Genomic DNA, 57671 nt, shown 5'->3' on the forward strand with positions numbered 1-57671 from the left:
CCCGGGCCTTGCCAACGAGGACCGGCTCGCCCCTCTGATTGACGCAGCGTGTGTCGAAGATCAGCGTATTACCATCGCTTTCCTTCTTCATCAGGGTGACGGTCGCGGTGATGCGGTCGCCGGTCGCGATTTCCTTCCAGAATTCCAGATCCTGACCGAGATAGACGGTGCCGGGGCCGGGCAGGCGGGTGTCGAGCACGGCGGAAATCATGCCGGCCGGGATCAGCGATTGGCCGAGCGGCACGGGATTGCTGTCGCCGGACAGCGCCGCAAAGAGTTCGATGTCATCCGGGCCGATCACGCGGGTGATGCTGGCGGCATCGCCGAGCTTCAACTCGTCGAACAGGCGGTTGGTGAGGACTGGTCTTTCCATGTCGCTTTCGTCTTCCATTGTCGAACCGTCCTCCCCCGATCCGTGTCACTCTGCAGCCGGTCTGCGTCAAAGGCATGACCGGGCTTGGAGGGCAATCTCTGCGGTGGTGGGTCCGTTGTCCTTGACTTGGGTCAAGGCTGGGTTTGACGAAAGTGGGGGGTGGGGGAGCCTCTCCCCTTGTGGGAGAGGATGGAAAATCGAAGGCTTAGGCGAGCGCAAGCCGCCTAAACTTCAGATTTTCCCGGTGAGGGGATCGGTGATGGTGGCACGACGAACGGACCCCCTCACTTGCGATTTCAGATGTTTAGGCGGCTTGCGCTCGCCTAATTCATCGAAATCGCTTTCTCCCCCACCAAGGGGGAGAAAGGATCACCCCCACCTGTCTCGCCAGGCCGGCAACGCATCCGCATAGGGCAGCGCCACAGCCTCGAATACCCCGCGCGCAATCGCCCGGGCCGTCACCAGCGCTGCCAGATGGCAGAGTTCCATGAGGTCGGCCTGACCGCTGCGTTCGCGTCTTCCCGTCGAGGCAGCAAATATCGTGTCGCCATCGAACGGCAGGTGGGCCGGAAGCACGGCGCGGGCAAGGCCATCATGGGCTGATATCGACAGGCGGTGCAGTTCGGGTTTCGACAAGGTGCAATCGGTGACCACGGCGCCGATTGTTGTTGCGGTCAGCCGCAGGCCCTTGATGCGCATGGCCCGATCTTCGGCGCTGACATGGGTGGGTTGGCCGAGGCCGCCAAATTCCTCGCCTTCCTCGAAGGCAGCCGCCCAGAAATGCGGGCCGTCGCCGATGACTACCGAGCCCATGGCATTGACGGCGACGAGGGCTGCGATGGTGTGGCCCGACGAGGAGATGGCGCTTGCGGAGCCGAGGCCGCCCTTGAGGTTTGCCGTCGTCGCACCCGTTCCGGCACCGACCGTGCCGAGGGGAAAAGCGCCCTTGGCAACGTTTTGATAGGCCTCGTAACCGAGATCACGATAGGGGGTATGCATGCCCCAGTCCTTGTCCCCTCCGTTCAAGAGATCCATCAGGATCGCCTGCGGCACGATCGGTACGCGCACCGAGCCCACGGCAAAGCCACGACCGGCTGCCCTCAGGCCCGATTGCACGCCGCCGGCTGCATCCAGCCCGAAGGCCGAGCCGCCCGAGAGCACGAAGGCATCGACCTGTTGCACCGTCATCGAGGGATCGAGCAGCGTCACGTCCCGTCCACCCGGCGCGCCACCGAGCACAGTGCCGGATGCCGTCGCCGGTTCGTCAAAGACGATCACCGTCACGCCGGAGCCGAGGCTCAGGTCCGTGGCATGGCCGACCGAGAGGCCGTCAATATCGGTCAGGAGGTTCAGGGTGCCGTGGGGCATGGGAGTGTCTCCGGTGGGTGGGCGGAGAGTGGCGGGGGTGGGGGATGAGATCAAGACGGTTTTGGTGCGTATGCTGGTCGGCTCAAAGCTTGTGCCGTGCCGCACCCCCCTCTGTCCTGCCGGACATCTCCCCCTCAAGGGGGGAGATTGGCGCGCGGCGATCTCCCGTTTTACCACTTGCCCTCCTTGATTTGAGGAGCGCAATCTCGAAGGGCTAGTCGCGGATTGCTTCCCTTAAGGTTGGCAAAGGTCGGCCCCGCGTCGATCTCCCCCCTTGAGGGGGAGATGTCCGGCAGGACAGAGGGGGTACCAAGCGGCAAGGCCCTTGAGATGGAACAACCCCCAACCGCCCACATTTGTCCTTTCAGACCCGGTTGACGCGCCTGCCTTCAGACGCAATGTGAACCCCACGCCACCGATCAGGATACCGCCCATGCAGCGCTTCAAACACCATGTCGCCCGTATTGCCTCGGCCACGGAACGGCGCGTCTGGCTGACGGCCTTGGTGGCAGCGCTTGTCGCCTATTTCCTATTCGAGCTGACGGGCGAGGTGCTGGAGGGGGAGACGCGGGCCTTCGATGAGGGCGTGCTCCTGATGTTGCGCGACCCCGCCGATCCCTCCTTGCCGATCGGGCCTGCCTGGCTCACCAAGATGATGGTCGATATCACGGCGCTGGGCGGCGTGACCGTGCTGACGCTGTTGGTGACATCCGTCGTCGTTTATCTCGCGTTGCGCCGTAAATTCCGCACCGCCGCCTTCGTCACCGTCTCGATCCTCGGCGGATGGGCTTTGAGCAGCGCCATGAAACTCGGCATCGCAAGGCCGCGACCGGAGGTGGTGCAGCACCTCGTTGAAGTCACCGACATGAGCTTTCCGAGCGGCCATGCCATGCTGTCGGCGATCACCTATCTGACACTCGGCGCCATGCTGTCACGCATCGAGGAAAAGCCGTCGCTGCGCACTTTCTTCCCGCTGGTCGCCGTCGTGCTGACGCTTCTGATCGGGCTCAGCCGCATCTATCTCGGCGTGCATTATCCGACCGATGTGCTCGGCGGCTGGGCCGCGGGCACGGTCTGGGCCTGTGGGAGCTGGTTTGTGGCGCGGTGGGTGTTGGGCAGGCCAAGTGGGCGCTGATGCGCCCACTTGATTTCAGCCATCAATGCTTCAACGCCTTCGGATCCAGCGCATCGCGGATGGCATCGCCGATATAGTTCACGCTCAACACCGTCAGCGAGATCGCCAGGCCCGGCCAGATGACGCGGGAGGGGTTGATCTGCAGGAAATTGGCGCCGTCGAAGAGCAGGCGGCCCCAGGTGGGGAAGTCGGGCGGGAAGCCCAGGCCCAGGAAGGACAGCGCGGATTCGGTGATGATGGCGGTGGCGATGCCGAGTGTTGCCGAGACCATGATCGAGGACATGACGTTCGGCAGGATGTGCTTGCTGATGATGCGGTGTTCGCGCATGCCGCTCGACTTCGCCGCCAGGATGAATTCCTGGCTCTTGATCGCCAGCACGTCGCCTCTGACAATGCGGGCCGTGTGCATCCAGCTGGTGATGCCGATGACGAAGACGATCAGGATGAAGATGCCGGTTTCCGGTCCGAAGGCCTGACGCAGCGTGTCGCGGAAGAGCATGATGATGACAAGCAGCAGCGGCAGGAGCGGTAGCGCGAGGAAGAGGTCCGTCATGCGCATCAGCGGGCCGTCGAGCTTGCGGGAATAGCCCGCGAGCACGCCGACGAGCGTTCCGACAACGAGGGCCAGAAGCATGGCGGCCATGCCGACGGCGAGCGAGATCTGCCCGCCGGCGAGCACCTGGGCCAGCATGTCCTTGCCGAGATTGTCGGTGCCGAAGGGATGCTCCCAGGACATGCCCTGGTTCTTGGCGCGAATGTCGATCTTGTTCGGGTCGATCGTGTGGATGAAGGGCCCGATGAAGACGGCCAGCACGATGAAGGTGAAGACGATGAGGCCGGCGACGCCGCCCTTGTGGGCGCGGAACTGACGCCAGAGCATCGGCCAGAAGCTGCCGCTCTGCGGTCTCGTCTGCGGGGTGGGCGCGGGCGCGCCCGTGGTTGCGACTGCGGCATCACTCATAGCGGATCCTCGGATCGAGTATGCCGTAGAGAACGTCGGCAATCAGGTTGAAGAGCACGATCAGGAAGGCGAAGATGAAGGTCAGGGTCTGGACGAGCGGGATGTCAGCGCCCTGGATCGCGGTGATCAGCAGTTGCCCCAGACCATTCACGCGGAAAACCTGTTCGGTGATGATGGCGCCGGAGAAGATCGTGGGCACGCCAAGCGCGATCACGGTGACGACCGGGATCAGGCTGTTGCGCAGCACATGCACGAGCAGCACGACCTTTTCCTTCACACCCTTGGCACGCGCCGTGCGGACATAATCCATGTTGAGGTTGTCGAGCATGGAGGCACGCACGAAGCGGCTGATCTGCGAGACGTTGAAGAGGGTCAACACCAGCACTGGCAGGAACATCTGCTTCACCTGAAGCACGAAGCTGTCCCAGCTGTTGACCACCAGCGTGGTGTCGTAGATCGACGGGAACCACTGCAGGTAGGACGAGAAGATGACGATCAGCAGGACGCCGGTGAAGAAGGTCGGGACGGAATAGCCGACCATCGAGATGAAGGTGCCGATCTGGTCGAACCAGGAATACTGGCGATAGGCGGAGATGACGCCGATCGGGATCGCGATCAACACGCCGAAGAGATAGGAGAGGCCGACGACCCAGAGCGTCTGCGGCAGGCGCTGGACGATCAGGTCAACCACGGGGCTGCGGGTGGCCCAGGAGAGAACGCGCATGCGCTCGCCGGAGCCGACGGTGATGCCGGTGATCTGTTCGAAGATGTTCAGCGGTTCATTGATAAAGAACTGCTGCAGCCATTTGAAATAGCGGATGATGAAGGGCTGATCGAGGCCCATGGCCAGGCGGATCTGCTCGCGCACTTCCGGTGGGATGGTCAGCGGCAGGTCGCTCAAGGGATCGCTCGGAGCGAGATCGAGCAAGGCAAAAATAATGAAACTGATGGCCAGTAGCGTCGGGACTGCGAACAGCAGTCGCCGAACGGTGAAGGTGAACATCGGCTGGTCTCCAGGCTGTCGGCAGAAAAAATGCAAACGCCGGGCCTGCCGAAAGAGGCAGGCCCGGCGTGTTTGGCATTACTTAGCGCGCGACCAGTCGGCGACGTTCCAGAGTTCCGAATCCCAGGCGTTCATCTTCACGCCGAGCAGTGTGTTGTTGACAGCCGAGGGCTGACCACGATGGATGAGCGGGATCTGGGCGACATCGTTGGAGAGCATGTCGTTCAGCTGGATGGAGATTGCAGCACGCTCTTCGAGATTGGACGTGGTGCCGAGCTTCTTGACCAGTTCGTCATAGGCCGGGTTGCAGTAGCGGACGATGTTTTCACCCTGCCAGCCAGTGGCCGGGCCCGGGATCTTGTCGCACATCCAGCTTGCCATGTACTTCTCCGGGTCGGTGCCGTCGAAGTTGTTGGTGTACATCTGCACGTCGGCATAGAACTTCTGGAAGGTGTCCGGGGAAGCCGGGTCACCGCCGAAGAAGACGGAAGCCGAGACATTGCGCAGTTCGGCGGCCACGCCGATCTGGCTCCACCAATCCTTGACGAGCGCCTGGGTGCCCTGACGAACCGAGTTGGTCGAGGTCTGGTAGAGGAAGGAGAGCTTGACGCCGTCCTTTTCGCGGATGCCGTCGGATCCCATCTTCCAGCCGGCATCTTCGAGCAGCTTGTTGGCGCCCTCGATGTCCTGCTTCAGGCACCAGTCGACATTTTTGGAGACGTAGATATCTGGCGCGGGCAGAATGTTGCAGGTCGGGCGACCATTGGCGCCGTAGCCGGCTTCAACCAGGATGTCGCGGTCGATGGAGATCGACAAAGCGCGGCGGACGGCCGGATCGGACAGTGCCGGATGCGGACCGGCTTCCTTGGTCGAACGCTTGTCGCCGAGCGACGGATCGACGGCGAAGGGGTTGATGTCGATACGCTCGACCTGGGTACCGAAGGCAACTTCGATCTTGCCTTTGCCTGCTGCCAGCATCTGAGCCAGGATTTCCGGCTCGACCTGCATGTTCCAGGCGTAGTCGAATTCGCCGGTTTCCAGAACCGAGCGCGCAGCGGAAGCGGCGTCACCACCACCCTTCAGGGTAACGGAGGCGAAGGCCGGCTTGGCCGGGTCGCGGTAGTTCGGGTTGGCGGTGAAGGTCACGACGTCGTTCGGCTTGAACTCGTTGACGACGAAGGGGCCTGTGCCGATCGGGCCGAAGTTTGCGGCGGTGCATTCCGGTGCCTTGGCGCCAAGGCAATCCTTGAACTGGGCAGCCTGGATCAGCGGCGACTGGGCGCCGACAAAGGCGCTGTACGGATAGGGCTTCGCATCGGCGAAGGAGACCTTGATGGTGGAGGCATCAACAGCCTCGACATTGGTCACGCCTTCGAAGTAGGCGCCCTGGGCGCAACCGCCGTCCGGCGCGGTGCAGTATTTCCATGTGAAGATGGCGTCTTCGGCAGTGACAGCCGTGCCGTCGGACCACTTGAGGTCGGGCTTCAGCTTCCAGGTGATGCTCTTGAGATCTGCTGCAACGCCGCCATTTTCAACGGTCGGAATTTCGGCAGCGAGCATCGGCACCAGTGCGCCGGTTTCGTCGTAGCGCGCCAGCGGCTCGATGACCATCGAGGCTGCATAAACTTCCTTGGTGCCCCCGGACAGATACGGGTTCATCGTCGAAACGGCCTGCCAGAAGATGATCTTCAGGTCGCCATCGGTGCCGCGTTCGGCCATGGCCGGCGCTGCCGTCAGCGCGAAAGCGGCTGCAGACGCGGCCAGCATCAGTTTACGAGTGTTCATGTGTCTATTCCCCATTTATTCTTGTTTGCAGGCGCGATGGTGACCCGATCTGCCGGCCAGCGATGTGGCCAGCCCATTCGTCAAATGTCAACCACCTATCTTTTTGGTATCGCAGGAAAAATTTTCAATCTGGTTTGAATTGTGAGTCGCCATGGGCGTGCCCGGACAGCGCTGCTAACTGTCGGGTTGGCTAAAATTTAGGCCATGTAAGCACAAGCCTATTTTCCATGCAAGACGGAATTTTGCGGCTTGCCAAAGCTGTCCATCGCTGCACAGTATGCGCGAAATCCTGCGGGGAACAACGACAAAAAGAGGGTCATTCCATGCCAGTGCTCAACCGCGCCAGCGAACTTCAGCCAGAAGTCGCTGAATGGCGCCGTCATCTCCACCAGAATCCGGAACTGCTGTTTGATGTGCATGGCACCGCAGCCTTCGTGACCGAGAAGCTGAAGGAGTTCGGCTGCGACGTGGTGAAGACGGGGATCGGCCGGACGGGTGTGGTCGGAATCATCAAGGGCAATCGCGGTGACGGACCGGTCGTCGGCTTCCGCGCCGACATGGATGCGCTGCCCATTCATGAAATGTCCGGCAAGCCCTGGGCCTCCAAGATGCCTGGCAAGATGCATGCCTGCGGCCATGACGGTCACACCGCCATGCTGCTGGGAGCTGCCAAGTATCTTGCCGAAACCCGCAATTTCCGTGGCTCTATCGCGGTGATCTTCCAGCCGGCGGAGGAAGGCGGCGGTGGCGCACGCGAGATGGTCGCCGACGGCATGATGGAGAATTTCGGCATCAAGCAGGTCTATGGCATGCACAATCACCCCGGCATGGCGGTCGGCACCTTTGCCACGCGCCGGGGCTCGATCATGGCCGCCGCCGACCAGTTCGACATCGAGATCGAAGGCCGCAGCGGCCATGCGGCGCAACCGCACAAGAGCGTCGATCCGGTGCTGGCGGCCTCCCAGGTCGTGGTCGCCCTGCAGTCGATCGCATCGCGCGAGGCCGATCCGTTGAGCTCGGTCGTCATTACGGTCACCAAGATCCATGGCGGTGACGCCTATAATGTCATTCCGGACATGGTGAAGCTCTCCGGTACCGTGCGCACGCTTCTGCCGGAAATGCGGCAGATGGCCGAGACCCGTATCGGCGAGATCGCGAGCGGCGTTGCCATGGCCATGGGGGCAAAGGCGACGCTGCGCTATCATCGCGGCTATCCCGTCACCTTCAATCATGCGTCTGAAACCGATTTCGCCATCGACATCATGCGCAAGGTTGCCGGCGATCACGCCGTCAGCGATGCCTTCCCGCCGACCATGGGCGCGGAGGATTTCTCCTATATGCTCGAATCGCGCCCCGGCTCGTTTGTCTTCATCGGCAATGGCGATACCGCGAACCTGCACAATTCGGCCTATGACTTCAATGACGAGGTTATTCCCTATGGCATCAGCTATTGGGTGACGCTCGCCGAAACGGCGCTGGCCGCCTGAACGAACAACCACATCTCGAACAGACAAAAAAAGGGGAACGGGATATGGCTGCGGTGGAACTGGGCACAGAAACGGGCGCGACGCCGGTATTGTCGGTGCGCGGGCTGACGACATCTTTCCGGGTGGGAACCGAATGGCGTTCCGTGGTGCGCAACATGGATCTCGATGTCGCGCCGGGCGAGACGGTTGCGATCGTCGGCGAATCGGGCTCGGGAAAGAGTGTCACCTCGCTTTCGATCATGCGGCTTTTGCCGCAGCTGACGAGCCGGATCGAAGGCAGCGTCAAGCTCGAGGGACGCGAATTGCTGACGCTGGATGCCGAGCAGATGCGGCAGGTGCGCGGTAACCAGATCTCGATGATCTTCCAGGAGCCGATGACCTCGCTCAATCCGATCTTTCCGATCGGCAAGCAGATCGCCGAAGCCATCACCTGCCACCGCGACATCTCGGCTGCGGAGGCGAAGACGGAGGTGTTGCGACTGCTCGACCGGGTGCGCATTCCGAATGCGAAGAACCGGTTCGACGAATATCCACACCAATTCTCCGGCGGCATGCGCCAGCGCGTGATGATCGCCATGGCACTGGCCTCGAAGCCAAAGCTCCTGATCGCCGACGAGCCGACGACGGCGCTCGATGTGACGATCCAGGGCCAGATTCTCGATCTGATCAAGACGCTGCAGGACGAGGAGGGCATGGCCGTGCTCTTCATCACCCACGACATGGGCGTTGTCGCAGAAGTATCCGATCGGACCATCGTGATGTTCCGTGGCGAGGCGGTCGAGACCGGGACCACCGACGACATCTTCAATCGCGGCCAGCATCCCTACACACGCGCGCTGCTGTCCGCCGTGCCAAAGCTCGGATCCATGGGCGGGCGCGAACGGCCGATGCGCTTTCCGGTGATCGACATAAAGACGGGGGCGACGCTGGTGCCGGAGGCCGAGGCCGGCATTCCGGAGAAGGCCAGCCAGCCGCTGCTCGAAGTGAAGAATCTCACGACGCGATTTGACATCCGCTCCGGCCTGTTCGGGCGCAAAAGCGGTGCCGTGCATGCTGTGGAAAACGTCTCCTTCACCCTGAAGCCTGGCGAGACGCTGTCGCTGGTCGGCGAATCCGGTTGCGGCAAATCGACGACCGGGCGTTCGATCACCCGCCTCGTGCAGCCGACCTCAGGGCAGATCAATGTCGATGGCTATGATGTGGGGCGATTGGACGAGGAATCACTGCGCCGCATGCGCCGGAGCATCCAGATGGTGTTCCAGGATCCCTTCGCCAGCCTTGATCCGCGCATGAGCATCGGCCAGGCGGTGATGGAGCCCTTCATCGAGCACAAGCTCGGCTCGAAGGCTGAGGCACGCGAAAAGGCTGCCGACCTGCTCGAACGCGTCGGCCTGTCCGCCGATATGATGCCGCGCTACCCGCATGAATTCTCCGGTGGTCAGCGCCAGCGCATCGCGATTGCCCGCTCGCTCATCCTTGATCCCAAGATCATCGTGGCGGACGAGGCGGTGTCGGCACTCGACGTCTCGATCAAGGCTCAGGTCTGCAATCTGCTGCTCGATCTGCAGCAGAGCTTCAATCTCGCCTATCTGTTCATCAGCCATGACATGGCGGTCGTTGAACGGGTCAGCCACAGGGTGGCGGTCATGTATCTCGGCGAGATCGTCGAGATCGGGCCGCGTCAGGCCGTTTTCGACAATCCGCAGCATCCCTACACCAAAAAGCTGATGGCGGCGGTGCCGGTACCGGATCCGGCGCGGCGGAAGTTGAAGCGCAATCTGTCGACTGACGAGATCAAGAGCCCGATCCGCCCTGTGGGCTTCCAACCGCCGGTGCGCCATTATCGCGAAGTGGGCGAGGGGCACCTCGTTCAGGTCTGAGGCCGTGCCATTGCAAGGCTTACGCCCCAGGCGGAGGTTTCATTCCGGTGGGGCTTCGCCAAAGCCGACAAATGAGACATGCGTCGTCCACTCGTATTTCGTCGCATCGATGATCTGCGGTCGCGGATGGGCGAAGCCGTGGATCAAAAGCGGATAGCACCGCGTGATGGTGTCACCCGCTGCGAGGGCCTGGTCATGGCGAAGCGTGCCGCGATAGAGGATCTTGCTGCGCCCCGGCTCTCGCCCGTAGAGCTCGAAGGCCAGACGGTTGACCGATGTGCCCGAATTGTTGGTGAGGGTCGCGGCGACAGGAAGGGCCGGGTCCACGCAGGTCGCGGCATCGGTGCCGACCGTTACCATGACCGCTGCTGCAGCATTGGTCTGGCTGCGCGACTGATAATCGCTGAACAGCCAGACGGCGGTTGCAATGACAGCCGTCCCGGCCGCAAGCGCGATCGCCCAGGGCCGGCGGCGAAGGAAAAGCTCTATCAGCAGCAGGGTGATCGCTGCGGTGATGATAAACGGCATCACGGCCGTTCGGTCTCAAAAACTGGTTTCATGCCAGGAACATAAGGTCGGCTGCAAGAAAGGCAACGGTCGGGGCGATTGCCATGGTCTTGCCGCTTGCTTCGGTTAGGCATGCAGCACTAACCTCAGCTTTCTGCCACAAGGCTATAGGTGCCCCATGCTGATCTCCCTTTACCAAATGCAGCCGCTTTCGGGCGATGTTCCGGGCAATCTCGGCAAGATCGCTCAGGCGGCCATGGCCTCTGCGGAAATGGGGGCGGAGCTTCCTGGTGACGCCCGAACTTGGCACCAGCGGTTATGCGCTCGGCGCGCAATTCGAGGAGGTCGCAGAAGGACGTGACGGGTCGATCATCGCGGCGCTGACGGAGATTTCCGCCGATTGCGGCCTTGCGATCTGCGCCGGTTTCCCCGAGCGCGACGGCAAGCAGGTGTTCAATTCCTCGGTGCTGATCCGGCCGGATGGCAGCACGGAATTCTACCGCAAGAGCCACCTTTACGGAGACGGTGAACGGGCGGCTTTCGTGCCGGGCTCGGAGCCGCCGCATGTCTTTGATCTCAATGGCATCAAGACCGGCATGCTGATCTGCTATGATGTGGAATTCCCGGAAAATGTCCGCACTCTGGCGCTGGCCGGCGCCGAGCTTATCCTGGTGCCGACCGCCCTGCCGCAGGGCATCATCAGCCGGCGCATTGCCGATACCGTGGTTCCGACACGCGCCTTTGAAAACGGCGTATTTCTCGCCTATGCCGATCTCTGCGGTCAGGAAAACGGGCTCTCCTATGGCGGACGTTCGGTCATCCTTGGTCCCGATGGTGACGAACTGGCCCGTGCCGGCATGCGGGAGACCCTGCTGGTCGCGGAGGTCGAGCCGAAGGCCTATGACGATGCGCGGGCGCAGAACCCCTATCTGATCGACCGTCGACCGGGTCTCTATCGTTTGGACTGACGGCCCGCATTGCAGTGGCTGCCCCGGCCTCCTACATCACGGCGACAGATGAAGGAGACCCCGATGATTCTTGATGCTGCTGCGTTGTCCCTGCGCAACCTCTTCGCCCCGGAGACGCGGACTGTCTTCTGGAAGACGCTGGGTCTGACGATCATCGTGCTGATCGGCCTGTGGTTCGGTCTGCGCGAAACCTTCATCACATTCGTCATGCCGATGCTCCAGGGGCTGATACCGGACCTGCCGGATTGGGCGGGGTGGTTGACCTTCATCTTCGGCATTCTGGCGAGCATCGGTCTGGCGCTCGCCCTGGCTTTGCTGCTGTCCCCCGTCACGGCGATCATCGCAGGCTTGTTTCTCGATGATGTCGCCGAAGTCGTGGAGAAGCGGGACTATCCGAACGATCCTCCCGGCAAGGCGATGCCGATGGGGGAGGCGATCGTCGCTTCGATCAAGTTCTTCGGCATCGTCATTGTTGGTAACCTGATTGCGCTGATGCTGCTCTTTATCCCCGGCATCAACATCATCGCCTTCTTCCTGGTGAACGGTTACCTGCTCGGTCGCGAGTTCTTCGAGTTCGCCGCCATGCGTTTCCGCAGTGCCGAGGAGGCAAAGCTCCTACGCTCGCGCCATTCCGGCACGGTGTTCATGGCCGGCCTCGTGATTGCGCTTTTCCTCGCGGTGCCGATTGTCAACCTTCTCACCCCGCTCTTTGCCGCGGGCCTGATGGTGCATCTGCACAAGGCGCTGACGGCGAAGGATCCGGCGACCTCATTGCGGCAAGGCTGACGCCTCGTATTGCGCGGCAAATTCGGCGCTCGGCGGGATCGGTTTGATGATGTCGATCAGAACGCCGTTCGGATCGGCGGTTATGAAATGTCGCTGGCCGAAGTCTTCGTCCCTAATGTCGAGCAGCATCGGCAAGCCGGCCTGTTTCAGTCTGTCATAGACAGCGTCCACGTCTTCGACCTCGAAGTTCAGGAGCAGGCCGGAGGCCTTTCCGCAGTATCCCGGCGGGACTGTTTCATGGCGGCCATCGAGGATCGCGAGCGTCACCTTTTCGTCTTCGGTCGACTGCAGATGGACATACCAGTCGGCGGTGAAGAGCGGCTCGAAGTGAAAATGGCGTCGATAGAAGGCCGTCGTCGCTTCGACATTATCCGTCATGATGACGGGGTAGTAGCTCGTGGTCCTCATCCCTTTCCCTCCTTGATGATTTAACATACAATCTGCATGTATCTATGAAATTAACATACATTCTGTTTGTATGTAAAGGAGTGGCGGTGGCGCGTAATACCAGAGAAGGAACCGAGGCGACGCGTCTGGCGCTGATCTCGGCGGCCAGACGGCTCTTCGTCGAAAAGGGCTATGCGGAGACGGCAACGCCGGACATCGTGGCCGCAGCGGGTGTGACACGCGGTGCGCTCTATCATCATTTCGAGGACAAGAAGGCCCTGTTCAGAGCGGTGATCGAACTGGAAGCGATGGCGGTCGCATCCGAGATCGATCGCGGCGCTGCATCGGCTGCGACCCCGCGAGACGGACTGATCTCGGGGGCATCGGCCTATTTCGCGGCAATGGCGGTGGAGGGCCGCGCGCGGCTGATGCTGCTGGAAGCGCCGGCGGTGCTGGGGGTCGAACGGACGGCCGAGATCGACCGGGACAATGCCGAGGATCGGCTGCTTGAGGGTGTTTCAGACTGTCTCGGAGCGGCGGCATCTGCGGATGAGGTCCGCGCGCTGACCAACCTGCTGTCTTCCGCCTTCGACCGAGCGGTTCTCGAAATCGAGCGCGGCGGCGATCCCAGTCTCTACGAGGCTGCGATTGCTCGGCTGATTGACGGGCTCATTCCTCGTTCGCGTTGAAGATCTGCGGTGGCAGTTCGACGAGCGGGGCGGGGACATCGCAGGTCTTTTCCGGCGACTTGCAGATGTCTGCGATGACGCAGCGTTCGCATTCCGGTTTCCGGGCCTTGCAACAGTAGCGCCCATGCAGGATCAGCCAGTGATGGGCATGGAAGAGATATTGCTCGGGAATGATCCGCATCAGGATATCCTCGATCTCATCCGGCGTCTTGCCCGGTGCGAGCTTGATGCGGTTGCCGATCCTCAGGATATGCGTGTCGACGGCCATGGTCGGAATGCCGAAGGCCATGGACATCACGACATTCGCGGTCTTGCGGCCGACGCCGGGAAGCGTCACCAGTTCCTCGCGGGTGCGGGGGACTTCGCTGCCGAAGTCGTCGACGAGCTTCTGGGAAAGCGCGATGACGTTCTTCGCCTTGTTGCGAAAAAGCCCGATCGTCTTGATATAATCGCGGACCTTTTCCTCGCCGAGCGCCAGCATCTTTTCCGGCGTGTCCGCCACCTTGAAGAGGGCGCGCGTCGCTTTATTTACCCCCGCGTCGGTTGCCTGGGCCGAGAGCGCCACGGCGACCACGAGCGTGAACGGATTGACGTGCTCCAGTTCCCCCTTGGGCTCCGGCCTCTGAATCGAGAAACGGCGGAATATCTCTTCCAGTTCGGCCCGAGAGTAAGCCGTGCGACGGCGTGTCGCCGGCTTGCGACGGGTCGCCGGATTTGACTTTTTCAAGGTTTGGGTGCTGGATTTCGGCTTCGCTTTAGTCATGGAAAACCTATAATCGGGCGCGGTGATGGAAGGCAATCTCGAGCAGGCGGCGGATCAGCCGATTTTCGCAGCGGAACTGACGCCTTACCGGTCGCTGGGCCGCAAAGGCTATCGCATCCTGTTTGCGATCACCGGGACCGTCTGCCTTGTGCATGCGATCTTCTTCATGGCGACCGGCGCCTGGCCGATCGGCCTGTTCTTCGGCCTGGACTTTCTCCTGCTCTACGGTGCTTTCTGGCTGAATTATCGTGCAGCACGTGCACGGGAAGAGGTGACGGTGTCGCGGACCGAACTGTCAATCCGCAAGTTCACACCCACAGGACGGATGACCGAACACACGTTCAAGACGCTCTGGGCCCGCTTCTTTGTCGAGCGCCACGAAGAACTCGGCATCACCTCCATGGCAGTGGCCGGCGAAGGGCGGCGGACCGATGTCGGCTCCTTCCTCAATCCCGATGATCGCGAGAGTTTCGCAAAGGCGATGACCGGTGCCCTGGCCACCGCCAAGCAGCGCATTTGATTGGGATCGAGGCCTGGCAAGAAACGGGTGGTATCCGACGCCTCGTCGTGGTGAAGTCTCGGCCAGATGAGGATTTGCTATGACGCTTGCCCAACAGATCGACCTTTCCCGAACCACCGACATCACGCCTGAGGGCTCTGACTACGAGACCGTCCGGCAGGTGATCGAGATGTTGACGCTCGACTATCAGCGCCAGCCGTCGCTGGAGGTGATTGCCGAGCGATTGCGGCAATCGCCGACACAGTTGCAAAAGACCTTTACGCGCTGGGCCGGGCTCTCACCCAAAGCCTTCCTTCAGGCGGTCACGCTCGATCACGCCAAGCGACTGCTGGGTCGTGAGGAAATGCCGCTGCTCGAGACATCCCTTGAGCTTGGTCTCTCCGGTCCCGGACGCCTGCATGATCTCTTCGTCACACACGAGGCGATGAGCCCCGGCGAGTGGAAGGCACGCGGCGCAGGGCTCACGATCCGCTATGGCTATCATCCGTCGCCCTTCGGCCTGGCGCTCGTCATGACCACAGACCGCGGACTTGCGGGGCTCGCCTTTGCCGATCCGGGCGGTGAAGTCGCCTGTTTCGACGACATGGCGCGGCGCTGGCCGAATGCCCATTACGTCGAGGACGTGGAGGCCACGGCGTCTTACGCGGCGCGCGTCTTCCATCCCGAGCGCTGGTCGGCGGAGGAACCCTTGCGGGTCGTGCTGATCGGCTCGGACTTCCAGATCCGGGTCTGGGAAAGCCTCCTGGAAATTCCGCTCGGGCGTGCCGTCACCTATTCCGACATCGCCCGAAAGATCGGCCAGCCGACAGCCAGCCGCGCGGTGGGGGCAGCCGTCGGACGCAATCCAATTTCCTTCGTCGTGCCTTGTCATCGGGCGCTCGGCAAGAGCGGCGCGCTGACCGGGTATCACTGGGGCCTGACCCGCAAGCGTGCGATGCTGGGTTGGGAAGCGGGCAAGGGGTGAGCGCGCGAGGTGCTTTCCGAAATCCCGCTTTTGTGAGAGGATGAACCATGCGCAACACGGTTCATCTCCCTGAAGACATCAGCCGCCGGATCGACAGTCTGGTCGAGCGGAGCAATCTCTCCCGCGATCAGATCGTGGAGGATGCGCTTGCTCAAGGGCGCTCGCTTGCATGGCAAGAGCAGTGGCTCGCGGGCGTGCTGGAAGGACTGGCAGAGGCTGAACGCGGTGAGTTCGCCAGTGAAGCAGAGATCGAGGCCGTGTTGAACAAATACGGCACGCCCTGAAGCCATGCGTGTCGTCTGGACGCGGCGCTATCTGAGAGAGCTCGCTGCCATCGGCGATTATCTGCTCGAACGTAACCCTGCGGCTGCATCGCGTATCGTGCGGGCGATCCATGGCCGAACACTTCGCCTTCTGACGCACAACGCATTCCTGGGACGGCGTGGTGAAATCGAAGGAACGCGCGAGCTCGTGCTCGCTGATCTCGGATACATTGTCGCCTACAGGGTGCAGGACGACCATGTCGAGGTTCTCTTTGTACAACATGGTGCCCGTGCCTGGCCAGAGCAGCTCTAGCCTGCCAACCCCAACAACTCTCGTGCCGCCGCCTCATCCGTGATCAGCGTGTTGCAGCCGATCCTGCGGATTGTCGCGCGAATGGCCTTGGCGCGATGCGCCCCACCCGAAGACAGCACGATGTGTTTCGCTTTCCTCAGCGTGTCCAGGTCGACCGACATCACCCGTTCGTTGATCGGGTGGGCGACCGAGTTGCCTTCCGCATCGAGGAAGTTGAACATGGTGTCGCAGACGCAGCCGGCATCGACCAGTTCCATCAGCGTCTGGTGGCTGATGAAGCCTTCCGAGAGCGAGGTGGAATGCGGGCCGATATCGCCGCAGGAGACGATCGCGAGGTCGAGGTTTTCGGCAAGATCATAGATCGTCTTCAACCCGCATTCTTCAATGAGTGCCCGCTTGGTCGCGACGGAATCGACGAGGAGGGGCGCAAGGAACATGTAGCATTCGGCGCCGAGCTGGCTTGCCAGCCGCCAGGTGTAGTCGATCGGGTTGGTCTGGCGGACCGCAACGATACCGCCGAGCAGGGAGACCACCTTGCAGTTCTCGCGGTTCGGTGGGCGGAAGCCTGCGAGTGACGCCGTCATGGTCCGGCCCCAGCCGACGCCGATGGTCATGTCATTGGTGATCACTTCGGTCAGGAACTGGCCGAGTGCGAGGCCGACGGCCTTGGCGATCGAGGCGGCATCCTGGCTGTCTGGCGAGGGCACGACAACGGCTTCGTCAAGGCCATAGGCCTTTTCGAGCCTGACTGCGAGATCGACGCAATCGGCGACGCCGTCGCTGATCCAGATCTGCACCTCGGCGCGCTTGCGAGCCTCTTCCAGCATGCGGATGACGGTCGAGCGGCTGATGCCTAGCCGATCCGCCACGTCCTTCTGCGTCAGGCCCTCGTTGTAATAGAGCCATGCGGCGCGGATGCGCAGTGCCGCAGCATCCGAAAGGGACGTGTGATGTTCGCGTCTGAGCTTCGCCAAGGGGTGTCCCGTCTGTTGGAAATCGCAGCTACTATCCCGAAATGTGAAACTTATGTCAAATCCGTTCAGCAAATGTCTTGACTTTGTCTGCTGCAGGTGGCGATAGTCAAACCCCAGAAGGCTGGCGGATCGCGCCGGCCGGTTTATGCCATGCTGAGCCGAAGGAAAATGCGATGACCTCGAAACTCGAACAGCTTCGTTCCATGACGACCGTGGTCGCCGATACCGGTGACATCGAGGCCGTCGCCCGCCTGAAGCCGGTCGATTGCACCACCAATCCCTCCATCGTCCTGAAGGCGCTCGGCACCGATGCCTTCGCAGATGCCTTCAAGGAAGCGATCGCCTGGGGCAAGTCCAAGGGCGGCAAGGACGAGGCCGTTGTCGGCGCGATCGCCGACCGTCTGGCCGTGTCCGTCGGTGCAGCCCTTGCCGCACTGGTCCCGGGCCGCGTTTCGACCGAAGTCGATGCCGATCTTTCCTTCGACACCAAGGCCTCGATCGAAAAGGCGCATCAGATCATTGCCGATTACAAGGCGCGCGGCATCGAGAAGGATCGCATCCTGATCAAGCTTGCTTCCACCTGGGAAGGCATTCGTGCCGCCGAAGTGCTGCAGACGGAAGGCATCGACTGCAATCTGACGCTGCTCTTCTCCAAGGCCCAGGCGATTGCCTGCGCCGAGGCCAAGGTGTTTCTCATTTCGCCCTTTGTCGGTCGTATCCTCGACTGGTACAAGAAGTCGACCGGTCAGGACTATACCGCCGAGACCGATCCGGGCGTGCTATCGGTTCGCTCCATCTACAATTACTACAAGGCGAACGGCATCGGCACGATCGTCATGGGTGCTTCCTTCCGCAATGCCGGCGAGATCGAGGCGCTGGCCGGTTGTGACCGGCTGACGATCAGCCCGCAGCTGCTCGACGAGTTGAATGCGACCGAGGGAACGCTCACCCGCGTTCTGTCGCCCGAGACCGTCAAGGCCGAGCCGCATGTCTCGCTCGACGAGAAGGCCTTCCGCTGGGCGATGAACGAGGACGCCATGGCGACCGAAAAGCTTGCGGAGGGCATTCGCGGCTTTGCCAAGGATCTCGGCACGCTGCGCGGCCAGATCGCCAAGGCGCTCGCCGCCTGAGAAGGAAAAGCGATTCGCTTTCTCCGAAATAAATGGGGTCGTGGCGAGAGCTGCGGCCACCCACCCTGATAAGATCAGTGCCGCCCCTGATCTCTTGGATTGCTTTGTTGCGCGGCAATTCCGCGATAATACGGTATCCGGCCACAAGAGACGTGGCCATTATCGTTGACGAGTCGTTTATTTCTAAGTCATATATTGTTGACTAATATCACTGGGTCTAGCGATGCATTCGTGTAGACCAAGGCGCCTCGCATTGGTGCGGGTGTCGGTTTTTCATGGCGTGGGGAAGCAGAGACCAGCTCTGCTGCATGATGCGCGACCCGACGTCAGGCTCAGACAAGCCATGTTTTCTTAAAGTTGTGTCCGTGGGTTTGCTGCCGGCGTTCGCTCGTCTTTCAGCGATTCTTGGCTTTGGCATGCTTCCTATCGTTCGTTCAACGGCTTTCGTCGTGTGCGTGCAGTGGGGACAGCGGCTGCAATGTATTTGGAACGAATTATCTTCAGGGCGGGCGTGCATGGCAACGATCATACCTTCGATGAGCATCAGCCAAATCAGGACGCTGACCGCGTCAGCGATTGCAGCTCTCACCACCGAAGATGTTAGTGCGCTCAGCTCGGCCCAGATCCGCGTCTTGTCGTCCGGGCAAATCTCCGCCTTTGAGACGGGTGATCTGGATACCCTTTCCGCCAGCCAGTTGGCTGCGATCTCGGCGACGGGGCTTCGCGGTCTGACGGTCGATCAGCTCGCGGTGATCGACAGTGCGAAACTCTCAGGGCTTCAAACCAGTCAGCTCATTGCCTTGTCGTCCGGCCAGATTGCAGCGCTGTCGGCCGATCAGTTCAACGCTCTGACAACGTCTCAGCTGGCTAAGCTGACCAATCGGAACTTGGCTGGTCTCGGCACGGACGATATCGCGACCCTGACGGCCGCCGAGCTTTCGGTGATCTCCTCTCGGGCCCTCGCCAGTTTGTCTGCCGCCAATTTCGCCGTTCTCACAAGCGGTCAAATCTCGGGCCTTACAACAGGTCAGATCGCTTCTTTGCCGACTGGCATCATTGCGAGCCTGACCACGAGCCAAATCGATGGTCTTTCACCGCTCCAGGTGTCGGCTTTGTCTGCCCGCCAGACAGCGGTGTTGACCCCCGCTATCCTCGCGTCCTTCTCGACCAGCCAGATCTCCGCACTCAGGAGTGTGGCAGTCGCGGGTCTTTCGTCTGACCATATTGCAGCGTTGTCGACAGAGCAGATCGATGTCCTGACCACCGGTCAGCTGGCGGCGCTGAATACTGTGGCGATCAGGGGCCTTGGCTCCGATGACATAGACGTGCTGTCGGCAGACGGTGTGGCGGCCATCGCGACGCGATCCCTGTCGGCACTTCCCGTTGATGTTTTCAGTTCGCTGAGCTCGGCTCAATTGACCGTTCTCAGCTCGCGCAAGATCGCGGCTTTGACCACGGCACAGCTCGCGTCGCTCACATCCGATCAGGTTGATGGGCTTTCGGCAGAGCAGCTTTCCGGCCTGTCCATCATGCAGGTCAACTCGCTGAGTTCCGGCACACTTCTGTCTTTCAGCACCCAGCAGATCGGCGGCTTGTCGACGCGTGTCATTGCTGCCTTCAACTCTGATCAAGTTGCGGCGCTCGATAGTGGACAGATTGCCGCCCTGACGACCGCGCAGCTTGCTGCCATTTCCTCGGCAGGGATCGTGGGTCTTGGAACCGATGATTTTGCAAACTTATCCCCGTCCGAATTCTCCGTTATCAACACGCGTGTCCTGAAGGCGCTGACAACGGCTCAAATCGGCGGTCTTCTCTCTAGTCAGATTGCGTCATTCTCAACAAGCCAGATCGGAAATCTGACGACCAGCCAGGTTGCGGCTCTCAGCAGCAGCCAGGTTACCAGTCTGACCCCGGCGCAGGTTGGCGCGTTGAACTCCATCCAGGTCGTTGCGCTCGGCAGTGCCAATATCGCTCTGTTGACGACCGCACAGGTGGCGGCATTGAGCAGTCGAGCCGTCGGCGCGCTGACCAGCGCGCAACTTGACGCGATGACGACCGACCAGATCGCCGCCTTGTCGGCCGCTCAGATCGCAGCGCTGTCATCAAGCGACATCGCTGCTCTGTCATCTGCAGACCTCAATGCGTTCAGTCCTGCCGAATTTGCGGCACTCGGTTCTGCCGCCATCCGAGGCCTTTCGACCGCTGCCATCGGAGGCCTTTCCACGGCCTTGATTGGTGCCATGAACACCCGGGCCCTGGCGGCGCTGACCTCGGAGCAGGTCGCGGCCATGACTTCGACCCAGATTGCGGCGCTGTCAGCTTCACAGATTGCGGCACTCAGCTCCAGTTCAGTCGCTGGCCTAGGGGCGGAAGACATCGCAACGTTCGATTCCGCCGATATTGGCGCACTCCAGTCGCGCTCGATCCGCGGACTGACCTCCAGCGCGTTTGCTTCGCTGACTTCAGGTCAGATCGTCGGGCTCACCTCTGCGCAGCTGACAGCTCTCTCTACAGCCGTCATTGGGTCGCTCACCAGTGATCAGCTGAACGGTCTTTTGACCAGTCAGATCGCCGTTCTCACGTCAAGTCAGATCGCAGCCCTCTCGACCGCGACGCTCGCGTCGCTTGAGACAGCCCAGATCCGGTCGATCAGCACCCGAGGCATTGCAGCGCTCAACTCTCAGCAGGTGGCTGCGTTGAGCACAGCGGCCTTTGATGCGCTGACGAGTCAGCAGCTGGCGGCGCTGACGTCCTCTGTCCTTCGCTCGCTGACAACCGGCGCGATCGGGACCCTGTCATCTGCCGAAATTGCGACCCTGTCCTCTCGCGTCATCGGCGCCCTCTCAACCGAGAACATCGCAGCTTTGACCTCCGGTCAGCTGGCCGGATTGACCAGTGGGCAGGCTGCGGCCCTGACAACGGTCCAACTCGACGTTCTCAATACCGCTCAGCTGGACGGGCTTTCCACCGCTGCAATCGCGGCCCTCACCAGTACTCAGGTTCGGTCGTTGACGCCGCAGCAATTCGGTTCTCTCTCGACAGCGCAGATGCAGGCCGTGAACACGCGAGCCATCGCCGCCCTTGGCAGCGATATGTGGTCTGCAGTTGGCAGTACGGAATTTGCAGCCCTTTCGACCTCGCAATTGGCCGCGATCGCCAGTGCCATTCTGACCGCAGACCAACTCGATACACTGACGTCGTCAGAATTTGCCGTACTCAGCACCCGGACCATCGGGTCGATTACCCCCGCATTGCTCGCCGGCCTCGAATCGACCCAACTCACAGGGCTGACATCCCTGCAGGCCGCTGCGCTGACGACAGCACAGATCGCAGGCTTGAGCAGCGATAATCTCGACGGGCTTCCGACACGAGCCATCGCTGCCATGACCAGCGTGCAGCTCAGGGCGCTTTCGACGGCCGCATTCGCCTCGCTTTCCACCGGCCAGGTGGCTGCCATCAACACCCAGGCCTTCGGCGGCCTATCCTCCACCCAGATTGGCGCCATGTCGTCGGAGCAGATTGGTGCTCTGACGTCTGGGCAGATCGCACTGCTCTCCAGTTCGGCGATTGCCGGTCTGACGACAGAAGATATCGATGCGCTGGATTCGAGCGATATCGCCGCGATCAGCTCTCGGGCGATCGTCGGCCTGTCCACCGCGAGTATTGCCGCTTTGGATACGGCGCAGCTTGCCGGACTGACATCCGTGCAGATCACTGCGCTGCGCACGTCTCAGATCGGCGCACTGACGTCCGATCAGATCGCCAGCCTGTCGAACAGCCAGTTTTCTGCGCTGACAACTGCGCAGATCCGCAGTCTTTCGACCGGTAGCATCGCCGCTTTGACGACCGATCAGGTTGTATCACTCAACTCGCGTGTCATCAGCGTGCTCTCCACCGATCAGCTGACCGCGATGACGACGGCGCAGATCGAGGCCCTGACACCGGCCCAGGTCAGCGCGCTGAACTCGCTCGCGATTGGTGCCCTCAATTCTGCAGATCTGCTGCTGTTCTCGACGGCGGATATTGCAGCGATCCAGACTTCCGCGCTGTCCGGGCTGTCAACCGATGATCTCAGTGATCTCACGACGGCCCAGATCTTCGCACTGACGTCGCGACAGATCCAATCGATGAGCAACGAGCAGGTCGCGATTGTCGTCGCTGCCTATCAGGCGATATGAGCAGTTAAAGAGTGCTTCTCAAAGGACAGTCTTCGTGGAAGGGCCCCGGTGGGGCCTTTCTCTTTGAAGGCGCGCCGAGAAGCGGAAGGCTCTGCTCCTCAAAGACTAGCAAAGCTCACGGTGTTCTTGGCCTCGGGAAGGGGTCGATATCAATCTCGATCTCGGGCTCAAGCGAGGGGTTGCGCAGATCATCCGGCGGCGCGAAGCCTGGTTCTTCGAGCAGGAAGCGTCCATCCACCCAGCCCGAAATACGCGGGAGATCGACGGTCGCAACACGGCACCAATAGCCGCCACGGCTATCCCTGCAGGAGAGCCGTTCGATCGGCGTGCCCTCATCGAGCGCGTGGATGATGCGGAAATTGGGCCCGGCACCGGAATAGACGGGCAGACGCTGACCGGGCGGCAGGCCTCTGACATGCCAGAGATAGCTATCCGTCATCAGACCGCCGCCGCCAATGTCGGGCGCAGGGATGACCTGCGGCTGCTGGGCGCTGACAGACGTTGCAAAGAGCGGCATCACGGACATCAGGGCCGCGACCACGATGCTGGTCTTCCGCCTTGTCTGTCTTTCATCCGTTCGGGTGCCGCGCATCTCGCTCTCCTGATTCCGCAACATGATACGAAGGAGAGGGGCGGGGTGCCACCGGTTTGATCCGTCAGGGTAAACGCGGGTCTACGGGCGAAGTGGGCCAGGCATTTGCCATGCCTGGCCCGGGGGTTCGAAGGTTCAGGCGCTCAATGCGCGATCATCACATGGCGGACGGCGGTATAGTCTTCCAGCGCGTAGAGGGACATGTCCTTGCCATAACCCGACTGCTTCATGCCGCCATGGGGCATTTCGTTGCAGAGCATGAAGTGGGTGTTGATCCAGGTGCAGCCGTAGCGCAGCTTGGCGGCGGTCTGCATGGCGCGGGAGATGTCCTTGGTCCAGACGGAGGAGGCAAGGCCGTAGTCGCTGTCATTTGCCCAGGCGACCGCCTGTTCGGCTTCCGTGAAGCGGGTGACGGAGACGACCGGCCCGAAGACTTCTCGGCGGACGATCTCGTCATCCTGCGTTGCGCCGGCAATGACGGTCGGGGTGTAGAAGAAGCCCTTGTCCGAGCCGAGCTTACCGCCGGTCACGACTTCCATGTGCTTGTGTTCGGCAGCCCGGGTGACGAAGCTTTCGACGCGGTCGCGCTGGCGCTTGGAGATCAGCGGGCCGATCTCGTTTTCGGCGTCGTCGGCCTGGTTGAACTTGATGGTCGAGACGGCGCTTGCAAGATCGGCGACGAAGCGGTCGTAGATCTTGTCAGCGGCGTAGATGCGGCAAGCGGCGGTGCAGTCCTGGCCGGCATTGTAGTAGCCGAAGGTGCGGATCGCCGAGACGACGGCATCGATATCGGCATCGTCATGGACGATGACCGGAGCCTTGCCGCCGAGTTCGAGATGGGTGCGCTTCACGGTCTTGGCGGCCGCCGTCAGCACCTTCTTACCCGTGGCGATATCGCCTGTTATCGAGACCATGGCGATCTTCGGGTGATTGATCAGTGCGTTGCCGACGCTGTCGCCGCGGCCGAGCACGACATTGACCACGCCTTCCGGCAGAATGTCGGCCATGACCTTGGCGAGCTTTAGGGCCGTCAGCGGCGTCTGCTCGGAGGGCTTGAAGACCACGGTGTTGCCGCCGGCAAGTGCTGGCGCGAGTTTCCAGGCCATCATCATCAGCGGGTAGTTCCAGGGCGCAATCGAGCCGATGACGCCGACAGCGTCGCGGCGGATCATCGAGGTGAAGCCCGGCAGATATTCGCCCGAAACCGGTGCCTGCAGTGTGCGGATCGCGCCGGCGAAGAAGCGGTAGCAGTCGACGATCGCCGGGATCTCGTCATTCAGCACGGCGTTGATCGGCTTGCCGCAGTTGAGGCTTTCGAGCGCGGCAAAACCGGCGGCGTCCTTTTCGATCGCGTCAGCGATCGCCAGCAGGTAGCCGGCGCGCTGGCCGGGGGTCGTCTGCGACCAGGAGACGAAGGCGCCTTCTGCGGCGTCCACGGCCTCGTCGACCTGGGCAAGCGAGGCCTCGGGGAGATCGACGATGACATCGCCGGTTTTGGGGTTCAGGATCTTTTCGTCCGTCTCTGTGCCGGCTTCGAACTTGGCGCCGATCAGCATCTGGGTGTCCATGTCGTTCTCCCTTTTATCAGACTTCAATTGCGAAACCGGCAGGCGACGCCGCACGGGTTCGGTGGTTCATCATTTGCCGCTGCCTGCGATCTGGTCGGTATCGCGGGTCAGATAATAGGCCGCCAGAATCGGCAGGAAAGTGACGATCACGACAACCATCGCGACCACATTGGTGACCGGGCGCTGGCGTGGGCGGATCAGTTCTTCGAGCATCCAGATCGGCAGCGTCGACTGCTGGCCGGCGGTGAAGGTGGTGACGATGACCTCGTCGAAGGAGAGCGCGAAGGCGAGCATGCCGCCGGCCAGAAGCGCTGTCGCAATGTTCGGCAGGATCACATAGCGGAAGGTCTGGAAACCGTCTGCGCCGAGATCCATGGAGGCCTCGATCAGCGAGCCTGAGGTGCGGCGGAAGCGAGCCACCGCATTGTTGTAGACAACGACGACGCAGAAGGTCGCGTGGCCGAGGATGATCGTCCAGAAGGTGAACGGGATGTCCGCCAGCGAAAAGGCCGAGCGCAGTGCAATGCCGGTGATGATTCCGGGCAGCGCGATGGGCAGGATCACGAGCAGCGAGATGACTTCGCGACCGAAGAACTTGGTGCGGGCAACGGCGGCGGCGGCAAGCGTGCCGAGCACCAGCGCAATCACGGTGGCGATGCTGGCGACCTTGACCGAGAGCCAGAGGGCTTCCCAGATGTCGGGGCGGTTCCAGGCGACGGCGAACCATTTGGTGGTGAAGCCCGGCGGCGGCCACTGGAAGCTCTTTTCCTCCGTGGTGAAGGCATAGACGAAGATCAAGAGGATCGGCAGATGCAGGAAGGCAAGGCCGAGGCCGGCGGCGATCTTCAGCGACAGGCCTGCGGATTGGGAGCGGTCAAAGCGCATCGAAGGCCCCCATGCGTTTGGCGATGGTCAGATAAATGCCCATGATGACGATCGGCACGACCGAGAAGGCGGCGGCAAGCGGGATATTGCCGGCAGTGCCCTGCTGGGCATAGACGGCCTGGCCGATGAAGAGGCGCGAGGTGCCGACGATCTGCGGGATGATGTAATCGCCCATGGTGAGCGAGAAGGTGAAGATCGAGCCGGCGACAATGCCGGGCAGCGCCAGCGGAAAGAGCACGTGGCGGAAGGTCTGGCCGGAATCGGCGCCAAGATCGCCTGACGCCTCGATCAGGTTGCCGGGCACGCGCTCCAGGGCTGCCTGGATCGGCAGGATCATGAAGGGCAGCCAGACATAGACGAAGACGATGAAGGTGCCGAGATAGCTGATCGACAGCGAATTGCCGCCTATCACGGGGATGGCGAGGATGCCGTCGAGCAGCCAGGTCAGATGCAGTTTCTCGAAGATCCAGGTGAGGATGCCTTCCTTGGCGAGGATCAGCTTCCAGGCATAGACCTTGACGAGATAGCTCGACCAGAGCGGCAGCATGATGCCGAGATAAAAGACCGCCTTCCAGCGCCCCCGGGCATAACGCGCGGCATAATAGGCGATGGGGAAGGCGATCACCGCAGACACCAGCGTGACGGCCGCCGACATCAGCAACGTGCGCAGGATGATGTCGAAATTGGCCGGCTGCAGCAGCTGGCCATAGGTTGCGAGCGTGAATTCGTAATTGATCAGGCCGGAGAATTCGTCGATCGAAAAGAAGCTCTGCAGGAGCAGCGCAAAGAGCGAGCCGACATAGATGATGCCAAGCCAGAGCAGGGGCGGCACCAGCATCAGAACCAGCAGCAGGTTGGGCCTCCGCCAGAACAGATCCGAGAGCCGCCTCATCAGGCCCTGACGGCCAGGGGTAATGGCGGGTGCGGAGATCGCCGTCATGCGGCCTCCTCCATATAGTGCAGGTCGGCGGGCGACCAGGCGATGCGGATGCTTTCGCCGCTCTGCGGTGCCGGTTGGCCGGCGGGCAGCGAGACGGTGAGGGCGGCCACTGCCGTTTCGACGAAGAGCTTGGTCGAGGCGCCGAGGAAGCTGGTCGAGCGCACGGTTGCCTCGACACCGCCGTCCGAGACAATGCGGATCGCTTCGGGGCGCAGGCTCGTCCAGCGGGCCTCACCGCCGAGCGCCTTCATAGCTTCGGGCGCAATCACATTCGAAGACCCAACGAAATCGGCGACGAAGCGGGTACGGGGGCGGTTGTAGATCTCGTGCGGCGTGCCGGCCTGGACGATCCTGCCGTCGTTGAAGACGGCGACGCGGTCGGCCATGGAGAGTGCTTCGCCCTGGTCATGGGTGACGAAGACGAAGGTGATGCCGAGCGAGCGCTGCAGGCTTTTCAGCTCCTCCTGCATCTGTTCGCGCAGCTTCAAGTCCAGCGCGCCAAGCGGCTCGTCGAGCAGCAGCACCTTGGGCTTGTTCACCAGCGCGCGGGCAAGGGCCACGCGCTGGCGCTGGCCGCCGGAGAGCTGGCCGGGCTTGCGGGCGCCGTAGCCTGGTAGCTTGACCATTTCCAGCGCCTTCTCGGCCTCACGGTGGCGTTCGGCCTTGGCGACGCCCTTGACCATCAGGCCATAGGCGACGTTGTCGAGAATGTTCAAATGCGGGAAGAGGGCATAGTCCTGGAAGACCGTGTTGACGTTGCGGCGATAGGGCGGCACGCCCTCGGCGGTTTCGCCGAAGATCTCGATATGGCCTGATGTCGGCTGTTCGAAGCCGGCGATCAGGCGCAGGCAGGTCGTCTTGCCGGAGCCGGAAGGGCCGAGCATGGCGAAGAATTCGCCTGGCTCGACGGTCAGGTCGACGGCATCGACGGCTTTCACGCTGCCGAAATGGCGCGAGACCTTCGAGAAGGAGACGGCTGCGGTCATGGGGACTCCGGTTTCATCTCTCCCCTTGCGGGAGAGAATGCGATTTCAGCAGCTTAGCGTCAGCTAAGTGCTAGAAATCGCAAGAGAGGGGGCGTGGGTTTCTGCCCCTCCGTTGCAAAATCTAACGCTTAGCCTCGCTCCGCTCGGCTAATTCGTTGATTTTGCTTTCTCCCCCGCAAAGGGGGGAGATATGGTGGTTACCGTCCGCCGATCACGCCGATGTAGTCGGAGACCCAGCGGTGGTAGGGGACGCATTCGCCCTGGCTTTCGCACTTGGAGACCGGGGTCTTCCAGAACTTGATCTTCTCGAAGTTGTCGAAGCCGTTGCGGGCGCAGCCTTCGTCGGTCAGGAGCGCATTGCCCTTGCAGGCGGCGGGAACGGAGGGAACCGTGCCGAACCAGGCGGAAACGTCACCCTGGACCTTGGGCGAGAGCGAATGCTCCATCCACATATAGGCGCAGTTCGGGTGCTCGCTGTCGACATGCAGCATGGTGGTGTCGGCCCAGCCAGTGACGCCTTCCTTCGGGAAGACCGATGCCACGGGCTGGTCGGCCTTCAGGAGGTTGACCTGGAAGGGCCAGGAGCCGGAGGCGACAACGCCTTCGTTCTTGAAGTCGTCGATCTGGATGAAGGCATCGTGCCAGTAGCGGCTGACCAGCGTGCGCTGGACGCGCAGGAGATCAAGGGCTGCCTTGTACTGGTCTTCGTTCAGCTCGTAGGGGTCCTTGATGCCGAGTTCCGGCTTGTGGAACATCAGGTAATTGGCGGCATCTGCCACATGGATCGGGCCGTCATAGGCCTGGATGCGGCCCTTGTTGGATTTGCCGTCGGCGAGCGTCACTTCCTCGAAGACGACATTCCAGCTGTCGGGGGCTTTGTCGCCAAAGGCCTTGGTGTTGTACATCAGAACGTTCGGACCCCAGACATAGGGCGTGCCGTAGTGAACGCCGTCCTTGGTGTGCCAGGGGGCGTTCTGCAGGCGTTCGTCGATGGTGCTCCAGGAGGGGATGAGGGCCGTGTTGATTGGCTGGACGCGCTTGCCGGCCACGAGACGCAGCGACGCGTCGCCCGAGGCGGTGACGAGGTCGAAGCCGCCTTCGTTCATCAGGGCGACCATTTCATCCGAGGTGGCGGCGGTCTTGACCGAGACCATGCAGCCGGTCTTCTTTTCGAATTCGGTGACCCAGTCGAAATTCTTGTCGGTTTCGCCGCGCTCGATATAGCCGGCCCAGGCAACGATGGACAGCGCGCCTTCGCCAGGGCCGAGCTCCTTCAGGGGCTCCTGGGCGACGGCCGCGGAGGTAAAGCTCAGGACGGTGGCAAGGACAGTGCAAGACTTCAGAAGAGATTTCATCGCGAGGTCTCCCGGTTGGAGGGTCGCTTTTGCGTGACCCTTATTGTTCCCGGAACAAAAGTTGCCGTGAATTAACCGCATTCGCAAATTCATTCGTCAGAATGTCGGTATCGGTTTTTCCGATAGATGGGGCGTCTCTGATGGTCGTTACGTAATGCCCCTCATCCGGCTGCCGCCACCTTCTCCCCGTGAACGGGGAGAAGGCCGATTGGGCCGCCGTATCCGCCTTCTCCCCGCTTGCGGGGAGAAGGTCCCGGCAGGGGGATGAGGGGCACCTTTCTTGAGGCTGCGTCTACCTCACCCGCCCACTCCGGCTCGCCTCGGCGATGCCGACGAAATCGCGCGCCGCCTGTGGCAGGCTCGAACCCTTGCGCCAGACCATGCCGACCTGCACCACCGGAAGCGCGCCCGAGACGTCGCGGCTTTCGATACGGTCGCCTTCCAGCGACCAGGGCCGATAGACGAGATCGGGAAGCAGGGCCACGCCCGCGCCTGTGGCGACGAGGCTGCGGACCGCTTCCACAGAACGCGTGCGGAAAGCGACATGCGGCCGGGCGCCGAGCGCCGAGAGCAGCTTGCCGGTGTTCTCCTCGATTTCGTCGACCGTCAGCATGATCAGCGGCTCGCGGGCGATATCCTGCACGGAAATGATATCCGCCGAAACCAGCGGGTGGCCAATGGGCAGCCAGAGGCGGTAGGGCGAGGTTTCCAGGATCTCGGCCTGCAGCGCCAGTCGGTCGCGCAGGTTGGAGATGACCATCACCGCGACATCGAGTTCGCCACCGATCAGCAGGTGTTCGAGATAGGAGCCGTTGTCCTCGATGGCCGAGACCTCAACGCCCGGGCAAGCGCGGCGATAGCGGGCGAGAAGATCGGACAGGACGTAGCCGGCGACGAGGGAGGTCACGCCGATATTGAGCGTGCCGCCGGTGCTGTTCTGGGTCTCGGTGAAGACGTTGCGGGCATCCGAGACATCGGCGAGGATCTTGGTTGCGTGGCGGAGGAACTGGTGGCCGTTATAGGTGATGGTCAGGCCGCGCGGATGGCGCTCGAAGAGCTCCACACCGAGATCGCCCTCGAGTTCCTTGATCGCCTCGGTCACCGAAGACTGGGAGATCGACAGGTTCTGTGCCGCACGCGTGACCGATCCCTGTTCGGCGACGGCGACGAAATACTGCAATTGGCGGAAGGTGAAGGCCATGGCCTTTTGAAGCACGGCGCCTGATCCGAGGCAAGGCAGGTGATATGCCTGTCCGCTTGCATGTCTGCCGTGCATTTGTGGGCTAGGAAAACCGGGCGACGCGTGTACGATCATGCCGCTCGCTTCGTGTTTCGTCAGCGGGTCCTTCCTGTTCAGGCCATTGTTGCACATCATGAAATCGACGCCGCTTGGCTACAGCTTCACGTTTCTGGCTTTTTCCGTCTTTGCCATTCAGGACGGTCTTTCAAAGCATCTCGGCCAGGATTATTCGCCGGTCCAGGTGGCTATGGTGCGCTTCTGGGCCTTTCTCGTTTTTGCCCTGTTCATGGCATACCACAGTCCCGGGGGGATCAGGGCTGCCGTCAACAGCAAACGTCCTTGGCTTCAGTGCCTGCGTGGGCTGCTCCTTTTCGTGCAGATACTGATTTCGGTGACGGCCTTCGTCCATGTGGGGCTGGCGCAAAGCCAAGCGATTTTTGCCGCAACGCCGATTTTTGTCGCGCTGTTGTCGATGCCGGTGCTGGGCGAACGTGTGGGCTGGCGGCGTTGGACAGCCATCCTGGTGGGGCTGATCGGTGTTGTGGTGATGCTTGCCCCGACCGGCAACGGTGTCAGCCCCTACATGATCCTGCCGCTGATCTGCGCCGTCATGGGCGCTGTCTATGGAATTGCCACTCGGCTGGTCAGCCGCGATGATACCCCGGCGACGAGCTTCTTCTATCTTGGCTTTGTCGGTTTCGTCTGTGCCACAATCCTTGGTCCATTCTACTGGATCCCGTTTACCGCCGTCGACTGGGCCTGGATGGCGGGGCTTTGCTGCACCGGTATCATAGGGCATTTCGCTCTGATAAAGGCCTACGGCAATCTCGACGCAGTGCTTGTCCAGCCGATCTCCTATTGGCAGTTGGTGCTCGGCGCCATCCTTGCGGTGGCGGTGTTTGGCGAGGTGCTCAAGTGGAACACGGTGGTCGGCTCGATCATCGTCGTTGGAGCCGGCCTCTTTACCGTCTGGCGGGAATGGGTGGTGTCGCGTCGTGCACGACACGCCGAGGAACAAGCCAGGGGCTAGGCCTTCGCCTCGCTGCTGCGATTGCGGATCTGACCGATCAGGAAGGTCGCGATGAAGATGCCGCTCATGATCAAGACGATCGTCGGGGCGGGGGCGCTGTCGATGAAGAAGCTCAGATAGATGCCTGCCAGCGAGGAGATGACCGCGACGGACACCGCCGTCACCAGCATCGTGCCGTAACGCTTGGTCAACAGGAAGGCGATGGCGCCGGGGGCGACCAGCATCGCGACCGAGAGGATGATGCCGACGGCTTTCAGGGCGCCGACGACGACAAGCGAAAGTACGGCGAGCTGGCCGTAATGCAGGAGCCGGACCGACAGGCCGATGGCCCGCGCATGCTGCGGGTCGAAGGCGTGGACGAGCAGGTCCTTGCGCAGCACGATCAGGAAGAGCGTGGCGAAAAGGGCGATGAGGCCTGTTTCGATGAGGTCCGAGGGCAGCAGGCCCAGCATGTCGCCGAAGAGTATGTGGTCGAGATGCACGGAGCTCTGGACCTTGACATAGAGGACCAGGCCGAGACCAAACATGCCGGAAAAGACGATGCCGAGCACCGTGTCTTCCTTGATGCGGCTGTTCTCCTTGATGAAGCCGGTCAGAAGCGCGCAGACGAGACCGGCGACAAAGGCGCCGATGGCGAGCGGAATGCCGGCGATATAGGCGATCACCACGCCCGGCAGCACGGCGTGCGAGACGGCGTCGCCCATCAGCGACCAGCCTTTGAGCACCAGCAGGCAGGAGAGAAGCGCCATCGGGATCGCGATCATCAACGTCACGACGAATGCCGACTGCATGAAGGGCAGCTGGAAGGGCATGAGCGCGAGTTCGAGGGTTTCACTCATGCCGGGCGCTCCTCAGGGAGACGAGCGGCGTCTGTCATGACCTCTGGGGACGCTGGTTCCAGGGCTTCTCGGGCGCGGCTGCGCGCGGCGAGCACGCCGTGCTTGGGCGCGAAGAGGAAGGCCAGTAGGAAGATCACCGTTTGCAGCACGACGATGATGCCGCCGGTGGCGCCGTCGAGGAAGTAGCTGGCATAGGCGCCGACAAAGCTCGTGCCCGCACCAATGCCGAGTGCGAGCAGGATCAGGCGCTGGAAGCGGTCAGTCAGGAGATAGGCGGTGGCCCCGGGGGTCACGACCATGGCGATGACCAGGAAGGCCCCGACCGTCTGCATGGCGGCAACGGTTGAGGCGGCGAGCAGGGTGAAGAACATCACCTTCAGCGCATCGGGCCTGAGGCCAATCGAGCGAGCGTGGTTTTCGTCGAAGAAGGTCACCATCAGGTCCTTCCATTTCAGCGTCAGCACGAGAAGGCTGATGCCGCCGATCAGGATGAGCTGTAGCGTGTCGGCGGGCGAGATGGCCAGAACATTGCCGAGCACGATGGTCTTGATGTCGATGGAGACGGGCGAGATCGACACCATGAACAGGCCGAGGCCGAAGAAAGAGGTGAAGATCAGTCCGATGATCGCGTCTTCCTTCAGCTTGGTGCGCTGGTTGAGGAAGAGGATGGCGAGCGCCGCAAGTCCGCCGGACAGGAACGCGCCAAAGGCAAAGGGAAGGCCCAGCATATAAGCGCCGGCCACGCCGGGCACGATGGCATGGGAGAGCGCGTCGCCGATCAGCGACCAGCCCTTCAGCATCAGATAGGCGGAGAGGAAGCCGCAGACGGCGCCGACCAGCGCAGACACCAGAATGGCGTTGCGCATGTAATCATAGGTGAAGGGCTCAACCAGAGTCGCGAGCATCTGATGCTCCCGGTTTCGGCTGGCCATAGATGACGAAGGGGCGTTCGTCATCGGTGATGACGGTGACTTCGCGGCCGTCATCATCGTCGTGCAGATCGCGACCGGCGAGCACGAAATGGCGCAGCGCACCGCCAAAGGCGGTCTTGAGGTTGTCTTCGGTAAAGGTGTCCTCGGTCTTGCCGGAGGCAATCACGGTGCCCTTGACGAAGATGGTGCGGTCGCAGAAATCCGGCACGCTGCCGAGATTGTGGGTCGAAACCAGCATGACGCGGCCTTCGGCGCGCAGGTCCTTCATCAAGCCGATGATCTGTTCCTCTGTGGTCACATCGACGCCGGTGAAGGGTTCGTCGAGCAGGATGACCTGACCTTCCTGGGCCAGCGCGCGGGCGAGGAAGACGCGCTTGCGCTGGCCGCCGGAGAGCTCGCCGATCTGGCGCTTGCGGTAATCGCCCATGCCGACGCGGGCGAGCGCTTCGTCAACGAGCTGGTGATCGCGCTTAGAGGGGATGCGCAGGAAATTCATGTGGCCGTAGCGGCCCATCATCACGACGTCCTCGACGAGAACGGGGAAGTTCCAGTCGACCTCTTCCGCCTGGGGTACGTAGGCGACGAGGTTTTTCTTGAGGGCTTCCCGCACGCTCATGCCGAGCACGCGGATCTCGCCCGATGCGACGGGCACGAAGCCCATGATGGCCTTGAAAAGCGTCGACTTGCCGGCGCCGTTGACGCCGACAAGTGCGGTGATGGTTCCGGGTGGGATTGCAAAGCTCGCATGGCGCAGGGCCGTGTGGCCGTTGCGATAGGTGACCGTCACATCCTCTGCGGCGATCCCCTCGCGATTGCGTCTTGCAGCCGATCCCATGATCATCCGGCAAATCCCTTCACGATGGTCGAGACCGTCACCTTCAGGAGATCCAGATAGGTCGGGACCGGACCGTCAGGCTCGCTCAGCGAATCCACATAGAGGATACCGCCATAGCGTGCCCCGGTTTCGGCAGCGACCTGTTTGGCCGGCTTGTCGGAGACGGTGCTCTCGGAGAATACGACGGGGATCTTGTTTTCGATCACCTGGTCAACGACCGCCTTCACCTGTTGGGGTGTGCCCTGGCTGTCGGCATTGATCGGCCAGAGATAGAGTTCCTTCATGCCAAGGTCGCGGGCGAGGTAGGAGAAGGCACCTTCACTGGTCACCAGGAAGCGCTCGTTTTCCGGCACCTTGGCAATTTCCGCCTGCATCGGCCCGATTTCCGCGCGGATCTTCTCCGAATAGGTGCGGGCATTGGCCTCGTAGATCGCGGCATTCGCTGGGTCGATGTCAGTCAGCGCCTTGCGGATGTTCTCGACATAGATGAGTGCGTTCTCGGGAGACATCCAGGCGTGCGGGTTCGGCTTGCCGTCATAGGCGCCACCGGCAATGCTGATCGGCTCGACGCCATCGCTGACGGTTACGGTCGGCACATCGCCGAGATTGGCGAGGAATTTCTCGAACCAGGCTTCGAGGTTCAGCCCGTTGCGCAGCACGAGGTCGGCATCACGGGCTTTCAAAATGTCACGCGGGGTCGGCTGGTAGCCGTGGATCTCGGCACCCGGCTTGGTGATGCTTTCGACATCAGCGGCGTCACCGGCAACATTCTGGGCGATATCGGCAATCACGGTGAAGGTCGTGACGACCTTCGGCTTGTCGTCGGCAAAGGCTGTCCCCGGCAGCAGAAGCGCCAGAGCGAAAAGACGGCAGGCAAGCTTTGAAACCATTGTCCATTCCTGTTCTTGCAAGTCATTCGCATTAAAATCTATCGCGCTTCGTGCCGTTGTCAATGCTCTTGCAAATCATTTGCAAAAAGACCGGCTCGGAAGTGTGCCGGAACTGGAATTGCCGGGTTAAAGGTTCCGCAAGGAGAGCGGCGTATGCTCACCCCCAGTATTGCGTAAACAGTCGGGACAGTGTCATGGCGGAGTTCCAAGCGTGAAGGTGCCCAAGATCCACCTTTCACGAAAGCTCATGCTGATTGCAGGCGGAGTGCTTGTCAGCCTCGGCGGCACGGGTGCTGCCGCCGTCTATATTGGCGCCGACAAACTGCTCGGTCCTTCCTATGCCGATCTCAATGGCCTTGAATGCACGGAAGTGAAGACGGTGACGATCCAGAAGAAGGATCGCCTCTGGGTTCGTAAGTTTATCACCACCGATGAGCCTGGCGACGGGATGGCGCGCGTCAAGACAGCGTTGCGGGTGGCCAAGAGCCTGCAGGAGGCCGAAAAGGCGGATCTGGTGCAGGTCGTCGTGCTCGATATCAACGGACCGAAGGATCGTTCTGGCATGCGTGGCCGAGCCGTGGGCGCCGATGTCATCTATGTGCCGGAGCCGGGCCATGTTCCCGAGGAGGTCGGAGCCCGCATGCTGACGGCGCGCTATGTCGATGGCGCTGCCGCAGCAAATGGCGAGTTCTTCGGTGAACGCGTCGACATGCTCGAAGCCGATATTCAGGCGCTTGTCGCCAAGCTCAACGATCAGACGGATTGCGTAAAGCCCGAAGGCCTGGTGCCCGAGGTCGAGGGCCATGACGATAGGTCTGCCGGCGGTCACGGCAAGGCTCCTGCTGGTGGTGGCAAGGACGCGCATGGCGAAAAGCCGGCTGACGGTCACGGCGAGGCCAAGGAGGGGCACGACGATGCGCCCGCCGACGAGCATGGTGAGGAGACGCCGGTTGCCGAACATGGCGCCGAGGAAAGCAAGGGCTGGATGGCCTCACTGATGGGCATGGTCGGTCTCGGTGGCGAAGAGGCCCCGGCTGAAGATCATGCGGCTCCCGCTGATGGCGCTGCTGCCGTTGCAGAAGGGCATAAGGCGCCGGCGGACGACCATGCGGAACCGGCAGTTGCCGCGCATGGCGATGCCGGGTCGAGCGATGCCCATGGTGATGCTCCGGCGCATGGCACGGAACAGGTTGCCCATACGGAAGAAAAGCCGGCCACTGTTGAAGAGACCGCTCATGGCGGGGCAAGCGCCGGGCATGAGGAAACAATCGATCAGGCGGCGGCCCACGAGGTCGCGACCGAAGAGGAGCCGGCGGCAGATGGTGGCTGGTTCGCCTCGCTGAAAAGCATGGTGGGACTTGGCGGTGCTGACGAAGAGGCGCCTGCCGAGGATGCGACGGCGAAGGCCGAGGAGGCCCCGGCCGGCGGTGATGCCGCAAGCACCGACCATGGCGCGGCCTGGCTCGAGAAGATGCGTTCACAGCCGATCACGCCGGCTGCAGGCGGGGCCGCAGCGCCCGCCGCCAAGCCGGAGGAACATGGCGCCGTGACCGATGGTCACGCCCCCGCAGCCGAGCAGCATGCGGCCAAGTCCGCCGCTGATCCCGCCCATGCCGAGCATGCGGCACCGGCCGAAGACGAGGCGATCTTGCCGCCCAAGGTCAACGCCAAAGGCGACGAGCACGCCAAGGCAGGGCACTAGAGCCGTTCATTTCTAAATGGAATCAGTTCTGTTGGCTGAAACGGAGTCGGATGATCGCCCGGCTGGCGCGCGTCGTATCCACAGCATACGGCCAAGCCAGCCGGGCGATCAGGCGGCCCGTTCCAGCCAACCCGAAGGGCCGGGCATCTTTCCGCCAGGATCAGCTGCGATCGTCTCGCCCATACCTCAGGGTATGCGCAGCGTCGATCGTCGCTGCCCTGACGAAAACCTGCTCCGGCAGAACTGCTTCCATTTAAAAATGAACGGCTCTGAGCACAGCGTGGCGGCGCAACTGCGCCGCCCCCGGTTTCTCGCAGGTCGCCATGACCGGCGAATCCTGTAGTCTTGTCTTGGGGAGGCCCCAACAGCAGACCGGGAACCGATGGAACGCATAACACTATTTCAGCATGCATCCGATTATGCCAATCGTGGCGGCCTTGCCTCCGATCTAGCGCGGCTTGTCGCGCGTCCGTCGGTGAGCCAGTCCGAGGGTCAACCGGGCGATCTGATCGCCTATCTGGATGCCGACATGCGGCCGATGCTGGAAGCGATCGGGTTCACCTGCCAAGTCTTCGACAATCCGCTGCCGGGCGGCGCGCCGTTTCTGGTCGGTAGCAGGATCGAAGACGCGGCCCTGCCGACCATCCTGATCTACGGGCATGGTGATGTCTGCAATGGCGAGGCATCCCGCTGGCGCGAGGGATTGCATCCCTTCCAGCTGATCCAGGAAGGCGACCGGCTTTACGGTCGGGGCACCGCCGACAACAAGATCCAGCACCTCATCAACATCAAGGCCCTGGAGACGGTGATCAAGGGGCGGGGACGTCTCGGGTTCAACGTCAAGATCGTGCTGGAAATGGCGGAGGAGACCGGGTCTTACGGCTTGCGGGACTTCTTCGAGCGCGAACGCGACCTGTTGTCGGCGGATGTGCTGATCGCCTCGGACGGGCCGAGGCTGCAGGTCGAGACGCCGACCATGTTCATGGGCTCGCGCGGCGGCTTAAGCTTCGATCTCGTGGTGGACTTGCGGCCGGGGGATCATCATTCCGGCAATTTCGGCGGGTTGCTTGCCGATCCGGTGATCCTGCTCACCCATGCCATCGCCGCCATCGTCGATCGGCGCGGCCAGCTCCTTGTGCCGGAATGGCGTCCGACGAGCCTCACGCCCGACATTCGTGCAGCGCTCAAGGATTTGCCGCCGCGGCGGCATGATGAGGGCTGGGGCGAGGCGGATCTCACGCCGTCGGAACGGGTCTTCGGCTGGAATTCGCTTGCCGTTCTGGCGATTTCGGCGGGAAACATCGCAGCCCCGCAGAATGCCATTTCCGGTTCGGCGCGGGCGACCTGCCAGCTGCGGTTTGTCGTCGGCACCGATATGGACGAGATCCTGCCGGCGCTCAGGCGGCATCTCGATGCGGCAGGGTTTCCGATGGTGGAGATCCGGGCCAAGGGGCCGGCCTTCAAGGCGACGCGCTTTCCGCCGGATCATCCTTGGGTGCGGTTTGTCGAGCAGTCCATTACCGCAACAACCGGCAAGGCGCCGCATCTCCTGCCCAATCTCGCGGGATCGCTGCCGAACGATGTCTTCACCGACGTGCTGGGCCTGCCGACGATCTGGATCCCGCATGCGCATGCAGACTGCGGCCAGCATGGACCGAACGAGCATGCGCTCTTGTCGATTGCCGAAGAGGGCATGCGGATCATGACGGGGCTTTTTCTCGATATCGGAGAACAGGGTGCGCCGGCCTCCCTTTGAGGCGAATGTCCTGCACCCAGAAACGCAAAAATCCCGGACCTCCTGCGAGATCCGGGATTTGAAACTTGTATCTGCTGCCCTGCTCAGTCAGCCTTGTTGCGGCGGGCCGGGAAGAGGATGACGTCGCGGATCGACGGGGCGTTGGTCAAAAGCATGATCAGGCGGTCGACGCCGATGCCGAGACCGCCGGCGGGGGGCATGCCCTGGTCGATGGCATCAAGGAACTCGTCGTCAAGCTGCTTGTCCTTTTCGCCGCGCGAATGGGCCTGGTCGAGCTGCTCGACCATGCGCTTGCGCTGCTCTTCCGGGTCATTCAGTTCGGAGAAGGCGTTGCCGACTTCCCAGGCGTTGCAATAGGTCTCGAAACGCTCGACGAGGCGCGGTTCGCCTGGCACTTCCTTGGCAAAGGGCGAGATGTCCTTCGGGAAATGCGTGACGTGGCTCGGCTGGATCAGCGTGCCCTCGACCTTTTCCTCGAAAATGAAGGCGAGGCATTCGCCCCAGGTCCAGTCCTTCTCGACGGCAAAGCCGGCGGCCTTGGCGGCGGTGCGGGCTTCCTCGTCGGTCTTCATCGCCAGGAAGTCGATGCCGGTCGCTTCCTTGACGGCGTCCGGCATCGGCACGCGCTTGAACGGACCCTTGAAGGACAGCGTCTTGTCGCCATAGACGACGTCCGTCGAGCCGTGGATGGCAACCGCGAGGCTTTCGAACAGGCGCTCGACGAGGCCCATGACGTCCTCATAGTCGGCATAGGCCCAGTAGCATTCCATCATGGTGAATTCGGGATTGTGGCGGGTCGATACACCTTCGTTGCGGAAGTTGCGGTTGACCTCGAACACCTTGTCGGCAAGGCCCGACACCAGGGTGCGCTTGAGGAACAGTTCCGGCGCGATGCGCAGATACATGTCCATCTTCAGCGTGTTGTGGAAGGTCTTGAACGGATCGGCGGTGGCGCCGCCATAGACCGTCTGCAGCATCGGCGTCTCGACCTCGAGGAAGCCTTCGCCTTCCATGAAGCGGCGCAGACCCGAGATGATCTTGGAGCGCTGCAGGAAGCGGAGCTTGGAATCCTCGTTGGTCAGGATGTCGAGATGGCGCTTGCGGTAGCGCAGTTCGATGTCGGCCAGACCGTGATACTTCTCTGGCATGGGGAGAAGCGTCTTGGTCAGCATGGTGATTTCATGAGCGTTGATGGTCAGCTCGCCGCGCTTGGTGCGACGGACCTGGCCCTTGACGCCGATGATGTCGCCAAGGTCGATCATCGGCAAAAGCGCGCGGGCTTCTTCCGGGGTCGTGTCCTTGTGGGAGAAGATCTGGATCTTGCCCGAGGCGTCATGGATGTCCATGAACATGCCGGAATTGCGCGAGGAATAGACGCGGCCGGCGACCGTGACGATGTCCTCCGATTCCTGATCCGGCTCGAGACCAGCGTATTTCTCGGCGAATTCCGCATTGGTCAGCGTGCGGTGGAAATGCGCCGGATAGACGTCGCCGACGGTCTTGCGCAGCTGGTCGAGCTTCTGGCGGCGGACTTCCGTCGGGTCGGAGGAGAGGGCGGTTTCGGTCTTCTGTTCGGTCATCGTGTGAACGCCTTTTGCGGCTGTCTTCGTTTCGGTCACCCCCCTCTGCCCTGCCGGGCATCTCCCCCTCAAGGGGGGAGATCGGATGGGGGTACGCTCTTTGCTTCCCTCCCGCATCGCTGCCGCTAAACTGTGAGCTTGAGGCACAAGGCCTGCCACTCGATAATCTCCCCCCTTGAGGGGGAGATGCCCGGCAGGGCAGAGGGGGGTATTCAGTGCGCCGCCAATTGAGGCGACACGGCATCTTAGTTGGTGGCACCCGCCATCGCGGTCAGCACCTGGATCGCAACCTTCAAACGCTGGCGCACGACCGAGCGGCCGAGCAGCGCCATACTGTCAAACAGCGGCAGCGAGCGCTGGCTGCCGGAGACGGCGACGAAGAGCGGCGGGGTGACGACGCGGAGCTTCTTGCCCATGCGGTCCGAAATCGCCCGCAGCTCTTCCTCGATGGTCGCGACGTTCCATTCGAGGATCTTTTCGAGGTCCGCCTGAACGGTGGTGACGATTTCGAGTGTTTCGGCCGGGCTGGTCTTCAGGCCGCCGAAGGAGGCGGGCGTCAGGCCGACGTCGTTGGCGAGCAGGAAGCCGGCGAGCGGCGGGACTTCGCCGAGCTTGGTGACGCGGCTCTGGGCGAGCTTAAGGCCTTCGACCAGGCGATCGTTCTCCATCGACCAGTCGAGCACGCGGGCGACGAAATCATCAGGTGTCAGCTTCTCGCGCAGCCAGCGGCCGTTCAGCCAGTCGAGCTTCTGGATGTCGAAGATGGCACCGGCCTTGGACAGGTTGTCCGGATCGAACTTCGCGATCAGCTCTTCCATCGACAGCAGTTCCTCGCCTTCGGCGATCTGAATGAAGAACAGGCCGAGGAAGTTCATCAGGGCTTCCGGCAGGTAGCCGAGAGCGGAGTAATAGGAGATCGAGGTCGGGTTCTTGCGCTTCGACAGCTTCGACTTGTCGTGATTGCGCATCAGCGACAGGTGCATGAAGACCGGCGGCTCGAGGCCGAGATGGCGGTAGATCAGGATGTGCTTCGGCACCGAGGCCAGCCACTCTTCGCCGCGTGCGACGTGGGTGATCTTCATCATGTGGTCGTCGACGACGTTTGCCATGTGATAGGTCGGCATGCCATCGGCCTTCAGGAGCACCTGCATGTCGACGCTTTCCCAGGGGATCGAGACGTCGCCGTAGACGCCGTCGTGGAAATCGCAAGAGCCTTCGGTCGGCACCTTCAGGCGCACGACATGCGGCTCACCGGCGGCAACGCGTGCGGTGACTTCTTCGGCCTTCAGATGCAGGCAGTGGCCGTCATAGCCCGGGGGCTTGCCAGCGGCGCGCTGGGCTTCGCGCATACTTTCCAGCCGCTCGGGCGTGCAGAAGCAATGGAAGGCGCCGCCGTTTGCAAGCATCTTGTCGACGAAAGGACGGTAGAGATCTTTGCGCTCGGACTGGCGATAGGGGCCATAGGGGCCGCCGACATCGGGGCCTTCCGACCAGGTGAGGCCGGTCCATTTCAGCGCGTCCAGCACCTTCTGTTCGAACTCGGCGGTCGAACGCGTCGCGTCGGTGTCCTCGATGCGCAGGATGAACTCACCGCCGAATTTCTTGGCGAAGAGATAGTTGAACAGCGCGATATAGGCGGTACCGACATGGGGCTCGCCGGTCGGGGAGGGTGCGATGCGGACGCGGACGCCGGAATTGGTCATAGGATTCAGCTCGTGTGCGTGCGGGGGATCTAGCGTGCAAGCGCCGGATCGAGAATTGTGAGACTTCCAAGGATGGCTACGAAGGACAGACAGGGCTCATATAGACCGCCTGTTCCACCGCGAGGCCTTAGGCCATATTCATGGCCGTGCGTCAAGAAAAACCACGGAAACAGGGCTTTCGCAGAGCCTCTCGCTTGCGCGCAGATTTTTTGCAAAGCGGTCGGAACCAGAAGCCCAATTCCGCGTTTAGTTGGCAGAGCGCAGGCCGTGCCAACCGGACGCGACGGGATATGGGGAACAGGGAGGTTTTCCGGTTTCTCTCCCTGGCCAACGAATTGGCAGACGAGCCCCTTAACCGTCCGGCCTGCGCTCTCCCCAAGTCCCCGCCCCCAAGGAAAACCTGCGTCCCGCCGACGCAGGTTTTTCTTTGCGCGTCTCGAATGGTTTCTGGCTTGTCAGCTGACGGGCCAGACCATCAGCAAGGCCGGCACCGAGACCAGCACAATCAGAAACGAGAGAGGCAGCCCCAATCTCGGATAGTCGGAGAACCTGTAGCCCCCGGGGCCCATAACCAGCGTGTTGCACTGGTGGCCTATGGGGGTGAGGAAATCGCAGCCGGCACCGATGGCGACCGCCATCAGGAAGGCCTCCGGCTTGTAGCCGAGGCCAGTGGCGAAGCTTGCGGCAATCGGCGCCATAACGAGCACCGTTGCGGCATTGTTGAGGAAGGGGGTGACCGCCATGGCTGTCAGCAGGATGAGCGCGACAGCGCCCCAAGCGGGTAGACCTCCGGCGATGGCGTTGAGCCAGCCGGCGATAACGTCGCTGCCGCCGGAGGTTCTCAGCGTATCTGCGACAGGGATCAGGGCTGCCAGCATCACCAGGATCGGGCCGTCGACGGCGCGGTAAACCTCGCTGACCGGAATGACGCCGAAGGCAACCATGGCAAGGGCTGCGGCGAAGAAGGCGATCGCGACCGGGGCAAGGCCGAGCGCTGTCGCGCCCATGGCAATCACGAGGATCGCGAGAGGAATGAAGATGTTGCGGCTCGTGCCCAGCAGGATTTCGCGCTCGGCAAGCGGCAGGCAGCCGAGTTCGGTCAGGATCGAGGGCATCTGCTGGCGCAGGCCCTGGAGCACGACGACATCGCCCGAGCGCAGGGTCAGCTGGCCCAAGCGTTCGCGAATGCGCTTGCCCTGGCGGCTCACGGCCAAGAGGTTCACGCCATAGGTATGGACAAGCGACAGCTCGCTGGTGGTCTGGCCGATCAGCGGGGAACCGCGACCGATCACGGCTTCCACCGAGGAAATGTCGCCACGCTTCTTGCGGTCACCCTCCGTGTTGCCGGACAGGCTGAGATTGCCCTGGGAAACGATGCGGTCGAGCGCTTCCGATGGACCTTCGAGGAGGAGCGTGTCCTCTTCATGCAGCAGGACGTCCGGAAAGGGCGAGAGGCGTGTGTGGCCCCGCAGGATGGCTGTGGCGGTCACTTCGCCATGAGAAATCTGCAGCAGGTGATGAAGGGTCTTGCCGACATAGGGCGACTGGCGGGTGATCATCGCTTCGGTGGCGAAGCTTGAGGCTTCGAGCGCCTCCTGCAGCGACGGGTTCTGGTTCTCGCGACGTGGCACGAGCCAGTAGAAGAAGATCAGAAAGAGGATGCCGGCGGCAGCGAGCGTCGCGCCCACCGGCGTGAAATCGAACATGGTGAAGGGCTGGCCGGTGAGCTCTTCCCGCAGCCGCGAGACCGCAATGTTCGGTGAGGTGCCGATCTGCGTCATGAGACCGCCGAGCAGTGCCGAAAACGCCATGGGCATCAGGAAGACCGAGGGCGGGACGTTGGACCGCCGGGCGAACTGGAAGGCGACGGGCATCATGATCGCCAGCGCGCCGATATTCTTGATGAAGGCCGACAGCACGGTCACTGTTACCAACAGGAGCAGCATCTGGCCATGCAGGGAGGAGAGGGCTGGAAAGAAGCGCTTGATGGCGAGATCCACAACGCCCGAGCGGGCGACGCCGGCGCTCACCACCAGGGCGCTGCCGACGATAATCACCAGATCGTCCGAAAAGCCGGAGAAGGCTTCCCCTGCCGGGACCAGGCCCAAGGCGACCGCAGCAACCAGGGCACAGCAGGCAATCACGTCGTAGCGGAACTTCTCCCAGAGGAAGGCCGCCATCATGATGGCAATGATGCCGAAGGCGAGGATCTGCTCGTAGGTCATGGGGCTCCGGCACAATGCTGGCTGATCAGGAAGGCGTAGGAGCTTGCTGGAAGTCTGGCAAGGGCCGATCGGTTCCAAGCCCGTTTGATCGACAGTGAAAAAAGGCCCATCACGATGACAGGCCTTCGATGTTTGTGGCTCCGTTGCCGCCGCTGCTCAATGCACTGCGGTCTTCAGCTTGCGGTCCCGTTCGCGCTTGCGCCGGGCGAACATGTTCAACACCTCGACCAGCGCGGAGAAGGCCATGGCCGCGTAGATGTAGCCCTTGGGAACATGGAAGCCCATGCCTTCGGCAATCAGCGTCGTGCCGATCATCAGCAGGAAGGCAAGCGCCAGCATGACGATGGTCGGGTTCTTCTCGATGAAATTGGCCAGCGGCGTTGCGGCCAGCAGCATGACAGTCACGGCTGCGAGGACGGCGACCACCATGATCGGCAGATGCGGGGTCATGCCAACGGCGGTGATGATGCTGTCGATCGAGAAGACGAGGTCGAGCAGCAGGATCTGGCCGATGGCACTGGCAAAGGTCGTCGAGGCAGACGAGGCGATAAAGTCCTCGTCCTTGTCGACGGGGTCGACATTGTGGTGGATTTCCTTGGTGGCCTTCCAGACAAGGAAGAGGCCACCTGCAATGAGGATCATGTCCTTCCAGGAGAAGCCATGGCCGAACGCTTCAAAGACCGGTGTCGTCAGCTGGACGATCCATGCGACGGTGCCGAGCAAAGCGAGGCGCATGACAAGCGCCAGACCAATGCCGATCCTTCGCGCCCTTTCGCGCATTTCAGCGGGCAGTTTGTTCGTCAGAATCGAGATGAAGATCAGGTTGTCGATGCCGAGAACCACCTCCATCACCACAAGCGTTACGAGGGCGATCCAGGCGGCGGGGTCCTGGAGAAGAAGCATGATGTCCTGCATGATGGTGTTCCGTGCTGATCAAAACGGAGAGAGGGCCCGGGAGATGAGACATATCCCGGCAATGGCAATCAGCGAATTAAAGTCCGTGCGCGGAACAAAGTTCCGTATGAGATCAGGCTGAAGTCTCCGAGCTTTTGGGCCCGTAGAAGTTCATGAACATGCGCAGGCCGGAATCCACCACGCGTTCGATTTCCGTGTCATCCGGGCGGACGGGGATGTCGTTGAACAACCGCTTTTTGAAATAGCCTGCGACCGACAGGTCGATGAACTGGCGGGCGGCCAGATCGCTGTCTTCGACCGAGAGTTCGCCCTTGTCATTTGCTGCAGCGATGTAGTCCTGCAGCAGCACCTTGATGTTGGTGGGGGACGAGGCGAAGAAGCGCTGACAGAGTGTCGGCATGCGATCGAGAACACCGAGCAGGATGCGCATCGTCGGAATCATCTCGGTGTCGAGAATGAAATGCGCATAGGCGAGCGCATAGCGCCTGAGGCCTTCATCGACTGTCTTGCTCTCGGCGAGAACCTGCTGGATCGCCGCGTCGAATTCGCTCTTTTCACGCTCGATCAGAGCACCGAAGAGATCTTCCTTGCTCTGGAAATAAACGTAAATCGTGCCCTTGGAGACGCCGGCTTCACGGGTGACGTCGTTCATGCTCGCCGCGTCGTAGCCAAGCCTCATAAAGATCCGCTTGGCTCCGTCGAGGATCTGCCCGCGCTTTACCGGATCCGCGCCCGCAGCAAACCGGCCCACCCCGGCGACGGGGTAGGATGGCGGCGTCATGGCAATTTCCTGCTGCTGTTTCGACATTTCCTGACCGAAAAAATTAACTCACTTGGACGGCTTCGCTCCTGAAGCCTGTTTCTGCCCCTTGATATGCCGGAAAAAAGGCTCTATGTCAATCGAACCGAACGGTTCAGTTCGAATAAGTTCAACCAATCCCCGGTCCGTGCCATGTCAGCGACGCAAAGATCCACCGCCCTTCGTTCCACTTCCACTCCAGTCGACCGGAATGAGGCCGCGCCCGCCATTGACACGGATGCAGGGGAGCCCCATTCGGCGCCAGAGGGTGCCGTTTCCAAGCCCAAGCGCCGCAGCCCCCTGCTGCCGGCGATCCTTGCGGTGCTGCTCGCGGGCGGCGCCTGGTACGGTTACCAGTGGTGGACCGATGGCCGTTTCATGGTGTCGACGGAAGATGCCTATATCGAAGGTGATATCGCGATCATCTCGCCCAAGGTTTCCGGTTATGTCGCCAAGGTCAACGTGACCGACAACCAGGTCGTCCATGCGGGTGATCCGCTGGTCACCCTGGATGGTGGAGATTACCAGATCGCCTATGACCAGGCCGTTGCCGGCAAGCAGAGCTCGGAACTGGCGGTCAACCGCATCGATGCCCAGATCGTCGGTGGTCAGGCCAGTGTGGCCCAGGCCAAGGCGCAGCTTGGTTCGCTGGAAGCGGCCGTTCGTGGTGCCGAGATTACGGCAAATCGTGCCGGCGAGCTTGCCGCCAAGAGTGTCGGTACAGCTGCCGATCTCGACAACGCCAAGGTGGCGCTTGATCAGGCCCGCGCCAATCTCGTGGCCGGCCAGGCTGCGGTCGATTCCGCCGAGGCCAATCTTTCCATCCTGAAAGCGCAGCGCGAAGAGGCCGTGAATGCCGTGAAGGTTCAGGATCAGGTCGTGGCCAAGGCCACGCGGGACCTGGATTTCACCGTGCTCAAGGCCCCCTATGATGGTGTGATCGGCAATCTCTCGGTGCAATCGGGTGACCTGGTTTCGGCCGGCAAGCGGCTGGCCGCTCTGGTGCCGACCAGTGAGCTTTATATCGAGGCGAATTTCAAGGAAACGCAGATCGCCCATCTGGTGCCTGGCTCCAAGGTTTCGATCCACGTGGATGCCTATGGCGACGATCCGCTCGAAGGCACGGTGACGTCGATCGCTCCGGCTTCCGGCGCCATCTTCTCGATGCTGCCGGCGGAAAACGCCACCGGCAACTTCACCAAGGTCGTTCAGCGCGTGCCCGTCAGGATCGCGCTGCCCAAGGAAGCGCTCGCCGGTGGCCATCTGCGCGCCGGCCTCAGCGTCATCGTCGACGTCGACACCCGCACGGCCCCCGAAGGCCAGGCGCTTGCCGCGAAGTAATCTAGAGCATTTCCGGTGAAAACGGGATCACCTGAAATGCTCTATCTATTTGTTTTTACGCAGTCCGGACGCAAAACCGCTGACGCACTTTTGCTGGACCTGCTCTAACCGGCTGACGCTATCGAAAGGGCCGTGTCATGGCCGCAATCACCTCAACAGCCATTGCGCCCTCGGCACCTGCCGAGGAGCGCATGGACCCCCGACGCGTCTTCGCCTTCCTGGCGATGGTGTTCGGGATGTTCATGTCGATCCTCGACATCCAGATCGTCTCGGCGTCGCTCGCCGAGATCCAGGCGGGCCTGGGGGCCGGCTCCGACGAAATCGCCTGGGTGCAGACATCCTATCTGATCGCCGAGGTGATCATGATCCCGCTGTCGGGCGTTTTGGCGCGCATCGTGTCGACACGGGTGCTCTTCACCTTCTGTGCCGCCGGCTTCACGCTCGCAAGCGCGCTCTGTGCCACGGCCACGAACATCGAGCAGATGATCGTCTACCGCGCCATTCAGGGCTTCATCGGCGGCGGTATGATCCCCTCGGTGTTTGCTGCGGCCTTCACCATTTTCCCGCCCTCGAAACGCAATATCGTCTCGCCCATGGTCGGCCTTGTTGCGACGCTTGCGCCGACCATCGGTCCGACGATCGGCGGCTATCTCAGCCACGCCATGTCCTGGCACTGGCTGTTCCTGATCAATGTCGTGCCCGGTATTCTGGTGGCTGCTGCGGCCTGGAGCCTGATCGATTTCGACAAGCCGGATCTGAAGCTTCTCAAGAAGTTCGACTGGTGGGGGCTTGCCTCCATGGCGGTCTTCCTCGGCACGATGGAGTTCGTGCTCGAAGAGGGCAACAACAAGGACTGGTTCAACGACCATCATATCGTCATGGGCACGGTTGCCATGGTCATCGGCGGTGCGATCTTCTTCTGGCGGGTCTTCAAGGTCGAGCTCCCCGTCGTCGATCTCCGGGCCTTCTCCAATGCCAACTTCGCCTTCGGCTCGCTCTTCTCCTTCGTCATGGGTGTCGGCCTCTATGGTCTTACCTATCTTTACCCGCTCTATCTCGGGCGTATCAGAGGCTACGACTCGCTGATGATCGGCGAGACCATGTTCGTCTCCGGTGCGGCGATGTTCTTCACCGCGCCCGTGGCTGGCGCTCTGTCGAACAAGCTCGATCCCCGCGTGATGATGATGATTGGTTTCTCCGGCTTTGCGCTCGGGACCTACCTGATGACGGGGATCACGGCGGACTGGGATTTCTACGAGCTGCTCGTGCCGCAGATCCTGCGTGGCTGTTCGCTGATGCTTTGCATGGTGCCGATCAACAACCTGGCGCTCGGTACGCTGCCGCCGGATCGCATCAAGAATGCGTCTGGCCTGTTCAATCTGACCCGCAACCTCGGTGGTGCTGTTGGCCTTGCGATCATCAACACGATGCTGACGCAGCGTTCGGACGACCACTATGCGCGGCTTTCCGTGCAGCTTTCATGGGGCAATCAGGCGGCACTCGACTGGCTCGCCAGCGTCGGCGCCAACTATGACAGCTATGGACTCGACGGTACGGCGGTTGCGGTGAAGAAGCTTTCGGGTGTCGTCACCCAGCAGGCCTGGCTTCTCTCCTTCATGGACGTCTTCATGGGGCTGACGGTGCTGTTTGCAATTCTCGTCTTCATGGTTCTGCTTCTGAAGAAACCCCAGGGCGCTGCGCCAGCCGGCGCCGGCCACTGACGCATGGTCCGGGGCCTCCATGCTCGCATAAGCTTGCGGGTTCAGGCTCTGTCCTGATCTCCAGGGCTTGAGGCCGCCTCACATGATGAGGCGGTCTTCTTTTTTTCGAGAAAAAGAGGTACGTACATCAGATTTCTGATTTACGTACCTCAGACTCTGGTGTAGGAGAGGCGCCGGAGGAGAGAATGAAGCCGACCGTCCACGACATTGCGAGCCGTGCAGGCGTCAGCCTTGCCACCGTCGACCGGGTCTTGAACCGGCGGCCGGGGGTCAGCGCGCGCACCCGCGAAAAGGTCGATCAGGCTGTCAGCGAGCTCGGTTTCGTCCGCGATGTGGCCGCTGCAAACCTTGCCAAGGGGCGCGTCTATCCGCTGACCTTCATCATTCCCTCGAACGACAATTCCTTCATGCGGGGCCTTCGGCTCGCCCTCGAAGAGGCCCGTGCGCGGGCAAGTGTCGAGCGCATCGCGATCCGGCTGGTGGATGTTCCTGCTTTCGATGCAGCAGCGCTTGCCGCGGCGTTGAAAGATGCGGCGGCGGAAGATCCGGCCGGTATCGCCTTCGTGGCTGTTGATGCCCCTGACGTGACCGAGGTTGCGGCGGAGATTTCTGAGGGCGGCATCCCGCTCGTGACGCTGGTGTCCGATCTCTCCGGAGCGGCTCGCGACCACTATGCCGGGATCGACAATGCGGCGGCAGGGCGGACGGCTGCCAGCCTGCTTGGACGTTTCGCCGGAGGGCGTGCCGGCAAGGTGGCCGTGCTTGCCGGCTCAATGCTGGTGCGTGACCACCGCGAACGCTGCGATGCCTTTGCCTCTGCAATCGCCAAGGAATTCTCGTCGCTTGCCCTGCTGCCCGTACTCGAGGGGAGGGACGATCCTGATGTCGTCGAGCGGCTGGTCGCAGACTTGTTCGCCGGTCGGGACGACATCGTGGCGCTTTACAGTCTCGGGGCGGGTAACCGCGGACTAGTGCGGGCGCTGCGGCGTCTGCCTGCTGGCCGCCGTCCCGTTGTCGTCGCGCACGAGTTGACGGAGACCACGCGCGAGGCCCTGACGTCCGGGCTGATCGACGCGGTGCTCAACCAGGATGCCGGCCACGAAGTGCGCAGTGCCATCCGCGTGCTGAAAGCCAAGGCCGATGGGCTGCCGGTCGTTCAAGACCAGGAGCGCATTCGGATCGACATATTCTTGAAGGACAATCTGCCCTGAGGGGCAGAGGAATGGAGGACACCCATGTATCTCGGATTGGATCTCGGCACGTCGAGCGTCAAGGCGATGCTGATCGACGGCGACCAGAAGGTGGTCGGCGTCGGCCATGCCGGTCTCACGGTGCAGCGGCCGCATCCCGGCTGGTCGGAGCAGGCACCCGGCGACTGGCTGAGAGCGACGGAAGAGGCGGTTGCGGCACTGAAGGCCTCGCATCCGAAGGAACTCGCCGCCGTCAAGGGCATCGGTCTTTCCGGCCATATGCATGGTGCAACGCTCATCGACGCCAAGGATCGGGTGCTGCGCCCCTGCATCCTCTGGAACGATACGCGTTCCCATGCAGAAGCAGCAAGTCTCGATGCCGATCCGCGCTTCCGGGCGCTGACCGGCAACATCGTCTTCCCGGGTTTCACCGCGCCGAAGCTCGCCTGGGTGAAGAACCACGAGCCGGATACATTCGCGAAGGTCGCCAAGGTGCTCCTGCCCAAGGATTTCCTGCGGCTCTGGCTGACGGGCGAATACCTCTCCGACATGTCGGATTCGGCTGGCACCAGCTGGCTCGATACCGGCAAGCGCGCCTGGTCGAGTGAATTGCTGGAGGCCACCGGTCTGACCGTCGAGCAGATGCCGGGCCTCGTCGAAGGCACGGATCGTGCGGGTATGCTGCGCGCCGAGCTTGCGGAAAAATGGGGTCTCGGTTCCGATGTGGTCGTGGCCGGTGGGGCAGGGGACAATGCAGCCTCTGCCTGCGGCATGGGCACGGTGGCCGAAGGCCAGGCCTTTGTCTCGCTCGGTACGTCGGGCGTGCTGTTTGCCGCCAACGCCTCCTACCTGCCGAAGCCGGAAAGCGCCGTGCATGCCTTCTGCCATGCGCTGCCCAAGACCTGGCACCAGATGGGTGTCATTCTGTCGGCAACCGACGCGCTCAACTGGCATTCGACGGTCACCGGCAAATCGGCCGGCGAACTGACCGGCGAATTGGGTGATGTTCTGAAGGCGCCGACCGGAGTCACCTTCCTGCCCTATCTCTCGGGTGAGCGGACACCGCATAATGATGCGAAGATCCGGGGTGCCTTTATCGGGCTTGGTCACGAAAGCGATCGCGCCGTGCTCACCCAGGCGGTGCTGGAAGGCGTCACCTTTGCCATCCGTGACAGTCTCGAAGCGCTGAAGTCTGCGGGGACCAAGATCTCCCGGGTGACGGCCATCGGCGGCGGCTCGCGCTCGCGCTACTGGCTGTCCTCGATCGCCACCGCGCTCGACATGCCGGTCGATATTCCCGCCGATGGCGATTTCGGCGCGGCCTTCGGGGCGGCACGACTGGGCCTGATCGCGGCAACCGGGGCAGATCCGCTCTCGGTCTGCACGGCGCCGCAGACGGCGGAGACGGTGGAACCGGTGAAGGCGCTCAGCTCTGCTTACGAGGCAGCCTATGGTCGCTACCGGGCGCTTTATCCGGCGATCCGAGGGATTTGAAAGATTTGCCCCTCACCCTGACCCTCTCCCCGCAGGCGGGGAGAGGGGACGGTAACGGTGGCGGCGCATGTCCTTCTCCCCGTTCACGGGGAGAAGGTGCCGGCAGGCGGATGAGGGGCTGCGAAGCCATCACCCCACCCCGGACCTGACGGTCCGACCCTCCCCCTCAAGGGGAGGGTGGTCACAACACACCAAGGAGAACCACCCATGAGCACAGGCTTTTTCGGCAATATCCAGAAGATCAAATATGAAGGCCCTGACAGCACCAATCCGCTGGCCTTCCGTCACTACAATCCGGACGAAGTCATTCTCGGCAAGCGCATGGAAGACCATCTGCGCTTTGCGATTGCCTATTGGCACACCTTCGTCTGGCCGGGCACCGATCCGTTCGGCGGCAATACCTTCGAGCGTCCCTGGTTCAAGGACACGATGGACGCGGCGAAGCTGAAGGCCGATGTCGCTTTCGAATTCTTCCAGCTGCTTGGAACGCCCTATTACTGCTTCCACGACGCGGACGTTCGTCCCGAGGGCAACAGCTTCGCGGAGAACACCAATAACCTCAACGAGATCGTCGACTACTTCGCCAAGAAGCAGGCCGAGACCGGCGTCAAGCTTCTCTGGGGCACGGCGAACATGTTCTCGCATCGTCGCTACATGTCGGGCGCTGCCACCAATCCCGATCCGGATGTTTTCGCCTTCGCCGCTGCGACCGTGAAGACCTGCATGGACGCGACGAAGCGTCTGGGCGGCGAGAACTATGTCCTCTGGGGCGGTCGTGAAGGTTACGAGACGCTGCTCAATACCGACCTGAAGAAGGAACTGGACCAGCTCGGCCGCTTCCTCAACCTCGTCGTTGAGTACAAGCACAAGATCGGCTTCAAGGGCGCTATCCTGATCGAGCCGAAGCCGCAGGAGCCGTCGAAGCACCAGTACGACTACGACGTCGCGACCGTCTATGGCTTCCTCAAGGCCTATGGCCTGGAGAAGGAAGTGAAGGTCAATATCGAGCAGGGCCATGCGATCCTCGCCGGCCACTCCTTCGAGCACGAGCTGGCGCTCGCAAATGCTCTGGGGATTTTCGGCTCGATCGACATGAACCGCAACGACTATCAGTCCGGCTGGGATACCGACCAGTTCCCGAACAATGTGCCGGAAATGGCGCTCGCCTATTACCAGGTTCTCTCCGGCGGCGGCTTCACCACCGGTGGCACGAACTTCGACGCCAAGCTGCGCCGCCAGTCTCTCGACGCTGAGGATCTTCTGATCGGCCATATCGGCGGCATGGACTGCTGCGCCCGTGGTCTGAAGGCCGCCGCGAAGATGATCGAGGACAAGGCCCTGTCTGGCCCGCTCAGCGCGCGTTATGCCGGCTGGGACAAGCCGGAAAACCAGAAGATGCTGCGCGGCGAAGAAAGCCTCGATGCGATTGCCGCACGCGTCGAAGCCCAGAACGTCAACCCGAAGCCGGTCTCCGGCAAGCAGGAACTCTTGGAGAACGTGGTCAACCGCTACGTTTGATTTTGACACTCTGAATGTCTTTCGAGGCCGGGGTGCGCAAGCGTCCCGGCCCTTCGCATTCCTGAACGGCCGTCATCCTCGGGCGAAGTCCCGAGGATCTGCCGAGGTTGGTCGCGGTGGGGACGGTTGAGGAGGGCGCACGTCTCCGCGCACCGTAAGGGCCTAATGCACGGCAGACGGCAGTAGATCCTCGGGACTGCGCCCGAGGAAGACGGCGGCAAAGGCGTCGCTTGGCGGCCCTCACCCGATCGCGGTGATCTCCAGCTCCTGATCGCCCACCGTCACGACATCCCCCACGGCTTTGCCCATCAACCGGCTTGCGACCGGTGAGACGAAGGAAATCGAACCCGTCTTCGGGTCGGCCTCATCCTCGCCGACGATGCGGTAGGTCTGCACGCGACCATCGTCGCGCTCGAAGGTGACCGTACTACCAAAGGCGACCACGGCATTGCTCTCCGGGGGCGGGATGACTTGAGCGGTGCGGATGCGCTCCGTCAGGTATTTGAGATCGCGATAGGGTACCGCCGACTGGCGGCGGCGTTCGTTGATGTCCTCGATCGCCTGCGCAGCGAGATAGGCAGTGCGTGCCTCTTCCGCCTGGGCTTCGAGACGCTTCAAGCCTTCCGCCGTCACGAGGTTCGGATGGGGCGATATCGGTCTGTCCGGCAGATGGGTTTCTGCTGCGGTTTCCGAACTCTCTTCCTTGGTGAAGGCGACACTCATGGGGGTATTCCGATTTGTAGGGCAGGGTGTAGCGGTGACCTGCTAATATAGGGGGAATTCGGTCGACGGCCCAGATCGGATATGGGTCCATCGGGGTCTTGTTACAGCTTGGGCAGGGCTACCGTTTCGCCGGTCCCGTGACCGAGCCGCGCACGATGAGGTCCGGCATCAGCAGGATTTCCTGGCGCTCCGTCGGGCGGTCGGAGAGGGATTTGATCAAGAGCGACATGGCCTGGCGGCCTATGGCGGTGCGGGGCTGGCGGATGGTGGTCAGTGCCGGGTTCACGTAAGTTGCCTGGGGCACGTCGTCGAAGCCGATGACGGAGAAGTCGTGCGGCAGGTCGTAGCCACGGGCGTTGAGGCCGTTGATCACGCCGACGGCGGTGGCGTCGTTGACGCACATGAAGGCGGTGGGCAGCGTGTCGCGCATGAAGAGTTGCTCGACGGCGAGGCGGCCGCTTTCGATGGTGCCTTCGCCTTCCAGCACGAAACGCTGTTGCGGCGGAATGCGGGCGGCGTCGAGCGCGATGTCAAAACCTTGGCGGCGGCGCTGGTGGCCGAGCCTTGTCTTGCTGTCGCCGATGAAGGCGATGGAACGGTGACCGGCGGCGAGAAGATGTTCGGCGGCCTTGCGGGCGCCGGCGACATCATCGACGCCGACATAGGAGATCTTCGAGCCGAAGACCGGTTCGAAGACGGCCACCGAAGGCGGCAGGCGCTGGCCGACGACCTGATGGCCGAAGGGCTCGTGGCCAGTGAACAGCACGAGGCCGGTGGCCTGGCCGGAGCTTAAGAATTTCAGATATTCCAGGCCGCGTTCCGGGTCGTTCTGGGTATGGCCGATGAGCACGCCAAAGCCATGCGCACGAGCCTCGTTTTCCAGCCCGATCAGGGTCGAGGAAAAGTTCGGATCGCCGATATCTGGAGCCAGGATCAGGATCATGTTCGACCGGCCCATGCGCAGCGAACGCGCCATGGCATTGGTCGTGTAGCCGGTGATGGCAATCGCCTGATTGACGCGCTGGCGGGTTGATTTCGCCACCTTGTCGGGGGTGTGGATCGCGCGGCTCACCGTCGCGATCGACACTTCCGCGATGCGCGCCACGTCCTCAATCGTCGCTGGTGCTTGTTGCGGCACGCGGCTTCATCCCCTATCCGTCTGGAATCGTTGGAGACCTTACATTCACTGCTGCGACTGCGAAAGCCGATAGGGAACAAATTGTCAGCCTGATGTGATGATGTAAACCTTTACATCGGTTATGTAAAGGTTTACACAAGATGGCAGAGCGGGGAGGAACCGCCGGGAGGATTGCATGACATCGGTTGGGGGCGAGGCGCGGGCACCCGTGCTCGTGGCGGAGCGTATTTCGAAATCATTTGGCGACGTGCAGGTGCTTTTCAGCGTCGATTTCGACGTGATGCCGGGCGAGGTTCACGCGCTGATGGGCGAGAACGGCGCGGGTAAGTCGACGCTCGTCAAGATCCTCTCGGGCTTCGAGCAGGCGACTGCCGGGCGCATCCTGCTCGATGGCGAAGCGGTGACGCTGCCGGCCAATGGTGCTGCCGAAGCGCTGGGCATCGTGCTCATCCACCAGGAATTCAATCTTGCCGATCATCTGACCGTCACCGAGAGCCTGTTTCTCGGCCGCGAAGTGACGCGTTTCGGCATGCTCGACCGCAAGATGATGCGCGCCGAGGCGCGGCGCGTGCTCGATCAGCTGGGTTCCAGGATCGACGAGGATGCGCTGATCAGTTCGCTCGCCGTTGCCGACAAGCAGATGGTAGAAATAGCCAAGGCAATCAGCCGGAAGGCGCGCATCGTCTTCATGGACGAGCCGACGGCTGTCCTGTCGCGCGACGAAACCGAAGTGTTGTTCGATCAGGTGCGCAAGCTGCGCGCCCGGGGCACGAGTTTCGTCTTCGTCAGCCATAAGCTCGATGAGGTGATGGAACTGACCGATCGCGTCACGGTGCTGCGCGATGGGCAATGGGTGAAGACGGCGCCGACGTCTGCGCTCGACGGCGAGGCGATTGCCCAGTTGATGGTCGGTCGCGAATTGTCGAGCCTCTATCCCAACAAGCACGAGCCCGATGTCGACGAGCAGATCGTGCTGTCGGTCAGGGATCTTTCGACCGGTTTCGTCAAGAATGCCAGCTTCGATCTGAAGCGCGGCGAAGTGCTCGGCTTTTCCGGCCTGATCGGTTCGGGACGGACAGAGTTGATGGAGGCGGTGGCGGGGCTTCGCCCGCGTCTGTCCGGCGATGTCTGGCTGAAGGGCGCCCTGCTTCAGCAGCAGGATTTTCGCGAGGCGAACCGGCGCGGGCTCGCCTATATGACCAAGGATCGCAAGGGCAAGGGGTTGTTGCTCGGCGAGGGCATGACGGCGAACCTGACGCTGCAGTCAATGGACAATCATGTGCGTCACGGTTACCTCGACCCCGGCAGCGAGGCCAAGGCCATGGCGCGTGCCAAGCGGCGTTTCGACATCCGTGTGCGCGACGAGAAGGTGCGGGTCGGGCGCATGTCCGGTGGCAACCAGCAGAAGCTCCTGCTCGCCAAGATCATGGAAGTCGAGCCTGACGTGATCATCATCGACGAGCCGACGCGCGGCATTGATGTCGGCACCAAGCAGCAGATCTATCACTTCATTGCCGCGCTCGCCCGCGAGGGCCGCTCGATCATCGTCATTTCCTCTGAGATGCCCGAGGTGATCGGGCTTTGCACGCGGGTTGCGGTGATGCGCGAGGGCAGAATGGTCGGTCTGCTCGAAGGCGACGACATCAACGAACAGACGATCATGCGCTACGCCGCCGGATTGAGGCGGCAGATGGCGAGCTGATGCAGTGCAAAGCCTGGCGGCAAGACCGGGCTTGAAAACGAAGACTTTGGGGTGCGCGACCTTCAACAGCAGGTGCGCGGGAGGAGACGGGAAGACCATGACTGCCGAAATTGACAAAGCTGCCCCTGTCCATGGCCGCCGCACCTGGCGCGATATCGACCTGCGGGCGGTCGCACCCTTTGCCGCGCTGCTGATCCTGCTGATCGTCGGCGCCCTGGTGAACCCGAATTTCATCGGCCTCACCAATCTCGCCAATGTCGCGACGCGTTCCGCCTTCATCGCGATCATCGCCGTTGGGGCAACCTTCGTCATTTCGTCTGGAGACCTTGATCTCTCTGTTGGTTCGATGGTGGCCTTTGTCGCGAGCCTGATGATCCTGTTCATGAATTCCGGCGCGATTGCCGATCCTGGCCTGATGATTGCAGCGGCCATGGCACTTGCGATCATCATTGGTTCGCTCTGCGGGTTGTTGAACGGGCTGATCACCACGGTCGGCAAGATCGAACCCTTCATCGCCACGCTTGGCACCATGGGCATTTATCGCGGCCTGACCACCTGGCTCTCCCAGGGCGGCGCGATCACGCTGCGCGATCCGGTGCAGCAGGAGGTTTATCGGCCGGTTTATTTCGGCTCGATCCTCGGTGTGCCCGTGCCGATTGTCGTCATTCTGGTGGTGACCGCGATTGCCGCCGTCATCCTCTATCGCACGCGCTATGGCCGCCATGTCGTGGCCGTCGGTTCGAACCGCGATGTCGCCCGCTATTCCGGTATTGCCGTCGACCGGGTGCGCACCATTGCCTTCGTTATCCAGGGGCTTTGCGTCGCAATCGCCGTGCTCCTCTACGTGCCGCGTCTCGGTTCGACCTCGGCGACCACGGGCATTCTCTGGGAGCTGCAGGCGATCACCGCCGTCGTCATCGGTGGCACGGCGCTCAAGGGCGGGGCGGGCCGTGTCTGGGGCACGATCTGCGGCGCCTTCATCCTCGAACTCGTCGGCAACATCATGCTGCTGTCGAACTTCATCTCCGAATATCTGATCGGCGCCATCCAGGGCACGATCATCATCATCGCGATGCTCGTCCAGCGGTCGCTGGCGCGCAAGGCGTAGGGAAGCGGTCGGGCGCAGGAGGGTCGCCCGGTCCGTTCTTCAGTCGACCCTTTGTCACTTTGGGAGGAAACCAATGCATAAGAAATTATTGGGCGTGGCATTCGCCATGACCGCACTCGTCTCGATCTTCGGCGCAGCGCAGGCCCAGGATGCAAAAACAATCGGCGTCTCCATCCCGGCTGCCACGCATGGCTGGACATCCGGCGTGATCTATCACGCCGAGCGCATCGCCAAGCAGCTGATGGCGCGTCATCCGGGTCTCACCGTCGTCGTCAAGACCTCTGCGGATCCGTCCAGCCAGGCCAATGCCGTGCAGGATCTGGCGACCCAGGGCATCGACGCTCTGGTCATCCTGCCGACCGATCCAGATCCGCTTGTCAACGCCATCCGCCAGATCAAGGACAGCGGCAAGTTCGTCGCTCTCGTCGACCGCGCGCCTTCGGTCAATGACAACAGCGTCCGTGACCTCTATGTGGCCGGCAACAATCCGGCACTCGGCGAAGTGGCCGGCAAATACATCGCCGAAAACA

50 protein-coding genes (2 of these 50 running past the window's edge) are annotated in these 57671 nt (G+C 62.0%); 23 read left to right on the forward strand and 27 right to left on the reverse strand.

Annotated features, from left to right (window positions below):
• Positions 1-373, reverse strand: the beginning of a protein-coding gene (locus tag AC1PUL_RS01625; protein ID WP_480466306.1) for a bifunctional enoyl-CoA hydratase/phosphate acetyltransferase. 992 nt of this gene lie to the left of the window's left edge; the window shows 373 of its 1365 coding nt (coding positions 1-373); the start codon lies at positions 371-373; its stop codon lies off the left edge, out of view.
• A gap of 369 nt (positions 374-742) precedes the next feature.
• Entirely contained in the window at positions 743-1741 is a 999-nt protein-coding gene (locus tag AC1PUL_RS01630) for a P1 family peptidase (protein WP_480466307.1), read from the reverse strand.
• A gap of 433 nt (positions 1742-2174) precedes the next feature.
• On the opposite strand from AC1PUL_RS01630, the gene AC1PUL_RS01635 reads away from it, so the two are divergent.
• The gene (locus AC1PUL_RS01635; protein WP_480466308.1) at positions 2175-2876 is read left to right on the forward strand and encodes a phosphatase PAP2 family protein; all 702 of its coding nucleotides are present in this window, start codon (positions 2175-2177) and stop codon (positions 2874-2876) included.
• Positions 2877-2898: 22 nt separating this feature from the next.
• On the opposite strand, the gene AC1PUL_RS01640 is transcribed toward AC1PUL_RS01635, so the two are convergent.
• The 3 genes from AC1PUL_RS01640 to AC1PUL_RS01650 all read right to left on the reverse strand — a co-directional run bounded on the left by AC1PUL_RS01640 (position 2899) and on the right by AC1PUL_RS01650 (position 6625).
• Positions 2899-3837 carry an ABC transporter permease gene (locus AC1PUL_RS01640; RefSeq protein ID WP_480466309.1) on the reverse strand — a complete coding sequence of 313 codons (939 nt, stop codon included), beginning with the start codon at positions 3835-3837 and terminating at the stop codon, positions 2899-2901.
• Positions 3830-4840, reverse strand: coding sequence for an ABC transporter permease (locus AC1PUL_RS01645; RefSeq protein ID WP_480466310.1), 1011 nt, complete (start codon positions 4838-4840; stop codon positions 3830-3832). Before AC1PUL_RS01645 ends, AC1PUL_RS01640 begins: the two co-directional genes overlap by 8 nt.
• A 78-nt stretch (positions 4841-4918) precedes the next feature.
• Positions 4919-6625, reverse strand: a complete 1707-nt coding sequence (locus AC1PUL_RS01650) for a peptide ABC transporter substrate-binding protein (protein WP_480466311.1) — start codon at positions 6623-6625, stop codon at positions 4919-4921.
• A gap of 323 nt (positions 6626-6948) precedes the next feature.
• Here AC1PUL_RS01650 and AC1PUL_RS01655 point away from each other — a divergent pair, with 323 nt between their 5' ends.
• Entirely contained in the window at positions 6949-8112 is a 1164-nt protein-coding gene (locus tag AC1PUL_RS01655) for a M20 aminoacylase family protein (RefSeq protein ID WP_480466312.1), read from the forward strand.
• 44 nt (positions 8113-8156) lie between these two features.
• Entirely contained in the window at positions 8157-9992 is a 1836-nt protein-coding gene (locus AC1PUL_RS01660) for an ABC transporter ATP-binding protein (RefSeq protein ID WP_480466313.1), read from the forward strand.
• Positions 9993-10031: 39 nt separating this feature from the next.
• On the opposite strand, the gene AC1PUL_RS01665 is transcribed toward AC1PUL_RS01660, so the two are convergent.
• Positions 10032-10520, reverse strand: coding sequence for a hypothetical protein (locus AC1PUL_RS01665; RefSeq protein WP_480466314.1), 489 nt, complete (start codon positions 10518-10520; stop codon positions 10032-10034).
• Between the two features lie 269 nt (positions 10521-10789).
• Between AC1PUL_RS01665 and AC1PUL_RS01670 the strand changes: the two genes are divergently transcribed.
• Positions 10790-11467 carry a carbon-nitrogen hydrolase family protein gene (locus AC1PUL_RS01670; protein WP_480466315.1) on the forward strand — a complete coding sequence of 226 codons (678 nt, stop codon included), beginning with the start codon at positions 10790-10792 and terminating at the stop codon, positions 11465-11467.
• Between the two features lie 63 nt (positions 11468-11530).
• Positions 11531-12253 (forward strand): sulfate transporter family protein, encoded by a 723-nt coding sequence (locus AC1PUL_RS01675; RefSeq protein ID WP_480466317.1) that lies wholly within the window; start codon positions 11531-11533, stop codon positions 12251-12253.
• Here the strand turns inward: AC1PUL_RS01675 and AC1PUL_RS01680 are convergent.
• Positions 12236-12661: a VOC family protein gene (locus AC1PUL_RS01680; protein ID WP_480466318.1), complete on the reverse strand. Its 426-nt coding sequence runs from the start codon at positions 12659-12661 to the stop codon at positions 12236-12238. The genes AC1PUL_RS01675 and AC1PUL_RS01680 overlap by 18 nt on opposite strands.
• A gap of 86 nt (positions 12662-12747) precedes the next feature.
• Here AC1PUL_RS01680 and AC1PUL_RS01685 point away from each other — a divergent pair, with 86 nt between their 5' ends.
• Entirely contained in the window at positions 12748-13329 is a 582-nt protein-coding gene (locus tag AC1PUL_RS01685; protein ID WP_480466319.1) for a TetR/AcrR family transcriptional regulator, read from the forward strand.
• On the opposite strand, the gene nth is transcribed toward AC1PUL_RS01685, so the two are convergent.
• Positions 13310-14092 carry an endonuclease III gene (gene nth, locus AC1PUL_RS01690; protein ID WP_480466320.1) on the reverse strand — a complete coding sequence of 261 codons (783 nt, stop codon included), beginning with the start codon at positions 14090-14092 and terminating at the stop codon, positions 13310-13312. The two genes, AC1PUL_RS01685 and nth, sit on opposite strands and share 20 nt — an antisense overlap.
• Before the next feature lie 25 nt (positions 14093-14117).
• On the opposite strand from nth, the gene AC1PUL_RS01695 reads away from it, so the two are divergent.
• The 4 genes from AC1PUL_RS01695 (at position 14118) to AC1PUL_RS01710 (ending at position 16152) form a co-directional block, all read left to right on the forward strand.
• Positions 14118-14612, forward strand: coding sequence for a DUF2244 domain-containing protein (locus AC1PUL_RS01695; RefSeq protein ID WP_480466321.1), 495 nt, complete (start codon positions 14118-14120; stop codon positions 14610-14612).
• Between the two features lie 79 nt (positions 14613-14691).
• Positions 14692-15576, forward strand: coding sequence for a methylated-DNA--[protein]-cysteine S-methyltransferase (locus AC1PUL_RS01700; RefSeq protein WP_480466322.1), 885 nt, complete (start codon positions 14692-14694; stop codon positions 15574-15576).
• Positions 15577-15623: 47 nt separating this feature from the next.
• Entirely contained in the window at positions 15624-15860 is a 237-nt protein-coding gene (locus AC1PUL_RS01705) for a CopG family ribbon-helix-helix protein (RefSeq protein WP_480466323.1), read from the forward strand.
• 4 nt (positions 15861-15864) lie between these two features.
• The gene (locus AC1PUL_RS01710) at positions 15865-16152 is read left to right on the forward strand and encodes a type II toxin-antitoxin system RelE/ParE family toxin (RefSeq protein ID WP_480466324.1); all 288 of its coding nucleotides are present in this window, start codon (positions 15865-15867) and stop codon (positions 16150-16152) included.
• Here AC1PUL_RS01710 and AC1PUL_RS01715 read toward each other — a convergent pair.
• Positions 16149-17126 (reverse strand): sugar-binding transcriptional regulator, encoded by a 978-nt coding sequence (locus AC1PUL_RS01715; protein WP_480466325.1) that lies wholly within the window; start codon positions 17124-17126, stop codon positions 16149-16151. The genes AC1PUL_RS01710 and AC1PUL_RS01715 overlap by 4 nt on opposite strands.
• 173 nt (positions 17127-17299) lie before the next feature.
• On the opposite strand from AC1PUL_RS01715, the gene tal reads away from it, so the two are divergent.
• The gene (gene tal, locus AC1PUL_RS01720; protein WP_480466326.1) at positions 17300-18256 is read left to right on the forward strand and encodes a transaldolase; all 957 of its coding nucleotides are present in this window, start codon (positions 17300-17302) and stop codon (positions 18254-18256) included.
• Between the two features lie 536 nt (positions 18257-18792).
• Positions 18793-22434, forward strand: coding sequence for a beta strand repeat-containing protein (locus AC1PUL_RS01725; protein ID WP_480466327.1), 3642 nt, complete (start codon positions 18793-18795; stop codon positions 22432-22434).
• A gap of 115 nt (positions 22435-22549) precedes the next feature.
• Here AC1PUL_RS01725 and AC1PUL_RS01730 read toward each other — a convergent pair whose 3' ends face one another.
• From AC1PUL_RS01730 to AC1PUL_RS01760, 7 genes are all read right to left on the reverse strand, one after another.
• Positions 22550-23026 carry an SH3 domain-containing protein gene (locus AC1PUL_RS01730; protein WP_480466328.1) on the reverse strand — a complete coding sequence of 159 codons (477 nt, stop codon included), beginning with the start codon at positions 23024-23026 and terminating at the stop codon, positions 22550-22552.
• A gap of 143 nt (positions 23027-23169) precedes the next feature.
• Positions 23170-24594 (reverse strand): gamma-aminobutyraldehyde dehydrogenase, encoded by a 1425-nt coding sequence (locus tag AC1PUL_RS01735; protein ID WP_480466329.1) that lies wholly within the window; start codon positions 24592-24594, stop codon positions 23170-23172.
• A 69-nt stretch (positions 24595-24663) separates the two neighbouring features.
• Positions 24664-25479 carry an ABC transporter permease gene (locus AC1PUL_RS01740; protein ID WP_480466330.1) on the reverse strand — a complete coding sequence of 272 codons (816 nt, stop codon included), beginning with the start codon at positions 25477-25479 and terminating at the stop codon, positions 24664-24666.
• Entirely contained in the window at positions 25469-26419 is a 951-nt protein-coding gene (locus tag AC1PUL_RS01745) for an ABC transporter permease (protein WP_480466331.1), read from the reverse strand. The genes AC1PUL_RS01740 and AC1PUL_RS01745 overlap by 11 nt, the downstream gene beginning before the upstream one ends.
• A complete protein-coding gene (locus AC1PUL_RS01750; RefSeq protein ID WP_480466332.1) occupies positions 26416-27405 on the reverse strand; it encodes an ABC transporter ATP-binding protein in 990 nt (329 codons plus the stop codon). The genes AC1PUL_RS01745 and AC1PUL_RS01750 overlap by 4 nt, the downstream gene beginning before the upstream one ends.
• Positions 27406-27602: 197 nt before the next feature.
• Complete coding sequence (locus AC1PUL_RS01755) at positions 27603-28760, reverse strand: ABC transporter substrate-binding protein (RefSeq protein ID WP_480466333.1); 1158 nt, start codon at positions 28758-28760, stop codon at positions 27603-27605.
• A 292-nt stretch (positions 28761-29052) separates the two neighbouring features.
• Entirely contained in the window at positions 29053-29961 is a 909-nt protein-coding gene (locus AC1PUL_RS01760; RefSeq protein WP_480468458.1) for a LysR family transcriptional regulator, read from the reverse strand.
• Positions 29962-30133: 172 nt separating this feature from the next.
• On the opposite strand from AC1PUL_RS01760, the gene AC1PUL_RS01765 reads away from it, so the two are divergent.
• Entirely contained in the window at positions 30134-31030 is an 897-nt protein-coding gene (locus tag AC1PUL_RS01765; protein ID WP_480466334.1) for a DMT family transporter, read from the forward strand.
• Here AC1PUL_RS01765 and AC1PUL_RS01770 read toward each other — a convergent pair.
• The 4 genes from AC1PUL_RS01770 to AC1PUL_RS01785 are packed head-to-tail and all read right to left on the reverse strand — an operon-like array spanning position 31027 to position 34526.
• Positions 31027-31869 carry a metal ABC transporter permease gene (locus AC1PUL_RS01770; RefSeq protein WP_480466335.1) on the reverse strand — a complete coding sequence of 281 codons (843 nt, stop codon included), beginning with the start codon at positions 31867-31869 and terminating at the stop codon, positions 31027-31029. The genes AC1PUL_RS01765 and AC1PUL_RS01770 overlap by 4 nt on opposite strands.
• A complete protein-coding gene (locus AC1PUL_RS01775; RefSeq protein WP_480466336.1) occupies positions 31866-32774 on the reverse strand; it encodes a metal ABC transporter permease in 909 nt (302 codons plus the stop codon). Before AC1PUL_RS01775 ends, AC1PUL_RS01770 begins: the two co-directional genes overlap by 4 nt.
• A complete protein-coding gene (locus tag AC1PUL_RS01780) occupies positions 32755-33642 on the reverse strand; it encodes a manganese/iron ABC transporter ATP-binding protein (RefSeq protein WP_480466337.1) in 888 nt (295 codons plus the stop codon). Before AC1PUL_RS01780 ends, AC1PUL_RS01775 begins: the two co-directional genes overlap by 20 nt.
• Positions 33639-34526 carry a metal ABC transporter substrate-binding protein gene (locus AC1PUL_RS01785; RefSeq protein ID WP_480466338.1) on the reverse strand — a complete coding sequence of 296 codons (888 nt, stop codon included), beginning with the start codon at positions 34524-34526 and terminating at the stop codon, positions 33639-33641. Before AC1PUL_RS01785 ends, AC1PUL_RS01780 begins: the two co-directional genes overlap by 4 nt.
• Before the next feature lie 211 nt (positions 34527-34737).
• Between AC1PUL_RS01785 and AC1PUL_RS01790 the strand changes: the two genes are divergently transcribed.
• Both AC1PUL_RS01790 and AC1PUL_RS01795 read left to right on the forward strand, forming a co-directional pair.
• Positions 34738-36228, forward strand: coding sequence for a hypothetical protein (locus AC1PUL_RS01790; protein WP_480466339.1), 1491 nt, complete (start codon positions 34738-34740; stop codon positions 36226-36228).
• A 382-nt stretch (positions 36229-36610) separates the two neighbouring features.
• Complete coding sequence (locus AC1PUL_RS01795) at positions 36611-37984, forward strand: M20 family metallopeptidase (RefSeq protein ID WP_480466340.1); 1374 nt, start codon at positions 36611-36613, stop codon at positions 37982-37984.
• 83 nt (positions 37985-38067) lie between these two features.
• Here the strand turns inward: AC1PUL_RS01795 and lysS are convergent, their stop codons facing one another.
• The 5 genes from lysS to AC1PUL_RS01820 form a co-directional block, all read right to left on the reverse strand.
• A complete protein-coding gene (lysS, locus tag AC1PUL_RS01800) occupies positions 38068-39564 on the reverse strand; it encodes a lysine--tRNA ligase (protein WP_480466341.1) in 1497 nt (498 codons plus the stop codon).
• 245 nt (positions 39565-39809) lie between these two features.
• Entirely contained in the window at positions 39810-41267 is a 1458-nt protein-coding gene (gene gltX / locus AC1PUL_RS01805) for a glutamate--tRNA ligase (RefSeq protein WP_480466342.1), read from the reverse strand.
• Between the two features lie 455 nt (positions 41268-41722).
• Entirely contained in the window at positions 41723-43492 is a 1770-nt protein-coding gene (locus AC1PUL_RS01810) for an SLC13 family permease (RefSeq protein WP_480466343.1), read from the reverse strand.
• A 156-nt stretch (positions 43493-43648) separates the two neighbouring features.
• A complete protein-coding gene (locus tag AC1PUL_RS01815; RefSeq protein WP_480466344.1) occupies positions 43649-44407 on the reverse strand; it encodes a TerC family protein in 759 nt (252 codons plus the stop codon).
• A gap of 112 nt (positions 44408-44519) precedes the next feature.
• Positions 44520-45188: a TetR/AcrR family transcriptional regulator gene (locus AC1PUL_RS01820; protein WP_480466345.1), complete on the reverse strand. Its 669-nt coding sequence runs from the start codon at positions 45186-45188 to the stop codon at positions 44520-44522.
• Between the two features lie 171 nt (positions 45189-45359).
• On the opposite strand from AC1PUL_RS01820, the gene AC1PUL_RS01825 reads away from it, so the two are divergent.
• The 5 genes from AC1PUL_RS01825 to xylA all read left to right on the forward strand — a co-directional run bounded on the left by AC1PUL_RS01825 (position 45360) and on the right by xylA (position 52470).
• A complete protein-coding gene (locus AC1PUL_RS01825; RefSeq protein WP_480466346.1) occupies positions 45360-46547 on the forward strand; it encodes an HlyD family secretion protein in 1188 nt (395 codons plus the stop codon).
• A 137-nt stretch (positions 46548-46684) separates the two neighbouring features.
• Positions 46685-48268 (forward strand): DHA2 family efflux MFS transporter permease subunit, encoded by a 1584-nt coding sequence (locus AC1PUL_RS01830; protein WP_480466347.1) that lies wholly within the window; start codon positions 46685-46687, stop codon positions 48266-48268.
• A gap of 185 nt (positions 48269-48453) precedes the next feature.
• Positions 48454-49479, forward strand: coding sequence for a LacI family DNA-binding transcriptional regulator (locus tag AC1PUL_RS01835; protein WP_480466348.1), 1026 nt, complete (start codon positions 48454-48456; stop codon positions 49477-49479).
• Between the two features lie 24 nt (positions 49480-49503).
• On the forward strand, positions 49504-50952 hold the full coding sequence (gene xylB, locus AC1PUL_RS01840; protein ID WP_480466349.1) for a xylulokinase: 1449 nt from the start codon (positions 49504-49506) through the stop codon (positions 50950-50952).
• A 207-nt stretch (positions 50953-51159) separates the two neighbouring features.
• A complete protein-coding gene (gene xylA / locus AC1PUL_RS01845; RefSeq protein WP_480466350.1) occupies positions 51160-52470 on the forward strand; it encodes a xylose isomerase in 1311 nt (436 codons plus the stop codon).
• A gap of 240 nt (positions 52471-52710) precedes the next feature.
• On the opposite strand, the gene greA is transcribed toward xylA, so the two are convergent.
• Both greA and AC1PUL_RS01855 read right to left on the reverse strand, forming a co-directional pair.
• Entirely contained in the window at positions 52711-53193 is a 483-nt protein-coding gene (greA, locus tag AC1PUL_RS01850; RefSeq protein WP_480466351.1) for a transcription elongation factor GreA, read from the reverse strand.
• A gap of 118 nt (positions 53194-53311) precedes the next feature.
• The gene (locus tag AC1PUL_RS01855) at positions 53312-54331 is read right to left on the reverse strand and encodes a LacI family DNA-binding transcriptional regulator (RefSeq protein WP_480466352.1); all 1020 of its coding nucleotides are present in this window, start codon (positions 54329-54331) and stop codon (positions 53312-53314) included.
• A 175-nt stretch (positions 54332-54506) separates the two neighbouring features.
• Between AC1PUL_RS01855 and AC1PUL_RS01860 the strand changes: the two genes are divergently transcribed.
• The 3 genes from AC1PUL_RS01860 to AC1PUL_RS01870 all read left to right on the forward strand — a co-directional run.
• Positions 54507-56033 (forward strand): sugar ABC transporter ATP-binding protein, encoded by a 1527-nt coding sequence (locus AC1PUL_RS01860; RefSeq protein WP_480466353.1) that lies wholly within the window; start codon positions 54507-54509, stop codon positions 56031-56033.
• A 97-nt stretch (positions 56034-56130) separates the two neighbouring features.
• The gene (locus tag AC1PUL_RS01865; RefSeq protein WP_480466354.1) at positions 56131-57141 is read left to right on the forward strand and encodes an ABC transporter permease; all 1011 of its coding nucleotides are present in this window, start codon (positions 56131-56133) and stop codon (positions 57139-57141) included.
• Positions 57142-57214: 73 nt separating this feature from the next.
• A protein-coding gene (locus AC1PUL_RS01870) for a substrate-binding domain-containing protein (protein ID WP_480466355.1) crosses the window boundary here: on the forward strand, positions 57215-57671 show its beginning. It continues 497 nt past the right edge of the window; 457 of the gene's 954 nt are visible here — the first part of the coding sequence; its start codon is at positions 57215-57217; the stop codon falls past the right edge of the window.

The sequence above is a fragment of the Rhizobium sp. P43 genome (assembly GCF_056730705.1).

Coding starts and splice junctions, on each gene's coding strand:
- AC1PUL_RS01630 (WP_480466307.1), bottom strand. CDS start 1,741: ATGCCCCACGGCACCCTGAACCTCCTGACCGATATTGACGGCCTCTCG.
- AC1PUL_RS01635 (WP_480466308.1), top strand. CDS start 2,175: ATGCAGCGCTTCAAACACCATGTCGCCCGTATTGCCTCGGCCACGGAA.
- AC1PUL_RS01640 (WP_480466309.1), bottom strand. CDS start 3,837: ATGAGTGATGCCGCAGTCGCAACCACGGGCGCGCCCGCGCCCACCCCG.
- AC1PUL_RS01645 (WP_480466310.1), bottom strand. CDS start 4,840: ATGTTCACCTTCACCGTTCGGCGACTGCTGTTCGCAGTCCCGACGCTA.
- AC1PUL_RS01650 (WP_480466311.1), bottom strand. CDS start 6,625: ATGAACACTCGTAAACTGATGCTGGCCGCGTCTGCAGCCGCTTTCGCG.
- AC1PUL_RS01655 (WP_480466312.1), top strand. CDS start 6,949: ATGCCAGTGCTCAACCGCGCCAGCGAACTTCAGCCAGAAGTCGCTGAA.
- AC1PUL_RS01660 (WP_480466313.1), top strand. CDS start 8,157: ATGGCTGCGGTGGAACTGGGCACAGAAACGGGCGCGACGCCGGTATTG.
- AC1PUL_RS01665 (WP_480466314.1), bottom strand. CDS start 10,520: ATGCCGTTTATCATCACCGCAGCGATCACCCTGCTGCTGATAGAGCTT.
- AC1PUL_RS01675 (WP_480466317.1), top strand. CDS start 11,531: ATGATTCTTGATGCTGCTGCGTTGTCCCTGCGCAACCTCTTCGCCCCG.
- AC1PUL_RS01680 (WP_480466318.1), bottom strand. CDS start 12,661: ATGAGGACCACGAGCTACTACCCCGTCATCATGACGGATAATGTCGAA.
- nth (WP_480466320.1), bottom strand. CDS start 14,092: ATGACTAAAGCGAAGCCGAAATCCAGCACCCAAACCTTGAAAAAGTCA.
- AC1PUL_RS01695 (WP_480466321.1), top strand. CDS start 14,118: ATGGAAGGCAATCTCGAGCAGGCGGCGGATCAGCCGATTTTCGCAGCG.
- AC1PUL_RS01700 (WP_480466322.1), top strand. CDS start 14,692: ATGACGCTTGCCCAACAGATCGACCTTTCCCGAACCACCGACATCACG.
- AC1PUL_RS01705 (WP_480466323.1), top strand. CDS start 15,624: ATGCGCAACACGGTTCATCTCCCTGAAGACATCAGCCGCCGGATCGAC.
- AC1PUL_RS01710 (WP_480466324.1), top strand. CDS start 15,865: ATGCGTGTCGTCTGGACGCGGCGCTATCTGAGAGAGCTCGCTGCCATC.
- tal (WP_480466326.1), top strand. CDS start 17,300: ATGACCTCGAAACTCGAACAGCTTCGTTCCATGACGACCGTGGTCGCC.
- AC1PUL_RS01725 (WP_480466327.1), top strand. CDS start 18,793: ATGAGCATCAGCCAAATCAGGACGCTGACCGCGTCAGCGATTGCAGCT.
- AC1PUL_RS01730 (WP_480466328.1), bottom strand. CDS start 23,026: ATGCGCGGCACCCGAACGGATGAAAGACAGACAAGGCGGAAGACCAGC.
- AC1PUL_RS01735 (WP_480466329.1), bottom strand. CDS start 24,594: ATGGACACCCAGATGCTGATCGGCGCCAAGTTCGAAGCCGGCACAGAG.
- AC1PUL_RS01740 (WP_480466330.1), bottom strand. CDS start 25,479: ATGCGCTTTGACCGCTCCCAATCCGCAGGCCTGTCGCTGAAGATCGCC.
- AC1PUL_RS01745 (WP_480466331.1), bottom strand. CDS start 26,419: ATGACGGCGATCTCCGCACCCGCCATTACCCCTGGCCGTCAGGGCCTG.
- AC1PUL_RS01750 (WP_480466332.1), bottom strand. CDS start 27,405: ATGACCGCAGCCGTCTCCTTCTCGAAGGTCTCGCGCCATTTCGGCAGC.
- AC1PUL_RS01755 (WP_480466333.1), bottom strand. CDS start 28,760: ATGAAATCTCTTCTGAAGTCTTGCACTGTCCTTGCCACCGTCCTGAGC.
- AC1PUL_RS01760 (WP_480468458.1), bottom strand. CDS start 29,961: ATGGCCTTCACCTTCCGCCAATTGCAGTATTTCGTCGCCGTCGCCGAA.
- AC1PUL_RS01765 (WP_480466334.1), top strand. CDS start 30,134: ATGAAATCGACGCCGCTTGGCTACAGCTTCACGTTTCTGGCTTTTTCC.
- AC1PUL_RS01770 (WP_480466335.1), bottom strand. CDS start 31,869: ATGAGTGAAACCCTCGAACTCGCGCTCATGCCCTTCCAGCTGCCCTTC.
- AC1PUL_RS01775 (WP_480466336.1), bottom strand. CDS start 32,774: ATGCTCGCGACTCTGGTTGAGCCCTTCACCTATGATTACATGCGCAAC.
- AC1PUL_RS01780 (WP_480466337.1), bottom strand. CDS start 33,642: ATGATCATGGGATCGGCTGCAAGACGCAATCGCGAGGGGATCGCCGCA.
- AC1PUL_RS01785 (WP_480466338.1), bottom strand. CDS start 34,526: ATGGTTTCAAAGCTTGCCTGCCGTCTTTTCGCTCTGGCGCTTCTGCTG.
- AC1PUL_RS01795 (WP_480466340.1), top strand. CDS start 36,611: ATGGAACGCATAACACTATTTCAGCATGCATCCGATTATGCCAATCGT.
- lysS (WP_480466341.1), bottom strand. CDS start 39,564: ATGACCGAACAGAAGACCGAAACCGCCCTCTCCTCCGACCCGACGGAA.
- gltX (WP_480466342.1), bottom strand. CDS start 41,267: ATGACCAATTCCGGCGTCCGCGTCCGCATCGCACCCTCCCCGACCGGC.
- AC1PUL_RS01810 (WP_480466343.1), bottom strand. CDS start 43,492: ATGACCTACGAGCAGATCCTCGCCTTCGGCATCATTGCCATCATGATG.
- AC1PUL_RS01815 (WP_480466344.1), bottom strand. CDS start 44,407: ATGCAGGACATCATGCTTCTTCTCCAGGACCCCGCCGCCTGGATCGCC.
- AC1PUL_RS01820 (WP_480466345.1), bottom strand. CDS start 45,188: ATGACGCCGCCATCCTACCCCGTCGCCGGGGTGGGCCGGTTTGCTGCG.
- AC1PUL_RS01825 (WP_480466346.1), top strand. CDS start 45,360: ATGTCAGCGACGCAAAGATCCACCGCCCTTCGTTCCACTTCCACTCCA.
- AC1PUL_RS01830 (WP_480466347.1), top strand. CDS start 46,685: ATGGCCGCAATCACCTCAACAGCCATTGCGCCCTCGGCACCTGCCGAG.
- AC1PUL_RS01835 (WP_480466348.1), top strand. CDS start 48,454: ATGAAGCCGACCGTCCACGACATTGCGAGCCGTGCAGGCGTCAGCCTT.
- xylB (WP_480466349.1), top strand. CDS start 49,504: ATGTATCTCGGATTGGATCTCGGCACGTCGAGCGTCAAGGCGATGCTG.
- xylA (WP_480466350.1), top strand. CDS start 51,160: ATGAGCACAGGCTTTTTCGGCAATATCCAGAAGATCAAATATGAAGGC.
- greA (WP_480466351.1), bottom strand. CDS start 53,193: ATGAGTGTCGCCTTCACCAAGGAAGAGAGTTCGGAAACCGCAGCAGAA.
- AC1PUL_RS01860 (WP_480466353.1), top strand. CDS start 54,507: ATGACATCGGTTGGGGGCGAGGCGCGGGCACCCGTGCTCGTGGCGGAG.
- AC1PUL_RS01865 (WP_480466354.1), top strand. CDS start 56,131: ATGACTGCCGAAATTGACAAAGCTGCCCCTGTCCATGGCCGCCGCACC.